The organism is Thiorhodococcus drewsii AZ1, from assembly GCF_000224065.1.
Classification (GTDB): Bacteria; Pseudomonadota; Gammaproteobacteria; order Chromatiales; family Chromatiaceae; genus Imhoffiella; species Imhoffiella drewsii.
On record NZ_AFWT01000001.1, the window covers coordinates 1 to 57,130 of the forward strand.

Below are 57,130 nucleotides of genomic sequence, written 5' to 3' on the forward strand. Positions count from 1 at the left end.
CCTACATTCTGGCCAAGAAGCCCGTGCCCAAGCAGTCTCCGCGACTCAACGAGGTGTTGCGCTTGATCGCCCGCCAGGGCGGATTTCTCGGACGCAAGGGCGATGGCGAGCCTGGTGTGAAGAGCATTTGGCTCGGACTGCAGCGCATCAGAGACGTGGCAGCCGGGATCAAATACGCCAAAGAATCTCATGACTTATGAAGATGTGTGTAATGAGATGGGCTTACACCCATAGTCCCCAAGCTCTTTTTAAAATGCGCCTCAATAAGTGCCAATCTTGTTAAACAGTGAAGCGGAAATTCAACTATCTCGTAAGGGAACTCTTTACCCAAATATGTTGCCGCTCCAGATGAGGTAATCGCAAAAAGCACACCAAGCATTCTAAAATGCCCATAAGGGTGCATTAGCGCAAGATCTTCTTGTTTAGATTTGACGGCTTTCAATATTGCATCTTCGCTAAATAATTTTTGCGGCTCTTTTTCAACAAAAAATAACCCAAAAATTTCTTTATTTAGCTTAAGCCATGTATCCAAATATAGTAACTGTATTAGTAAAGCCACGCCAAGAAGGAATGCCGCTATCATTCTTTTTGGATTGCAGTAATACTGGTTGCCCATAGTAAGAACATTACGGAATGCTTCATTTTGCAAATTAACCAAAATTTTAATTACACCATGCCAATCAGCGCTCAACTCTAAACACCAATTGAGTTCTCGCAATGCTTCTTCGGTTCCTACATTACTTTTTACATCTCCAATATACTGCCCACTTCGCTCAAACCCTATAATGCCTCCGTCTCCGCTAAGCGCATGATTTCGTTCATGATCTAGAACAAAATATGTCAATACGCTGCATAAATAATGGTATTCATCTGCACTGCTTGAGTTAAATTCATATTCAAAATCAGAATCTTCCCATGGTCTCCGAATTAGATCATAGCCGGCAAAATCTTTAGATTTCTGTACCCCATAATCACGATTCAATACTCTTTCTATTAATAGCCGTATATCATTATCCGCAATTTCCGCTTCCTTTCCTGTTGTCATCAATAATGTCGAAAGATGAGCTGTTCGATTTATTAAAAGACGCATTCCATGAGACATACCGATACATTCACTGCTTTCTAGTGGAGCGTAAACTGCAAATGGATCGTAACTATTGACTTCTATAAATGTCTGCTTAAACCCTCCCTTTGATGATGACTTCCACTTCGAATAGGTGTCCCTTTCAATTAGAAACTGGATAAGACCCGGGTGAGTCACGTCTTCGAAAATAGCTAGCTCTATTGACGTGTTATGGCCGCCTAAAAGATCCGCGAAAGATTTTTCGTCTCCCTTAGGACGAGGAAGCCAGTGCTTGGTTTCATTCGGTGTCATCGGCATCTCTATTTCCTACTATTCTTTGTTTCTCCAATTTTTCTATAATCTCTATAATCTCGTCTTTTGAAAATCCTTCCATAAATGTGCTGCCATTATTTTTAACTTCAATTTTCTTAACGTTATTTCTTTTGGCTAGGGCCTCTATACTTTTGATCAGTTGAACAAGCACTGGACTTGCAGCCAAGGCGGTGACAATTACCTCGAGTGGCAGACCTAAATTGCTAGCTCCAAGAGCTTGTCTGCGAATATTTACATTCTTCATTGGGATTTCGCGCAATAAACTTCTAGATGATTCCTCAGATACTTGAACCAAAAAACATAGCTCGTCTGTCTCTTCTACATTTATCATTTGCTTTTCCCAGACTACTTCATATTAGTTGTTTAGCAGTTACGATATGTGTGTATGGATACTTAGAGTCTAACGTAAGCCTCAAGCCGACCGCCCAAAGCGGCGCGAGCGAAGCGAGCGGCGCTTTGGGCGGTCGGCTTGAGGCTTTTGTTAGAATTTCATTTGCTGACAGCTTCATTTGTAGTCCTAGCGATTTTAAAAAACAATTCTTCTTGCTCCGCTTCGGTCATATTAATGACTGGTTTAGATGGAGGATTTGCTGACTGAAATACTCCCAACTCGGATTCGGCGAATGAACATGGCTTCAATATAACAGGAACTATAGTCGTTCCATGTCGTTTAGCAGAAGCCAACAATGGCGGAAGTTCATTATCTACGATAAAATCAGAAGCTAAAAAATCAGCGCTAACCAATAATATAGCAATCTTAGATGCATTTAGTGCTTGTATAATTTGCTCTTTCCATTTCATCCCCGGTTTAATTTTCGTATCATCCCACGGCGATATCATTCCCTTACGCTCAAATGGTTTTAAATGAATTTGCAACCTCTTTAACCATTCTGTATCAGCATGACTATAGCTGATAAAGACGGGTGTTGACTTATCAAGAGACATAGATGCTTTTCCTCTATTTTCTTTATTAATCTCATGTATTGAACATCCCGTTCTTGCGATATTTGCAAGCTTGATTAGCATACTTTGGATGTATTGAATCTGTTCAAACTCAAGATATTTGTTAATGGTCTTTAAGCTATCCAAAGATATATAACCCGACTCAATGGTTTCAACAATATCAGATTTGATTACTTTTCTGTGAAACAAACAGCCTCGCTCACCATCATGAATCATTCCCTTTCCAACAATAAATCTAATTGAAAAACTCAGCAATTCAAAGCAATAATAAACATGAAGTGGTACTGGGGCAATTAATCTCTCTACTCCGTGGATGGATGTTATGACCTTCCCCGTTAGTCTTCCGTTTTCATTTGTCTGCATTGAACCAAAGAGGTTCCCCCATTTCTCTCCATCTAAACGTTTATCAACAACACCAATTGTCAGGTTATGAAATCCTTTCAAGTCTTTGAATACGCAATCAATTAGTCTGTAAATTTCTTTTGTATTATAAAAAACGGTATTTTCCGGTTGATAATCTATAAACCTTGCATCGGTTAGCATGGAAAATGAAAAGTAATTCTGGTTTTCATTGGTAAATGATATTGCCTCCAATAAGGCATCAGGATCGTGAAATCCAATTTCAACCAGTTCTATTGGAAATCTATTCATGCCGCCCCTGAAATTCTAACAGTTGATTAGACAGAATCAGTAATTATTGCGCTAGACGGATTCTCTAATTTCTGTACTAGACAGATTCTGTCTAGTATGACTATGATTCACGCACACAATACGACCACCTCACATCCCCTGCAACACCCTGCCCCGTCTAACCACGCGTACACAAGCCGAGATTAGGCCATGGATAAAAACCCGTCAACCTATAAGGATAAGGTGCGGTCGTTTTAGCACCGGTACGTGGAAAAAGTCCATAAATCAGGGATTAAGCCGCCGTTCGACCGCTGGATGGTGCGACGTGCGGAGCAGTACATCGCAGCCTTTCCTGATAGGAAGCTGGTGGAGCAGACGCCCGCCGATGTAGAGCAATATCTTGCGAATCTGGGAAAGAAGACCGAGCTGAAGGATTGGCAGTTTCGCCAAGCGGTCGATGCTATACGGATTCTCTTCGAGCTCGCGGGGGTCGAATGGCTTGGACAGGTCGACTGGGAACAGTGGCGGGCATCGGCTCGGCTGCTGGAGCAGAACCATCCGACGCTGGCCCGAGATTATGAGGTGGTCTCAGTGACGTCGAACTCGGATGCCGATGACACAACCTACTCCCTCGCTGAGATCCGCAAAGCGCATTCGGCCCTGCTGGACCGAGTCGTCAAGGCGATTCGAGTCCGTGGGATGGCGATCCGCACCGAACAAACCTATGTCCATTGGATGCTGCGCTATATCGCCTTCAGCGGGAATCGGGACCCGTCCGAATTGGGCGCCAATCAAATCGCCCGTTTCCTGGAGCATCTGGCGGTCGATCGGCGTGTGGCCGCGAGTACCCAGAATCTGGCGCTCAATGCCCTGGTTTTTCTCTATCGCAACGTCCTCGGGCGCGAAGATCTCGCACTGGAAGAGTTTGTACGCGCCAAGCGCCCTCGGCGTTTACCGACGGTGCTGACCCATGCCGAAGTCACGACGCTTCTGAGCCAACTCGACGGTGTTCATCGACTGATGGGCTCGCTGCTCTATGGCACCGGAATGCGGCTGATGGAATGCGTCCGGTTGCGTGTGCAGGACATCGATTTCGGATACGGCCAGATCCTGGTCCGCAACGCCAAAGGAAACAAGGATCGCGTGGTTCCTTTGCCAGAACGCACACAGGATGCTCTGAGGGACCATCTGGTGCGCGTGAAGGTGCTGCATGAAGCCGACCTGGCGGAGGAATTCGGCGAGGTGTACCTACCGGATGCGCTGGAGCGGAAATACCCGAACGCGGCCCGAGATTGGCGTTGGCAGTATGTCTTTCCGAGCGGACGTCTCTCCACCGATCCACGTAGCGGCGTTACGCGGCGCCATCACCTGCACGAATCGGCACTGCAGAAGGCCGTCAATCGGGCAGCCCAGGCGGCCGGGATCACGAAGCGGGTCGGGCCCCATACACTGCGCCACAGCTTCGCGACCCATGTGCTTCAGGCGGGATATGACATCCGCACGGTGCAGGAATTGCTCGGGCACGCGGATGTATCGACCACCATGATCTATACGCATGTGCTGAATCGCGGCGGCAAGGGGGTGCAGAGTCCGCTGGATGCGTTGGTTTGAAAGAACGGTCGAGACAAAGGGAGGCGGTTCTTGGGTGCGGTATGTGATGGCAAGGCTTGGTCGGCATGGGTGCTGACTTCCATTCGGCGGAATACGCTGCGCTATTCCGCCCTACCGGGGTGTTCGCGGGGTGTTGGTGGAGGCTGGAAATCAGGGCATGGGTGTCCAGCGACCGCGATGTCGGCGCGAGGGGCGTAAGACCAGACCTTCGATGCGCTCGCGGATGTCGCGCATGCTGAGGCTTCGGGCGGGCTGGCGGCTGGCGAAGCGGGCGGCTTCGGCGGCGTCCAGACGTTCCTTGACGACCTCGGCTAGACGCTCGGAAAGTTCGGGCCGTTCGGAGAGCAGGCCGCGAACGCATTCGAGATCGATGCGAATCAGGTTTACGTCGCTCTTGGCCGTGTATTCCAGGAAGGAGGGATCCGTCGTGAGCATCGAGGTGATGCCGAAGTATTTTCCCGGCCCCAGGGTTTCGGTGACCTTGCGGGTGCGATCGAAGAGCGTGACCGCCGCCTCGATCAGCCCGGCTGTGACCACGTAGAAGGCCTCGCTCTGCACGCCCTCCGCCAGGATGACGCGACCGCTGTCGAACTGACAGAATGCGGCGCGCGAAGCCAACCGCTCCAGCTCCTCTGCGGTCAGGAAACCCGAGAGATCGAGACTCTGAAGCGCCAGCAGCAGGCTCGGCGGCTCAGCCTGAGTGACCTGGGCGCGACGGGTGCGGATCTCGTGCACCTCCGGAGCGGCCTCAATGCCCGCCGCCTGCAGCCCGCGATGGATCTCGCGAAAAAGCTCCTCGCGGGCACGGAACATCGTCGGATAGTTCTTCAGATGCACCCAGACCATGTAGGAATAGGGAACGGTCGTGGCGTCGGCGAGACGCACCACCGGGTAAGGAAACTTGAGCACGTTCTCACAGCGCAGGGCCGCCTCCAACATGAGCGCAGTGGCGAAGCGCGGATCCACCTCGGGGGGGAGCTTAATGAAGTACCAAGGTGCATAGAGATGCTGCACGTCGTGCAGATTCTTGATCATCTGCCCCGCCATCTGTGAGTTGGGGATGATGTGGGTCGAGTTGTCCCAGCCCCGCAGCCAGGTCGCACGCCAGTTCATGTCGACCACCTGCCCGATGGTCCCGTTGGTCAACTCCACCCAGTCGCCGAGCCGAAACGGTCGCTCGATTCCCAGGGCCACGCCGGAGAAAAGGTCGCCCAGCGTCTTCTGCAACGCCAAACCAAGAACCGCCGCCGCAACGCCGGTCGAGACCCAGATACCGGTGAAGGAGTAGCCGCGTTGCCATAGATAGATCGCGCCTCCAAGCACCATCATGGCGACGTAGATGAGACCGGTCACGAGCTTGGGAATCCGCTCGGATAGTTCCTCGTCGGCACGATCGAGCCACACGACCTCGATGAGGCGCGCCAGCGCCCATCCAGCGGATAGATAGGCCAGCAGCAGGGTCAGCGAACGGATGGAATCGTCCACCCCAGAGATGTCGAGCAGATGCGCGGCCAGTCGGACCAGCGCCCCACCGACGAGGAACGCGTACGGCAGCAGGACCAGATCGATCAGGGCAACGATACGCGGAAAGCGCGGACTCCCGGACTTACCGCCGAGCATCCAGGCAACGAGCCGTCCAAAGAGCACGACCAGCAATGCTCCCAGCAAGAGGTCCCAATTGTCGTATGCCAGGATGTCGAAAAGCTTGTTCATCAGCCAACCGCGTTGAGCGCAAATCGGTCAGTGAGCCGGTGTCACTGACTAGAGTGAAACGTCAGGGTATCAGGTCTCGCGATCGCGCAGATCATATGCGCGAAGCATCCAGGAATGCCGGTGGAAAATCGCTGGAAACGGGCGACGGAATAGGGTCTCGAAGGGCGACCGCTTGACCGCACACCCTCGACGAGGCCCCAATGACGGCAGGAGACACACCTGCACGCAGGTCCGCCCGTCACCTCATCGCGAGCGACCCGCTGGCAGCAGCATCAGCCGGTCAAGGCTGCAAACACCGCCGGCAAGCGCTCCGGTAGCCGCTCCACCCGATCGACGACCGAGTAACCGTTCTCTCCGAAGATGCGGGCGACATAGCGGTCGGCCTCGGGGTCGAGCGTCAGACAGTAGGTGTGGATGCCCTTCATGCGCAGATCCTCGACGGCCTTCTTGGCGTCGTGGCGGAGATATTGCGGGTCGCGCTCGTCGATGTCGGCGGGTTCGCCGTCCGTGATGAGCAGCACCAGGCGCTTCTGGGCCGGCTGCTGGTCCAGGTGCCAGCCGGCGTGGCGGAGCGCAGCGCCCATGCGGGTGGAGAGCCCGCCCTTCATGCCGGCCATGCGCGACTTGGCGTCGTCGTCATAGGGCTGGTTGAAGTCCTTGAAACGGTAATACTGGACGTCGTGCCGACCGTCGGAGGCAAAGCCGTGGACGGCGAAGTTGTCGCCGATGGAATCGATGGCCCAGGCCAGCAGGCCGGTGGACTCGCGGGTGAGATCGAGGATGCTCGGTGCCTCGGCGTAGCCGGGCTCGCCCTCCTTGACGCCGACCTTGTCGTTGGTGGACTGCGACAGATCCATCAGCACAACGATCGAGAGATCGCGCACATGCCGGGTGATGCGGATATTGATGCGCGGATCGGGCATGACACCGCGCCGGATGTCGATCATGGCGCGCACGGCGGCGTTGAGATCCAGCTCCTCGCCCTCCTCGTAGCCGCGCCGGCGGACGATGCCCTGGGGTTGGAGCGCATCGATCAGATGGCGGATGCGGCTCGCGACCGGTTTGTGCTTGGTGAGGATCTCGTCCATCGTCTCCGGGTCGCCCCGCCCCTGACGCCGCTCGACGATGGTCGCCCAGTCCGGGCGGTGGAGCTGTACCTGGTAGTCCCATTCCTGATAGTGGAAGGGATCGGAGATCGGCTCCTTGCCCTCCAGCTCGTTGATGGTGCAGCCCTCCTGGTCGAGCCAGAAGGGGGTGGAGAGCGTCCAGATCTCCTGGGCATCGTCGCCGGCCAGCTCGCAGTCGAGTTCGTTGACCATCTCCATGACATTGACCTTGCGCCGCACCTGCTGCTGGCTGGCCGGCAGATAGTCCACCCCATGCGAAAGGAAGCGGTTCCCGTCGAAATCCCAGACATAATCGTTGTCGTCGCGGTAGGGGATCGGCCAATCCTCCAAAATGCGCAGACTGGGAACGGCCACGTCCTGGATCGCACGGTTGTAGAAGTCGACGCCCGCCAGCCAGCTGATGCGGTTGTCCTCGGCACGCTCGGCCAGGGCGGCGCGAAAGGCGACTGCGGATTCCTCGATCAGGGGCTCTGGGTCGCGGTAGTCCGCGTCCAATAGGGCGCGGGCGAGACGCACCATGAGATCGAGCATGGGATGCAGCTCGACGCTTTCGCCCTGTTCCGGGGACGCGGTGAAGAATTGGAGCCAGAGCTTCTTGATGCCCGGAAAGTCGCGGATCGCCAGCGCCTCGACACGGGCGTCCTCGAACAGCTCGATGAAAATCCGCTGAACGGGGTTCAACTGCTCGGCGCTCATGGGCTGGGTGGTATAGACCATGTGCGCGGCGCAGTGCGCGGCGGCGGCGCGGTAAAGCTCGACGCCCGAGATGCCGCGCCAGGCGTCGAAGGCATCCGGCAGATGGATCTGAAAGTCCTCAATGAAGGGCTTGAGCCCGGTGCGCGACTCGTAGTCGCCCGAGGTCGGACGCATGAAGAAGGCCCGCGCCCAGAGCGCACGCAGATAGAAGTTGAGCTTGCGCTGGTTGTCGACGAAGAGGGTGCCGCGCCGCTCCTTCTGCAGCACCGAGCGCGAGGACTCGGTCTTGAGCCCGAAATAGGCGAGCTGACCGTCCAGGTCGCGGGCATGGGCCTGGGCGCCCCACAGCGCCCAGCGGCGCAGACCGCCCAGGGTCAGCTTGGAGAGCAGCTCGTCCATGTTCTCCATCATCGGCCGCAGACCGCGCGGCGCCTTGCCGGCGAGCTGATGCAGCAGATTCAGATAACCGCGCATCACCTCGACGTCGCCGAGCCGGCTCGCCGCGAGCGGCATGTTGGCCATCATGAGGATGAGCACGGTCCCCGAGGTGTGCGAGGACAGCTTCATGAGCGAGCTGACGATGTCGGGGATGATGTCCTCGCCGATCTCCTTGACCACGCCCGGCATCTCCTGAACGTAGGTCATCACCAGCTCGCTGCCCTTGTTCAGTCCGCACATGGCGCGGATACCGGTCAGATAGTGATCCAACCCGCGCGGAGACATCACCCGCGCCGCCTCCTGATAGCTCGACTCCAGCGCCTGAGCGTGCTCGTGCTCCGGATCGGCTTTGAGGCAGGTGAGGTATTCGCTGAAGTCGATGGTCATTGTGAAGGCCTCCAGCTTCCAGCGTCCAGCTTCCAGCCAGAGAAAGCGAGCGGCCGCGAACGACGCCTCATGCCGATTGACAGAGCTTGGAGAGCAGTCCAGACAACATTCTGCGCACCTCCGAGCAGCGCGCCATTAGCGCATCGGCTTGATCCTCTGAGAGATAGCTGAGGTCTCTGGATAGCAAACATTGGTATTCGAGCTCGTTGGCGGAACCCGCAGCGATTCTGACGAAGCGGGCAAAATCCGCGTCGGTTCCCCTTCCGCAGCCTTCGGCGATGTTCGAGGGCACGGAAACGGCGCAGCGCCGCATCTGAGCCAACAGCCCAAATCGCTCGGCGTCCGGAAACCCTCCCGTCGCCTTGTAAATATCCAGCGCCAGCACATGCGACTTTTCCCAAACACCCAGCTTTCGATAATCCCTCATCGCGTTCCGTTTCCCTCCGCTGGAAGCTGATCGCTGGCGGCTGACAGCTAAAAATAGGTATTCACCGCTGCATCCAGGGTATCGCGCATATCCGGGTCGTCCGTTAGGGGACCGACCAGGGCCATCTGGGCGGCGGACTGGGGGTCGATGCCCTTGCCGATGAGTTGCGCGGCGTAGACCAGCAGTCGGGTCGACATGCCCTCGTCGAGTCCGTGGCCCTTGAGGTTGCGGCTGCGGTGGGCGATCTGGACCAGCTTCTCGGCGGTCGCCTTGTCCACACCGCCCTCGTGAGTGACGATCTCGGTCTCGATCGCGGCAGTCGGGTAGTCGAAGTCGAGCGCGCCGAAGCGCTGCTTGGTGGACTGTTTCAGGTCCTTCATCAGGCTCTGATAGCCGGGGTTGTAGGAGATGACGATCTGGAAGTCCGGGTGGGCCTCCACGATCTCGCCCTTCTTCTCCAGCGGCAGGTTACGACGATGGTCGGTCAGGGGATGGATGACGACCGTGGTGTCCTGGCGCGCCTCGACCACCTCGTCGAGATAGCAGATGGCGCCGATGCGTGCGGCGACGGTCAGGGGACCGTCCTGCCATTTGGTGCCGTTGATGTCGAGCAGGAAGCGTCCGACCAGGTCGGAGGCGGTCATGTCCTCGTTGCAGGCCACGGTGATAAGCGGCTTGCCAAGCGTCCAGGCCATGTATTCGACGAAGCGGGTCTTGCCGCAGCCGGTCGGTCCCTTGAGCATGACCGGCATGCGCGCCTCGTAGGCGGCGCGGTAGAGATCCACCTCCTGGTGGACCGGATGGTAGTAGGGTTCGCTCTTAACCAGATACTGGTCGCGGTCGATGTCTTGCATGCTCTTGATCCTTGTCTGTTCAGTGATGCTCCAGGCTGGCGGCGACACCAACCAAGAGCCCCGTCGGCGGGAGAAGATGGCGAGATCCTCCCAACCCGACAGGGCTCATCGGGCTCAAGTGCGGATGCGGATGCCGCGGATCAGACCGGCTTGCCGCGATAGACCACCATCTCGGCGCCCTTGGACTGGGCGTAGTTGTCGTAGCCGATCAGACGCACGTGATTCTCGGGATGCGCCTTGTGGCAGGCCTCGGCCTCGGCCAGGATGGTCTCGACGTCGGTCTCGCCGAACAGCGGCAGCTTCCACATGTACCAGAAGTGGTCGAAGGCATTCTCCGGCTCGGTGTGCTCGATGGCCGGATTCCAGCCCTTGCCGACGATGTACTCGACCTGCTTGCGGATGCGCTCGGCATCCATGGCCGGTAGATAGGAGAAGGTCTCGAACTTACGGCTGTTCACGTCTTCGAGACTGGAACTGTAATCCTGCATTTCGCTCATGGTGTCCTCTCTCAATTTTGAACCGCAAAGACGCAAAGGTCGCAAAGGGTTTGAAGCGATCTATCTATCGTGTCTACGCGGCTGAAACTAGTTCTATGGAGATATAGCGCTGGTCGATCGCTGGGCGCATAGGACACTCGATAAGACATCTTCGCGTCCTTTGCGCCTTTGCGGTTCGACTCTTACTTATGAGCCACGTCGAGCTTGTCGACGGTGTCGAACTCGAACTTGATCTCCTTCCAGGTCTCCATCGCGATCTTGAGTTCCGGGCTGGAGGCGGCGGCCTTGAGTAGCACCTCTTTGCCTTCCTTTTCGATGGCGACGCCTTGGTTGCGGGCCTCGACGCAAGCCTCCAGCGCGACACGGTTGGCTGCGGCGCCGGCCGCGTTGCCCCAGGGGTGGCCCAGGGTGCCGCCGCCGAACTGCAGCACGGCATCGTCACCGAAGATGGTCACCAGTGCCGGCATGTGCCAGACGTGGATGCCGCCGGAGGCCACCGCGAAAGCGCCGGGCATAGCGCCCCAGTCCTGATCGAAGAAGATGCCGCGCTTGCGGTCCTCCTTGATGTACTGCTCGCGCAGCAGATCGATCCAGCCCAGGGTCGATTCGCGGTCGCCCTCCAGCTTGCCGACCACGGTTCCGGTGTGCAGATGGTCGCCGCCCGACAGACGCAGGATCTTGGTCAGCACCCGGAAGTGGATGCCGTGGTTCGGATTGCGATCGAGCACGGCGTGCATGGCGCGGTGGATGTGCAACAGCAGACCGTTGTCGCGGCACCACTGGGCCAAACCCGTGTTGGCGCAGAAGCCGCCGGTGATGTAGTCGTGCATAATGATGGGTGCGCCGATCTCCTTGGCGTACTCGGCACGCTTGTACATCTCCTCCGGGGTCGGCGCGGTCACGTTCAGATAGTGACCCTTGCGCTCGCCGGTCTCGCGCTCGGCCTTGTCGATAGCCTCCATGACGAAATCGAAGCGTTGACGCCAGCGCATGAAGGGCTGCGAATTGACGTTCTCGTCGTCCTTGGTGAAATCGAGACCGCCGCGCAGACACTCGTAGACCGCGCGCCCGTAGTTCTTCGCAGAAAGGCCCAGCTTGGGCTTGATGGTGCAGCCGAGCAGCGGACGGCCGTACTTGTTCATGATGTCGCGCTCGACCTGGATGCCGTGCGGCGGGCCGTTGCAGGTCATGACGTAGGCGATCGGGAAGCGCACGTCCTCGAGACGCAGTGCGCGCACCGCCTTGAAGCCGAACACGTTACCGACCAGCGAGGTGAAGACGTTGACCACCGATCCTTCCTCGAAGAGATCGATCGGGTAGGCGATGAAGGCGTAGAAGGCCTCGTCGTTGCCAGGCACGTCCTCGATGGCATAGGCGCGGCCTTTGTAATAGTCGAGGTCGGTGAGCAGATCGGTCCAAACCGTCGTCCAGGTGCCGGTCGAGGACTCGGCGGCGACAGCGGCGGCCGCTTCCTCGCGCGGCACACCCGTCTGCGGAGTGATCTTGAAACAGGCGAGGATGTCGGTGTCCTTGGGCGTGTAATCGGGCATCCAATAGGTTTCGCGATAATCCTTCACGCCAGCGTTGTATGTCTTGGCCATTCTCTTATTGTCCTCCGCAAGTGTGTCTATTTTGCTTGGCCTAGCCAAGCTGGACTATGCATGGAGCCAATCAGCTCATGTTCAAACCTGGGACGGCATTATTTGTTCGCTGGCACTATAATTGAAAGTCAGCGTTTCTTATAAATACATCAGAAAAAGTTTATGCAGCGACCAGCAAGATGGTCTCAACTTCCGTCCACTACGACCACCTCTGAAGACTGACAGCGGCGTCCCCATGCACCTCTCACTCCGACAACTCCGCGTCTTCGAGGCGGTCGCCCGCCACCTGAGCTACACCCGCGCAGCCGAGGAGCTGCATCTCAGCCAACCGGCCGTGTCCATGCAGGTACGCCAGTTGGAGGATGCGATCGGACTGCCGCTGTTCGAGCGACTGGGAAAGCGCATCCTCCTGACCCAGGCCGGCGAGGAGGTGCACCACTACGGCCAGACTATCGACCGCTCGCTGTGCGAGATGGAAGAGGTGATGGAATCGCTCAAGGGCGTCAACAGCGGGCGGCTGCAGGTTGCCGTCGCCAGTACGGTCAACTATTTCGCACCGCGCTTGCTGGCGGTCTTTCAACGACGCTATCCGGGAATCACGCTCAAGCTGGTCGTCACCAACCGCGAGGAACTGGTCCATCTGCTCGACGGCAACGCAGTGGATCTGGTGTTGATGGGGCTCCCGCCCAAGACGGTCGAGGTGGAATCCGAGGTCTTCATGGACAACCCGCTGGTCGTGGTCGCGCCGCCCGATCACCCCCTGGCTGAAGCACGGAGAATCCCCATGTCACGCCTCGCCGAAGAGGTCTTCGTGATGCGCGAGGAAGGCTCGGGCACCCGCCAGGCGATGGAACGCTTCTTTGCCGAGCGCGACCTGAGCATCCGCCACGGCATGCAGATGACCCGCAACGAGGCCGTCAAGCAGGCGGTCCGCTCCGGACTCGGGCTGAGCGTGGTGTCGCTACATACGATCGAACTCGAACTGGAAACACAACGTCTCGTCATCCTCGATGTGGACGGATTTCCCGATCGGCGCCACTGGTATCTGGTCTATCGTCGCGGCAAGCGTCTGTCTCCCGCCGCCAAGGCATTCCGCGAATTCGTGATCGCCGAGGCCGCGCGCATCGCTACGCCGACGCTGTTCGCAACGCAATCGGAACCGAGCGCCTGAACGACTGTTAAATCCGGCCGGACGGAAAGGCATCCTCGGGAAACGCTGATTTACCGCGTTTCTCGTCCGGGCCAAGGGTGGCCCGACATGTTCACGCACCTAAGCGCTTGAATATGGAGCAAATCGGAAACCGCGTTTTCGATTCGCGAGCTGATTGAATGCCAGGAGGGCATTGAATCAGCGTCTCCCTAATTCGCCGTCGGGATCTCGAACCGGAAGGTCATGCCGCCCTTGGGATTGAGTCGGGCCGAGATGCGTCCAGCATGTGCCTCGACGATGCGCTTGCTGATGGTCAGACCGAGTCCGCTGCCGCCGGTCTGGCGGGAGCGGCAGCGATGACTGCGAAAGAATGGATCGAACAGCTGTTCCAGATCCTCGGGCGGCACGCCCTCCCCCGCATCCTCGATCTCGAACCAGAAACGCCCCGTATCGCTCCCGGCCGTCAGACGGAGGGGTGTCGCGTTCCGGTTGTACTTGACCGCGTTCTCCAACAGGTTGTCGAAGACCCGGCAGATCTGGCCGGGGTCGACCCAGGCCACCGGCAGCGCGTCCGCAATCTCGGCGTCGAGACGCTGCTCGGGATGGTAGCGCGCGAAGCGCTCCAGCACCCCGGTCACGACCTCATTCAGATCGATCGGTCGGCGCTGCAGAAAATGCTGGTCTGGGACTCGGCCGATCAGATCGAGACGCGAATTGATCAGTACATTATCGACCAGCCGTTCGAGCTCGGTCAGGTCGGCCCCGACCCCCTGCAGCCGGTCGAGGGTCTCCTCGAAATCGCCGGGGACGTCCTCCAGGAGTTCCAGAGCCACCCGCAAACGGGCCAATGGGGTTCGGATCTCGTGCGAGAGATTGGCGAAGAGTTCCTTCTCCGCCCGGATGCGGTGCTCCAGCCGCGATGCCATCTCGTCCAGCGACCGCGACAGGTCGCCCAACTCGTCACCCCGGACCAGGCCGCTGCGGGCCGACAGCTCGCCAGCAGCAAGCCGGTGCGCAGTGGCCGTGAGACGTTCCAGTGGTCTGGCGAAGGCTCTCGCCAATGGCCAGGAGGCCAAGGCGACGACCAGCAGCACCGCAGCGAGCGCGATCAGGAGTCCGGCAAATCCGGCCTCGGCGCCCTGCACCAGCAGATAGGCACCATCGGGTCCGCCGAGCGCAACGGCGTGCACCCATCCGTCACTTTGGCGATGCAACGGATGCCAACCGCCGACCTTGGCGAGTTCCTCGGCAGTGAGCGGTACCGGCGGCGCCCCGCCCGTGCGGGCAAGCGGGGTTCCATCCCGGTCATAGATGGCGGCGCTGCGCTCCAATGCCCCCGCAAGCCGACGCAAACCGGCTTCGAGCGCCTCCGGCCGACCGAGCAGGGGCTCGAGCTCGGCCGCAAGCACCTGGTGCAAGCGCTCCGGGCGGCCGTGGTAACGGGATTCGGGCTGGACCAGGATGGTGGTCGCGACGACCGCCAGGGTAGCCAGACAGACCAGGAACAGGCCGAAGAGATAGATGCGCCAGAAAAGACGCCGACGTGGATATCTCACCCGGCATACGACGCGAGGTACTGATAGCCGGCGCCGCGCACCGTGCGGATACGCTGCGGATTGCGCGGGCTGTCGCCCAGCTTCTGGCGCAGCCGGGAGATGTGCACGTCGATCGAGCGGTCGAAGGCCTCCTCCGCGCTGCCGCGTGCCAGTTCCATCAGACGCTCGCGCGAGATGACCTGACCGGCCCGCTCGGCCAGCGCCCGCAGCAGCGCGAACTCGTAGCTGGTCAGGGGGAGCGGCTGTCCGTCCAGCGTTGCGATCAGGGTGCCGGGATCGAGCGCCAGATCACCGACGCGAACCAGGTGCGTGCGCGGTCCGGCCCGACCGCGCGAGCGACGCACCGCCGCTCGGATGCGGGCCAGGAGTTCACGCGGCGAGAAGGGTTTGGGCAGATAGTCGTCGGCGCCGATCTCCAGCCCCAGGATGCGATCAGCCTCCTCGCCGCGCGCCGTAACCATGAGGATGGGCACGTCCGAGTGCTCGCGCAGCCGCTGACAGATGGAGATACCGTCGCGTCCAGGCAGCATGAGATCCAGCAGAATCGCGTCGAAGCGGTGCCTAAGCGCTTGCTGCAACCCGCGCTCGCCGTCCGATTCCAGGGTGACCAGCACCTCGTAGCGCTGCAGATAGTCGCTGGTGAGTTTGGCGAGCCGCATGTCGTCCTCGATGACGAGCAGATCGATCAAGGGTTCGCCGTTCATATCCGCCGCCCGCTCAGATGATGCAGGCCGAGCAGTTCGCGTCGACCTTGGGGCGCTCGCCGGGAAAGAAACGGTCGGCGGCGTACTCCGTGAGGTCGATCGCGAAGTGGACGTAGAACTCGGGATAGCCTTCGAGCGGAATCCAATAGGAATCAATCACCCGTCCCACCTCCGGGACGAACTCCACCGAACGCTTGGAGGTTTGCTCGCGCAGCGCCTTGCTGGCCAGACAGCCACGATGCTGCTTCTTCTCGCCCATATCGATGCAGCGGGTGCCGGGCGTGCAGCCAATGGCCTCGGCCGCACGGTTGCGGTCGAGGATGGTGAAGCTCTTGTGGACCAGCATGACCGGAAAGATAAACTGGTCCCAGAAGAGATGGAAATGATGGCGCAGGTCGTCGGTCACTTCGATGTTCGTCATGATGCGGTCTCTTTGTGATTCAGGCGCCCGTTCCCTGGACGAGGTATGGGTTTGGAACGGCGGATCCCCTGATCCACCGCTCCTATGTCGCATCTTGATCCGATCCGATGTCGCGCGTTTTTCGGACATGTGGAGAAGTGTGAAGCGGACGCGGTTCGACTGTCTGAAATCCAGATTGAGCCAAGATTCAAACTCAAAAGATCGAGTATTACCCTGTATTTTATACGGCATTAGCTCGCAGGGAGGTTTCCGATTGGTCAGTCGCTCGACGATTCGACTAAACTATTTGGCTTGTCCAAAAATAGACTCTCAGATCATGCCACACCGCACCTTGAGCGATCCCGGTGTCGCTTCGCACCGACGTCCACTCCTTGATTCGATCGACTCGCCACTGGACCTGCGCGCCCTATCCGAGAGTCAACTGCCCGAGGTCGCGAGCGAGCTACGCAGCTTCCTCATCGAATGCGTCTCCCAGACCGGCGGACACCTGGCGGCCGGACTGGGCGTCGTCGAGCTGACACTCGGACTCCATTACGTCTTCGATACCCCGACCGACCGCATCGTCTGGGACGTGGGCCATCAGGCCTATCCGCACAAGATCCTCACCGGACGGCGCGACCGCATGTGCACGCTGCGCCAGAAGGACGGGGTCTCCGGCTTTCCCAAACGCTGCGAGAGCGAATACGACGCCTTCGGCGTCGGCCACTCCAGCACCTCCATCAGTGCCGCGCTCGGCATGGCGCTGGCCGCCAAGCAGAAGGGCGAGCGACGCACCGTCATCGCCGTCATCGGCGACGGCGCACTGAGCGCCGGCATGGCCTTCGAGGCGCTCAATCACGCCGGCTCCATGGACATCGATCTGGTCGTCATCCTCAACGACAACGAGATGTCGATCTCGCCGCCGGTCGGCGCCATCAGCAACCATCTGGCCCGCCTGCTCTCCGGCAAGCTCTACACCAGCGTGCGCGAGGGCAGCAAGACGGCCCTGGCCGGCATGCCTCAGCTGCGCCACCTGGTCGGCCGCTGGGAGGAGCACGTCAAGGGCATGCTGATGCCGAGCACCCTGTTCGAGGAGTTGGGCTTCAACTACATCGGCCCCATCGACGGACACGATCTCGGTTCGGTCACCCGCACACTGCGCAACATCAAGGGCATGCCCGGACAGCGTCTGCTGCACGTGGTCACCCAGAAGGGACGCGGCTACGAGCCGGCCGAGGGTCAGCCGACGACCTATCATGGCGTCACCCCTTTCGACCGGCGCACCGGCGAGCTACGCAAGGGCAAGAGCAACGGCCCGACCTATACCCAGATCTTCGGCGGCTGGCTGTGCGATGCGGCGGACGAGGATCCGCGACTGGTCGGCATCACCCCGGCCATGTGCGAGGGCTCCGGCCTCACCGCCTTCTCCAAACGCTTCCCCGACCGCTATTTTGACGTCGGCATCGCCGAGCAGCACGCCGTCACGCTCGCCGCCGGTATGGCCTGCGAGGGACTCAAGCCGGTCGTCGCCATCTATTCGAGCTTCCTACAGCGCGCCTACGACCAGCTCATCCATGACGTCGCCCTGCAGAACCTGGACGTCACCTTCGCCGTCGATCGCGGCGGTCTGGTCGGCGCCGACGGCGCGACACACGCCGGCAGCTTCGATCTGAGCTTCACCCGCCCGATCCCGAACATGGTGATCATGGCACCCTCGAACGAGAACGAGTGTCGTCAGATGCTCAAGACCGCCTTTGAATACGAGGGTCCGGCGATGGTGCGCTATCCGCGCGGCGGTGGCCCGGGTATCGCAATCGATCCCAAGGCGCCCGCCTTGCCGATCGGGCGTGGAGAGATCGTCCGCCAAGGCGCAGGAAGCGTGGCACTGCTCGCCTTCGGCAGCATGGTGACGCCCGCGCTCAAGGCCGCCGAGACACTTAATGCCACGGTCGCCAACATGCGTTTCGTCAAACCGCTGGACCTCGATCTCATCCAGAAGTTGGCCGACACCCACGAACTGCTGGTCACGGTCGAGGAAAACACCATCGCCGGCGGTGCCGGCAGCGCAGTGGCCGAGGCGCTCGCCGGCCTCGGTCTCACCCCACGCTGCATCCAACTCGGGCTGCCCGATAGCTACATCGATCACGCCCAGCACGGCGAACAGCTGGCGGCCTGCGGCCTCGATGCGGCCGGCATCCTCGCAAGTGTGCAAGCCCAACTGAACGGCGCCGACTGGAAACAGGAGGACGCCGACGCGCCGATGCGGCACCAGGGCCTGGGCTCCTGAGCACCAGCCGCGTCGCGGATCAGGATCACGCTGGTTTCGGGCCATCCGAAACCAGCCACGGAGGCCCGACATGCTTCAGGTTCGCCCAATCCCCGCCTTCTCGGACAATTACATCTGGCTCCTGACCGAGACCGACGACACTGCAGTCGTGGTCGATCCGGGAGATGCCGACCCGGTGCTGGAACTGCTGCAGCAGGAAGGCCGAACCCTAACCGGAGTGCTGGTGACCCACCATCACTACGACCACATCGGCGGCATCCCCGACCTTAAGGCCGCGTTCCCTGACCTCCAGATCTATGGTCCGGACGACGAGCGCCTGCGCTCACCAGCCCACGTCTGTCGTGAGGGTGATGAGATCCAACCTGCCGGACTCTCCACCCGCTTCCAGGTGCTGGAGATTCCGGGTCACACCGCCACCCACATCGCCTTTCTCGGCGACGGCAAGCTCTTCTGCGGCGACACCCTGTTCGCCGCCGGTTGCGGGCGCGTCTTCGACGGCACCTTCGAGCAGCTCGCCCACTCGCTGGAACGCATCGCCGCCCTCCCCTCCGACACACTCTGTTACTGCGCCCACGAATACACCCTGGCCAATCTCGGATTCGCCGAATGGGTCGAACCCGACAGCCCAGCGCTGGCCGAACGCATGACACACGAGATCGCCTGCCGCCAGCGCGGCGAGCCGACGGTTCCGATGCAGCTCGACCTGGAATTGGCCACCAATCCATTCCTACGCGTCCGAGAGCCGACGGTCATGGCTGCGGCCGTAGGTTTTGCAGGCCACCCGCTGAACACGGGGGCCGAGGTTTTCACCGCGCTACGGCGCTGGAAGGACGAACGCTATGACTGACTCCGCGACGCGACCGGCGATCCCAGGGATGCCACCGGTCCTCAGCGACCAAGAACTGCACCAACTCCTCAATGAAGACGTCCCCTTCGGCGATCTCACCACCGAATCGCTCGGCATCGCCGCCCTGCCCGGTCGCATCCGCTTCTTCGCCCGCGACCCCATGGTGGTCTGCGGCATCGAAGAGGCCGCGCGCATGTTCGAGCTGTGCGGCGCGCGCGCCGAGATTCACCTGCACTCCGGCAACGAGGCGCCGAACGAAACCCTGCTGCTCGAGGCATCCGGCAGCGCGGGCGCGCTGCATCGCGGCTGGAAGACCGCCCAGACGCTCGTCGAATGGTGCTCGGGCATCTCGACCCGGGCCGCCGCCATCGTCGCCGCCGCCCGACGCGGCAACCCCGACGTCATGGTGGCCGGAACCCGCAAGAACGTCCCGGGCAACCGCCGTCTCGCGGTCAAGTGCTTCAAGGCCGGCGGTGCCGTCATGCATCGCAACGGACTGTCCGAGACCCTGCTGGTGTTCGCCGAGCACCGCCAGTTCCTGCCCGGCACCTCGCCGGCCGAGATGATCGCGCGCCTGCACCGCCAGTGCCCCGAGAAACGGGTGGTGGTGGAGGTCGCGACGCCCGACGAGGCCCTCGAATGGGCCGAGGCCGACGTGCTCCAGCTCGAAAAGTTCACCCCCGAGGCCGTCGCCCAGGTCGCCCGAGCGCTCGCCGAGCGCGGCTCCGACACGGTCGTCGCCGTCGCCGGCGGCATCAACGCCGCCAACGCCGAGGAATACGCCAAGGCCGGCGCCCGCCTGCTGGTCACCACCGCGCCACATCTGGCACCGCCGCGGGACGTCCAGGTGCGCTTCCAAGCCTGACGAGCCACACGTAGCCTGGGTGAAGCGCAGCGACACCCAGGAAACCAACCAACCTCGGCGGCATTCCCGGATTCCGCTCGCGCTCCATCCGGGCTGCGGGCATCGAAATCATGGCATGTATTTCGCTTGCATAGTGAAAGGCGGCGATTCGCCTATCACACATAGCGAGGTTCCCCGATGTCCGGCCCACGCCTGATCATGTATCACAAGCAAGCCACCAGTGCCCGAACCCGGTTTCTGAAACTGCCCTATGGTGGCGTCTGTGGTTTCGAGGCGCTGCCCGAAGGCGCCTCCCTGGCATCGGGCGACGGCGAATCCGAGAACCTGGTCTCGCACCCGGCTCCGCTGCTGCGCGAGGCCGAATCCCAGCTCGGGCTGGCCACGGGCTCGCTTGAGGCCGAGAGCGGCTATCGCTGTAAGATCAACTGGGACGAGGGCTCGGCCGAGGTCTATCTGGCCCATTTCACCAGCATCGATCCGCCCTTCGATGAGGTCTCGGCACAGGGCGCCACCTTTATCGACCTGACCCAGGCACGCAATTTGCCTCAAGTCGAATTGGCGCTGCTGCGGCTCGCCTACGAGCACATCCTGGGCTGAGATTCCTGGATCCAGGATTGTTGGGTTTGCCCCCAGACCGCCTCGACTGTCGCCAATCCAACAGTGGCGAGCAACGAAGCCAAGGGCCACTTCATCCAACTTTCGTTCGATGCGCCTATCGTTATACCATGCTAAATACAACGCTGATTCCACCGACGCTCCACATCCAGCCCGCATGACTGAATCTATCGAACAAGACCTCGCGACGAGCGGCACGCTCCGGCTCGACATGAAGGACCATCGTTTCGTCGGACACGGACGCATCGACCTCCTGCGCCGCATCGGCGAAACGGGATCCATCTCGCAGGCGGCCCGTTCGATGGCCATGTCCTATAAGCAGGCCTGGGATTCGGTCGATGCCATGAACAACCTCTCCGCTCAGGCACTGGTGCGTCGGCGTACCGGCGGACGCCACGGCGGAGGCACAGAACTGACGGACGAGGGGCGACGTCTGATCGCCGTCTACGAGGCGGCTGAGCGCGAGCATCAGCGCTTTCTCGAACGCCTCAGTCACAGCATCCAGGACTTCGATCGGTTCGAGTCCTTATTGGGAGTCCTGAACATGAAGGTCAGCGCCAGAAACCACTTGCGCGGACTCGTCACCGAGATCAAGGCGGGCGCGGTCAACGCCGAGATCACGCTCGACATCAATGGCACCCCATTGGTCGCCATCATCACCAACGAGAGCGTCCAGTCGCTGGGCCTGGAACCGGGGGTCGAGACGTTCGCACTGATCAAATCCTCCTTCGTGATCCTGGCCACCGAGGACGGTGGACTGCGAACCTCAGCCCGCAACCGTCTGTGCGGCACCATCGAACGCATCATCAGCGGCTCGGTCAACACCGAGGTCGTTCTCGTGCTGGACGGAGGCGCGCGCCTGACCGCCATGGTCACCAATGAGAGCGCCCAGGATCTGGAACTCGTCGAGGGCGGACGCGCCTGCGCCCTGATCAAGGCCCCCCACATCATCCTGGCCGTCAGCGGTTAATCCGACGATCCGCCCCACGACCGATCCGTTCTTTTGCAGGCAAACCGTTATATCCAAATAGATATACCGATACCCCATCGTTTCAATCAACCTACGTTGGAGATCCACTATGAAAGTCATGCACAAAACGCTCGCCGTTCTCTTGCTGGCAAGCGCGACAACTCTCGCCCAGGCCGATGAGGTCAAGGTCGCGGTCGCGGCCAACTTCACCGCTGCCATGAAGGAAATCGCCACCGCGTTCGAGCAATCGACCGGTCACACAGCGCTGGTCAGCTTCGGCTCCACGGGCAAGCTCTACACCCAAATCGTCAACGGCGCCCCCTTCGAGGTCTTTCTCGCCGCCGACCAGGCCCGTCCCGAGAAGCTCGTCAAGGCGAACGAGGCAAGCGGCGAATTCACCTACGCGGTGGGTAAGCTGGTGCTCTGGAGTGCGGATCCAGCGCTCATCACGGACGGCGACACAGTGCTGAGGAGCGATCGGTTCAAGAAGCTGGCGATCGCCAACCCCAAGACGGCTCCCTATGGCGCCGCTGCGGTCGAGGTGCTCAAGGCACTCGGGCTGGAGGACGACATCAAGTCCAAACTGGTCCAGGGTGACAACATCGCCCAAACCTATCAGTTCGTCGCCACCAAGAACGCCGAACTCGGCTTCGTCGCCCTGGCACAGACCGTGAAAACGAAAGGCGGCTCCAGTTGGAGCATCCCAGAAGACCTCTACACACCCATCCGTCAGGACGCGGTATTGCTGAAGAAGGGCGATGACAATCCGGCCGCCAAGGTGCTGATCGATTACCTCAAGGGTCCCGAGGCACGCGCCGTGATCGAGAAATATGGTTACGGGGTAGAATAACTCCCGTATTGCCCGTGACCGCTTGATGTCGATGCGACTGTATTCGCACCGACGACAAGATTGCCGTCGACGTTCAGACCAAACGATGCCGAAAGGCATGAACGTCGACGGCGATCGCCAGATCCCAGGAATCCGCATACAGTGACGCTCAATCTCGAACCGCTGTGGCTGACGCTCAAGCTGGCCAGCCTCACCACGTTCGTGCTGCTCGTGATCGGAACCCCGATCGCCTGGTGGCTCTCTCAAACCCGCTCGCGGATGAAACAGGTCGTCGCAACGCTCGTCGCCCTACCGCTGGTGCTTCCACCCACCGTCCTTGGCTTCTATCTGCTGCTCCTGCTCGGGCCGGCGGGACCCATCGGCAAGCTCACCGAGGCGCTCGGCTTGGGCACCCTGCCCTTCACCTTCCCGGGCCTGGTCGTGGGATCCGTGATCTACTCGCTGCCCTTCCTGGTGCAACCGGCGCACAACGCCTTCGAGGCGATCGGCTCGCGCCCGCTGGAGGTGGCGGCCACGCTACGCGCCTCGCCGCTGGACCGATTCTTCAGCGTCGCGCTGCCACTGGCGCTGCCGGGTCTGCTCTCCGGGGGCATCCTAGCCTTCGCCCACACTGTGGGAGAGTTCGGCGTCATCCTCATGATTGGCGGCAATATCCCAGGCGAGACCAAGGTCCTGTCGATCGCTATCTACGATCATGTGGAATCGCTCGAATGGACCCAGGCACACTGGCTCGCCGGCGGCATGGTGCTCTTCGCCTTCCTGGTGGTACTGAGCATGAACCTTCTGGGTCAACGCATGCGCCAGATTGGACAAGACTGAAGTTGAACGGGATCGAATCTGGACATGATTGAACTCGACGTCGCCTTCCGACTCGATCGGGGCAATTTCACCCTGGACGTGGCCTTCACCGCGCCGGGCCTCGGCATCACCGGACTCTTCGGCCGCTCCGGATGCGGCAAGACCAGCATCCTGCGCTGCGTCGCTGGACTGGAACGCGCCGCCGGACACTGCCGGCTCGACGGCGAAACCTGGCAAGACGATGCCAAAGGGATCTTTCTCAAGACGCACCGCCGTCCCATCGGCTACGTCTTCCAGGAAGCCAGCCTCTTCGCCCACCTCTCGGTGCGCGACAACCTGAAATACGGCATGCGCCGCGTTCCCGCCTCCGAGCACCAGATCGCCTTCGACGAGGTAGTCGACCTGCTCGGCATCCGCCAACATCTCGAACGGGCTCCGAGCGGCCTATCTGGCGGCGAGCGCCAGCGCGTTTCGATCGCCCGGGCGCTCTTGACCAGTCCGCGACTGCTGCTGATGGACGAACCACTGTCCGCGCTCGACCACGCCAGCAAACAAGACATCCTGCCCTACCTGGAACGGCTGCACGACACGCTGCGCATCCCGGTACTCTATGTCAGTCACGCCCCGGACGAGGTCGCCCGGCTTGCCGACCGCATCGTCCTGATGCGCGACGGACAGGTGCAGGCGATTGGATCGGCCACCGAGATTCTGTCGCGACTCGACCTGCCGCTGGCCCAGGACACCGAGGCCAGCGCCCTCATCGAGGGCCGTGTGCAGAGCCATGACGACAACTACGACCTCACCCGGGTCGCGATCCCCGGCGGAACCTTGACCGTAGGGCGTCTCGACCAGGCGACCGAATCGCGGATCCGGCTGCGCATCCACGCCCGAGACGTCAGCATCGCCATCCGCAAACCCGAAACATCCAGCATCCTCAACGTGCTACCGGCCCGCATCGTCGAAATGCAGGAGATCGACCGCTCGCACCTCCTGGTGAAGCTCTGCACCGCAGGCGAACCTCACCCGCCCCTGCTCGCGCGTATCACCCGCTACTCGCGCGACCGACTCAAGCTGGAGCCGGGACAGGAGGTCTTCGCCCAGGTCAAGGCCGTGGCACTGATGGATTGAGGACAGGAAAGGGCTGGATTCAAGGATTTCCGACTGCGGAACAGCGCGACGCATTGTCGGCGCGCGCCGCCGTGCCTGGATCCTGGATCAGGCTCAGACGCCCGACCCTTCAGTTGAAGAGGCGTTGGAGATCCAACACCGGAAGTGGGCGTTCGTCGCGCTCGAAGCAGGCACAGCTGATCCGCCGCCACGACTGGAGTGCAGACGGCAGCTCGCAGGCCCAGGCATCGTCCACGTCGATGCGCTGCGGCGCCGAGGCCAGCAGCAATCCGCCGAACTCGTGCGACGATGCGCCATCAGCCGACTGAAAACCGACAACGGCGACGATGGGATCGGCAATGCCCTGAGCGCTCGGGTCGGCCCAGACGCCCACATCGAATACCGGCAGCACACCCTGCTCCCAGAGCAGGACCCGCCGACAATAGGGTGGCGCGCAGGGAACCTGGTGCGTCTCGGACCGATGCACCAGGTGCAGCAGTTCGCGCTGACCGATCACCGCCTGCGCATCGCCCGCGAACGTGAGTAGCCATCCGCTGCATCGACTCATGTCTCGGCGACCTCATGCCCGATCCGACGATCGAGACCGATAGCAGTCCCAATGCAACGCGCAAGACTTGCCGCGTCCGTTCCGCACACGAGCTTTCCCTGGTCAGAGGACAACCCGAGAATGGGCGAGCCAGCACCCAGCATGGCCCGAGGCGGAGAGCGAAAAGCCAGAGGCTCTCCGCGAGCGACCAGCACATCGTCACAGAGCAGGCCGAAGAGATTCCCGCCATCCCCGAGGACGGCACAGACCGGTCGCGCGGCGGCGACCTCGTCGACCAGCGGCGTCAAATCGAACGACAGCGCATAGACAGGCCGCCACTGATCGGAAACGGCGATCCAGCCGACACCCTGGCTCGGCGGATCGGTTCGCACTAGATCGCTAGCGGACTCGATCATGCGCAAATCGCCGGCATTCAGGAGGATGCGCACACCCGCGAAGGACAAGAGACCGCGCGCACTCAGCACGGCCTCGATGGTTGTGATATCACTCATGGCCGCGTACTCATCGCCCGACCAGAGCACCGATCTGGCGCATCAGGTCGTCCGAATTGAAGGGCTTCGTCAGATAGATATCGACACCCTTAACCTGCGCTTGGTGGCGGTGCTTCTCGGTCGAGCGCGAGGTAATCATAACGATGGGCACCTCCTTGGTCTCCGATCTGGCGCGGATATGGGATGTCAGTTCGAGTCCGTTCATGCGCGGCATCTCCATGTCAGTCATGATGATATCGGGGACCAAACGGTCGAGGGCCGCGACCGCGTCGAGTCCGTCGATGGCCGTGCGCACCTCGAAACCCGCATCCCTGAACAGCTGCGCGGTGGTGCGGCGGGCTGAAATCGAGTCGTCCACCACCAGAGCGGTACGGACGCCCGGCACATCGGTCTTCCTGTCCTCAAGCTCGACGCCAAGACGCGAATCGCGCGGATCGCCGGAGATCTCAACTCGCTGACCGACGCGCAGCAGATCCGGGAGGTCGACGACAGGTGCAACGCTGCCGTCACCCAGAATGGTCGCACCGATCACACCGCCGATATGGGCGACGTAAGGCCCGAGCTTCTTGACGACCAGACTGCGGCTCTCGGCGATCTCCTCGACGAGCACCGCCTTGGATACGCCCGAAGTCATGCGAACCAAGAGCAAAGCCTGCTCCGGCTTGGACGACGTATCGCCATTGCCGACATTGAGCAGATCGGCCAGCCTCAACGCGTCGTAGAGCTGATCGCCGTGACGGTACGCCAGCTGAGATCCAACACGCTGGAGCTGATCCTGGGTCAAAAAATGGATCTCCTCGATGCCGCGCGTGGTCACCGCAAGCGTGGTCCCGTGCAGACGGATCAAGAGCGCCTGAGCGGAGAGCAGCGTGGTCGGCAAGCGGATCTCGACAGTGAGCCCGCGACCGGGCTCGGAGCGCAGAGCGATAGAGCCCTTGAGGTCCTCTACCATGGCATGCACGGCATCGAGTCCGATCCCTCGACCCGAGACCTGCGTAGCCTCGTCGCGGGTGGAGAATCCCCCCGCGAGAATCAAGCGCGCGACCTGATCGTCCGTGAGCATGTCGTTGGCGCCGATCAGATTGCGGCGCAGGGCAACGCGGCGGATCGTGTCGATATCGAGCCCCTGACCGTCGTCTCGGCAGCTGACGATGATGAGATCGCCCTCGCGCTTGAACGACATCTCGATATGGCCGATCGGATCCTTGCCGGCCGCCTGGCGCTCCTGGGGCATCTCGATCCCGTGATCCACGGCATTGCGCAACACGTGCATCAGCGCATCCACGAGATCGTTCAGCACGTTCCCGTCGACCAGCGTCTCGGCGCCCTTGATGACCAGATCCACCTCCTTGTCGAGAAGACGCCCGGCCTGACGCACGGCACGCTGCAGACGCGAAACGACTGAGGAGACCGCGACCATTCGTGCCCGCAGCACCGCGTCCTGGCTCGCCAAATGGAGACGTGACTGCAATCCGACCAGCTCGTTGAGCTGGCTCAAGTGATCCTGCGCGCCGTGCGTCATCTCGCTGGCGTCGGTCGTCACCTCGACCAGGCGGCGCGTGACCGTGTGGAGTTCACCGTATTGATCGAGTTCGAGCAGGTCGAATCCCGTGTCCTCGACGACCGGCTGCGGCATCGCGAGTCCGCGCAGATCGACCAAGTCCTCGAGTTCGTTCACCAACTGGCGCAGCAGTTCATTCTGCTCGTTCACCGAACGCAACTGCTGCATCGCGGATTCGAGCCGGTTCTGGATCTGCGCGGTCGAGGTCATGGACTCACCGACCAGACGCAACTGCTCGTCCACGAGGTTGGACGGAACACGCAGCACGGGAGCCACGGCCTGATCGTGCCTGGCATGCGGTGCATCGGTGTCGGCGTCGTGGCCAGAGTCGACGTCGGCCGCGCTCGGGTGCTCGGCGGCCGCGATCTCGATGCCCTGGTCGTCGATCCGATTCGCCCAGTTCAGCACATCCTGCAGGACGTTGACGGCATCTTCCGGGGCATCGCCAGTGCCGACCAAGGCCTCGCTCATGACCTCCAGACAGTCGGCAGCATAGGCCAGCGTCTGCGACAACCCCAGATTGGGAAACGCAGAGTGGTCCGCCAAGGCGATCAGGATATCCTCGAGATAATGGGTCAGATTGGCGATACCCTTGATGCCGACCGTATTGGCGGCGCCCTTGAGTGTATGGGCGGCGCGCTTGGCATTGTCGATGTCGGAAATCCGGCCATGCCCAGAGGCGATCCGCTGGACCGCCTCGGTAAAGGCGCCGGTCTGAATCGGCAGCTCGGTCAGCAAGCCTTCGAGCAATTCCTGATTGATGTCGTCCGGAGGGGTTAGAGAGACGTCCTCGGCTGTAGCCAGGACGACACGCTCCTCGGCCTCGACCGCCTCCGGCTCACAGAATTCGAGATGCATCAGGGCGCCCGTGAGGGCCGACCAATCCAGCTCCAGCTGAGAATCCACATCGAGATCGCGCAGGAAACCAACCAGCGATTCGGCTTGCGGCGCGCGCGTCGGCGCGCAGAGGTAGCCGCGTAAGACATCCGGCAGGGTCGCCAACGCGACCGCCATGGCGGTCGCGGCCTCATCCGACCGCTCCTGCCAAGTGCCGACCAGCGCATGGGCGCCGAGGAGCAGATTTCCGAGCACGGTCAAACCGACCGCCTCGGCACCGCCGGCCATCCGGTCCAGCTCCTCGCTCAGTTGCTCCCAACCCAACCGACGCTGCTCGGGATTCGGATCCGCCGTCAGCGCCAGGGCCTCGCCGAGGCCTGCGAAATTCTGCTCCAGCGCATCGACGGCAAGCGCGAGCATGTCCGTGCTCACCCCTTGGGGGGTGTCGGCATCGAAGACGACATCGATCGACGCGGCGCTCGCAGCCGGAGCATCGGCCTGGTCGATCTGTTCCGGCGCGATATCGGGCACCGGTATCGAAGGGGTCTGATCGACCTCTCGGAGTCCGGGGTCAACGTCGGCAGAATCCATCTCGGATCCGGGAGCATCGGCCACAGACTGCACCAGATCCGATTGCAACGCCGGCTCGACCGCCTCGGCATCCGCTGAAATCTCGGGCTCATCTGCGAAATCTAGTGGAGGCAAGAGCAGCATCCGCAGCATCTCGACCTCCTCGTCAGCCATGGCTGTCTGCCACTCGTCGGCCTGGAGAAAGGCGATCAGCGCCTCTGTGGCGGAAGCGTCGGTCGGCGTCGCAACATAGTCCATGAGCAGCAGCGGAAACTGCGCGAGCAAATCGCACGTCCGCTCCTGACGTGCCTCGTCCTCCGCTGCTGCGCTGAGACGATCGACCAAGACCGCACTCAGGTCGATCAGGCCCGGAAGGGCATTGGCATCGGCGGCCTCTGCGAGGATTCCGAGCGTCTCCGCGAAGCGCTGGAGTCGCGTGGAGACGCAATCCTCCTCGGCCTCATCAGGAACGAGCGCAAAGGTCAAGGCGTCGATACAGTCGAACAACTGGGCGTTCGTGTCGCTCGACATGAGGAAACTGTCAGTATTCAAGGGCGTTCCCATAGCGATTCCCGCCGCGATGATGGAAGACGATTGACACATCAACCCTGGCGAGCACGACAGGGTTGATGCCGGGAACTCACGCTGGGAGCTTGAACACACGCACGGCCGACAGCAGGTTACGCGCGTATTCCACCAGGTTGCTGGTGTATTCGCCCTGCTCCGCCAGCCGCTGACTGGTCTGCTCACTACTCTTGCGAATCTGGGTCGCGTGGTCGAGCAGATCGTTACTCGCCTTGGCCTGCCCCTGCGAGGACATCGCGATCTTCTGTACCAGTTCCACCAACCCGGAGGTCGTCGCCTGTGTCGTCTGCATCTGCTCGCCTGCTTGTTCGGCGAGCTTGCTGCCCTCGACAACCTGTGCGATCGCGCTGTTCATGGTGTTGACGGTGTCCGCCGTCTCGACCTGGATGCTGTTGACCAGCGTTGCGATCTGCGCCGTTGCCTGACGCGAGCTTTCGGCCAGACGCTGCACCTCGTCCGCAACGACCGCGAAGCCGCGTCCCGCCTCACCGGCCGATGCCGCGTGCATGGAAGCATTGAGCGCCAGGATGTGGGTACGCTCGGCGATGGTATTGATGATGTTGACCACACCGCTGATCTCTTGCGAACGCTCACCAAGACGCTTGATACGTTTTTCCGTCTCGCGGATCACGTCTCGCGTGCTGTTGATGCCGCCAACGGTGCTGGTTACCGTCTCCAGCGCGCGCTGGGTGGTCTGGATGGCATCGTCCGCCGCCTCGTTACACACCCGTGCGAGCTCGGCGATCTCGTTCATGGATGCGGAGGCATCGGCCAGCGCCGTCGCCGTATGCTCGACCTCGGCGCGATCGACCTCGGCGGCCGCGATGACGCTATCGGACTGCTCCTTCACCTTGAGCGAGGCAGAGGTCACGTCCGCCGAGATATCCGACACCTCAAGCAACACCTTGCCGGTTTCACTCGTCAGCAGGTTCAAGGCGTCCGCGACCGCGCCCGTGACGTCCTCGGTCACCGGCACCTTGACCGTGAGGTCCTTGCGAGAGAGCTGCGCCACCGCCTGGAGCAGTCCCAGCACCGATTCGTTCAGCTGTTCGTTCTCGCGCTGGATGGCGTTCTGGATCGCGACGCGTTCGTCCATCATGCGGTCGAATGCGGTTCCGAGCTCACCCACTTCGTCGAACGTATCCAGATTGGCGCGCGCCTCGTCATCACCCGTAGCGAGCTTTTGCACGACGCCGCGCAGATGACCGAGCGGCTTCATTCTGCTGGAAATCGCAAGCCACAACAGACCCGACAAGAGGACGGCGCCGATCAGACCGAACACGGCGAGCATCTCTGCCATGATTGTGCCGTTCTTGGTGATCTCGGAATACTCGGTACCACCGGCAATGACCCAACCCCAAAGCTCAGAGCGATCATAGGCGACGAATTTCTCCTCGGGGTTGTTCTCCTCGTCGTACCAGAGGTAGCTGAAGAACCCAGATTTCTGCTCCAGCAGCGCAGCCAGAGTACCAGCCTGACCACTACCATCCTTGATCTCTTGGACGCTTTGCCCTTGCAGATAGGGGTGGACCACCATCAGACCAGTCGTCGCATCGACCAGGTAGGCATAACCCTGGTCACCGAAACGGGTCTCCTTGATCGTCTCGAACAGCTGCGCCAGGGTATCGCTTAAATCCATGCCCACAAACAGCACGGCGGCAACGCGGCCATCCGCCCCCTGAACTGGGGTGTATTGGGTCATATAGTCTTTGCCGAACAATTCAGCCTGACCGCTAAAGACACTGCCGCCGATCAGCGTGCGATAGGCGGGGTGGTCCTGACCCAGGACCGTGCCCAACTCCCGCTCGCCCTGCTGATCACGCAGGGTCGTGGCAATGCGAACGAATTCATCGCCATTGCGGACGAAGACCGTCGCGGCCGCCTCGGTCCTCTCGGCAAAGGCGTCGAGCAAGGCCTCGTCATCAACCAGGCTCCGATTCCCCAGCATGACTTGGGGAACCTCCGTGCCTCCGACGGAGACCATCTGGTTCCGATCCACGGTCAGCCCGGCCTTGAACTCATCATCGAATTGATGCGCAAGCTCGGCAACCTGACGTTGCGTGATCTCGTAAACCAGGTCAGCGGTACGCCGCAACCCATCGACCTGAGATTTGAAGTCTGTCTGAGCCGCACTGGTCGACGTTTGGTCGATGAAACGACCAGAGAAGAAGATCAGGGTGGTCAGGATCAAGACAACCAAGAGTCCCGCGATCAAACTGATCTGATTCGCGAGCTTGAGATTGGAGAACCGAAAACCGGAGGACGGAGGTCTGGAACGGGGCATGCGTTGCTCCTTGTATTCGATTCGCCTTCAGGCGAATCGACCCGTGTGGCTGTCGAGTCCGTTTAGCAGTCCGGACCCAGTGTGGAAACTTCGAGTCGTTGTCGTGACGTATCAGCGTGCGGCGTTCGCCATCGAATCCTTGAGAGAGAGAAAAAATGCCTGGTGATCAAACTCGAACCAGACGTCCTGCTCGACCTGAAAGCCTCCCGCAACGGCGCTCCGAAGAGCGGTCGGCATGCTCGGCAGATGCGCAAGAGGGGTCAAACGGGAGAGTGCGACCGGTTGGGCGTCGATGAGGACGGCGACCGCAGATTCGCCCTTGTCCAAAACGAGAATCCATTGACCGCGACCAGCGTGCCGACGCTCCAATGCACAGATCATCGCCAGGTCGAATACGGGGACCAAATTGCTGCGAAGATTGATCATCCCCAACAGCCAGGGCGCGCTATTGGGTATTGCGGCCACAGGGACCATGGCGATGACCTCGCTCGCCGCACGAGGTTTGATCAAAAGGTTCAGAGAACCGACCTGAAAACCGTAGCGAACCTGCCGCTGCGGCTGCCGGGTCTGATCGAACGAGGTTCCGTCGGGAAGTCGGAAGCGACTGAGCGCCTCCGTTGGCAACAGCCACTCCGTTTCAGGATGCCCCTGGAGCCCGAGCGCCGACTCCTCGCGTCTTCCCGACATCACCATTGTGCGGCCTCCTTACCGGCTAATTTCAGGTGTGAGCCTTGAGCTGGTCGATGACTTGCTCAGAGCTGACCGGCTTGACGACATGCCCCTTCGCACCCTGCATCTGCCCCCAGACCTTATCCGCCTTCTGTCCCTTGCTGGTGACGAAGACAACGGGGATGCCCTTGGTCGCCGGATCCTCGGACAGAAGTCGGCAGGCCTCGTAACCATCCATGCCCGGCATGATGACATCGAGAAAGATGATCGAGGGCTTCTCCGCCTTGGCCTTGGCAACCGCCTCCGCACCGTCCAACGCGGTGACGACGATGCAGCCCGCGTCGGTCAGAATATTCTTGATATTGAGGAGATCCGTCGCCGAATCGTCGACAACGAGCGCCTTGGTAGCCATATGTAAAACCTCATGAATCACTGGAATTTGCAACCGCAGCATCGAAAACATGCAAACGGTGGCATCGAAATCGCACCCTGGACACGCACTACCGTACTTAGCCGGCGATGGCGACCTCAGGCGCTTTCAGATACTTCTTCAGAACCGCCGTAAAGGTTTTGCTCTCTACGGGTTTCACCAAATAGGTGTCGCAACCGGCCAGCGAGCCGCGAACACGATCGAAGGGTGAGGATTTGCCCGTCAGCATGATGACCGGCGTCCTCTTGTGGACACCGCTCTTTTTAATGGAACGGCAGATCTGATAGCCATCCATTCCGCCGGGCAGGACGACGTCCAGAAAGATGACGTCGAAATACCGAGTCGCGAGCAACGCCATCGCCGCTTCGGCCGTATCGGCGCAGGTGGCCTCCACCGCATGCTCGCGCAACGCCAACTCCACCTGCGTGCGAATGGTCAAACTGTCATCGACAACAAGCGCGGTATGGCGCCTGCCCTGATCCGCCAACGGGACATCCTGGACGCTGCTGGAAGCAGGCGCGGGAACAGGCGGCGTTAGCGAAGCGGCCTCGCCACCCGGAGGCTGCGGATTCTCGCCGAGCGTCTTGCCAACCAGAAGGTCGAAGGCACTCAGGAGACGGGACGCCACGATCGGTCGTCCGATGCTCGCGTCGTATTCGTCGGGAAAGTCGGAAGGATCGACGACCATCACTGGAATCTGTCGCGTCATGCGTGCACTGCGCAAAGACGCCAAGGCGGTGGCATCCCGACCGTCAACGACCCAGAAATCGGCATGGTCCGCATCCATCGCGGAAACGATCTTATAGGACCGAGGACGGTTCCCGGACAACATACAGAGACTCTTCAGGACCCGGCGCTCTGACTCCTTCAGCCCCAGCAGCATGATCGTGAACGTCGATTTCTTTGGCATCATGCGCATCGTGCCTTTCGCTCTCCTAAGCCCCTTTCGATGACGCGGCAAGATACGCCAGAATGCCGTTGGTAACCGTAACCGGCGTCACAAAATGATCAGCCCGCCCCGATGAACAGGCGGCGCGGCCGACGGTTCTCGCTCACCGACTGCTTCGACCGCTTCGGCCGCCCTGATGCGCCCTAAAGTGAATGCAGCACTCAAGCCCCATGGACCTCGGCACGGATCGCGCCCAGCTCCTCGCTGGACAACTCTTCCTCCCAACAACCGGTCGGTGGCCCGAGCACCAGGTCCTCGCCTTCAAACCGCACCAGATACAGCTCCCGACCAGGAGTCTCCTCCAGGTGCCCGACATTGACGATGACGCCACGCGTGCCCGCTTTGGCGATAAGCGCATCCTCGGGAAGATCGGGAATCCCGCCATCGTTGAAGATGTCGGTCGCGGCGAACACCATGTCGCCGGGGTTGAGCTGAGTCACATTCATGGCGGAGTTCCTTTGTAGGTTTTATCACTAAGGCGACGCATCTCGACTGTTCTAGAGATGACAAAACCATCGCCGCCCGATTAAAAACAACCAATAAAATCAAAAGATTCAGCATGCCAAGCAATATGGCATAAGCCTTGCTGAATCTCAGCATCAGCATTTTGCAAGACTCAAGCCATGCGCCGCAGGCGCCAGCCAACGAAGCAGGAGACAAGCCATGTGGGAGTATTCTGAGAAGGTCCAGGAACATTTCTTTAGCCCCCGCAACGCAGGGGCGGTCGAAGACGCCAATGCGACCGGTGATGTCGGCTCGCTGGCCTGTGGCGACGCGCTGCGTCTGACCCTTAAGGTCAACCCCGAGACGGACGTCATTCTCGACGCGGGCTTTCAGACCTTCGGCTGCGGTTCCGCCATCGCATCCAGTTCCGCCCTGACCGAGATCATCAAGGGCAAGACCCTGGACGAGGCGCTCAAGGTCACCAACCAGGAAATCGCCGACTATCTCGACGGACTGCCTCCGGAAAAGATGCACTGCTCCGTCATGGGTCGCGAGGCGCTGCAAGCGGCCATCGCCAACTATCGCGGCGAAGAATGGAAAGACGACCACGAAGAAGGCGCGCTGGTGTGCAAATGCTTCGCTGTCGACTCCACGCTGATCGAAAATACCATCCGCGACAACGGGCTGACCACGGTCGAGGACGTCGTCAACTTCACCAAGGCCGGTGGCGGCTGCTCGGCCTGCCACGAGGGCATCGAAGAGGTACTGACCAAGGTCCTCGCGGAAGAAGGCAAATCCTTCAACCCCGCCGCGCGCTCGGTTGCCGTCGCCATGCCGGCGGCCCCAGCCGCCCCGGCCAAGATGACCAACATCCAGCGCATTCGTCGCATCGAGACCGTTCTCGAATCCATCCGCCCCACGCTGCAACGCGACCATGGCGACGTGGAACTGGTCGACATCGACGGAAAAAATGTCTATGTCAACATGAAGGGCGCCTGCTCCGGTTGCCAGATGGCCGCCGTGACCCTGGAAGGCATCCAGGAGCGCATCATCGACGAACTCGGCGAATTCGTGCGCGTCCTGCCGGCCCAGGCCATGCCCAAGGCCGAGCGTGCCTACGGCTGAGCTGTCGGCCTTCAGCGGACCGGCCTCCAGCGATAGGGGCACTTATCGTTGGTTGGCTAGGCGCTAACGAACGTCACTGACTCGATCGACGCGAAGCACCTTTAGACCATACACCAGCAGGGCCAGAATCATGACCACTGATACCGATATCCAAGGAATCTACTTCGACAACAACGCCACCACGATGGTAGACCCCGAAGTTGTCGAGGCCATGCTGCCCTTCTTCACCGAGCAGTTCGGCAACCCCTCCTCCATGCATCTGTTCGGCAACAAGGTCGGATTCGCGATCAAAAAGGCGCGAGGGCAGATTCAGGAACTCCTTGGCGCTGAACTCGACTCCGAGATCGTCTTCACCTCCTGCGGAACGGAGTCTGACTCCACGGCGATCCTCTCCGCGCTCAAGGCGCAGCCCGATCGCAAGGAGATCATCACCACGGTCGTCGAACATCCGGCCGTGCTCGCGCTCTGCGAGCATCTGGAGAAGGATGGTTACAAGGTTCATTATCTGAAGGTCGACGGCAAGGGTCGACTCGACCTAGACGCCTACCGCGAGGCGCTGTCGGATCAGGTCGCCATCGTTTCCGTGATGTGGGCCAACAACGAAACCGGCACCCTCTTCCCGGTACTGGAGATGGCCGAAATGGCCAAAGCCGCCGGCGTCCTCTTCCACACCGACGCCGTGCAGGCGGTCGGCAAGGTCCCGATCGATCTCAAGAATTCGGCCATCGACATGCTCTCGCTCTCGGGCCACAAGCTGCACGCACCCAAGGGTATCGGCGTGCTCTACGTGCGCCGCAACACGCGTTTCCGCCCGCTGCTACGCGGCGGCCACCAGGAGCGCGGCCGGCGCGCCGGTACCGAGAACACCGCCTCCATCGTCGCACTCGGCAAGGCCTGCGAGATGGCGCTGGAACACATGAGCCAAGAACAGACCACCGTCCGCGCGCTGCGCGACCGGCTCGAACAGGGCATCTTGGAAGCCGTGCCCTATTCGTTCGTGACCGGGGATCCCGACAACCGGCTGCCCAACACCGCCAACATCGCCTTCGAGTACATCGAGGGCGAGGCCATCCTGCTGCTGCTCAACAAGCTCGGCATCGCCGCCTCCAGCGGTTCGGCCTGCACCTCCGGCTCGCTCGAACCCTCGCACGTCATGCGCGCCATGGGCATTCCCTACACTGCCGCTCACGGAACCACCCGCTTCTCACTCTCGCGCTACAACACCATGGACGAGGTCGAGCGCGTCATCCAGGCCGTGCCCCCGATCGTCGCCCAGTTGCGCAAACTCTCGCCCTATTGGGGTGCAAACGGCCCGGTCGAAGAACCGGGAAAGGCCTTCGCACCAGCCTACGCGTAACAGGGAACGTCTGCACTCCGAGCAGACGCCAAGCGCTTGTCAGCCAAACAGAGGGGCGCCTGCCCCTCGGGGCGTTCAAACGCTCTCGATCAAACCGAACGCCCCTACTCGGCCACAAGATCCTCTCTGGTCAGCGCAAGAAAGGCCTGCCATACCGCGTTGGGTTCCCAGGTCGGCAGCATCACGCTAAGCGCGTCTTCATGCGTCCGTCCCTCGACGAGCCTGGCGTATTGATAGAGAAACGCGGAGGCGCGGTAATTGACGACACAGTGGACCCAGACCTTCTGGTCCGCGAAGGTGTCCATGAGGCCGAGAAAGGAGCGGAGATGGCTTGCCGTCGGCGCCTCGAATGGTACCGGGATGTGCACATACAGCATCCGGCGGGCGGTGACAATGTACCCTTCTTCGGGGATCGCGTTCTCGGAGTTTGGCATCGCCAGGTTGACGACGACCTCGAATCCCGCCTCGGCGATGGCCCTGAATTCGAGTTCCTCGGGTTGGCCCGATGTGGCGATCCGGTCCGAGGGACGCCTGTAGTTCTTGATGGTTTCGATGTGCATACCGTTCACTCCATAGTGTCTGATAGCCGCAGCCGACCGAGCATAACAGGCAGCGTTCCGGACCGAGCGTCGGACTAAAACGAAAGGGCCAGTCCGACTGCAGCGCCTCAGTAAAGGTACCGCTCGGCCGCGCTGATCAAATCCTCTCTGGGCGGCAGATCCCTCGGACGTAGCGAGACGAGTAGGATGATGGCCTTGCGTCCGCGCTCGTTCTGGATCTCTTGAAGCTGGATATGTCGCGCGCTGGGGTCCTGGGGATGACGCAGCAGGTTCATGGCGTCCAGATAGAGTTCGACCCCATCGGTCCAAAGGTGTTTCTGCGGATTATCGAGCACCTCCGTCACCAGATCCAGATGGGTCGCCAGGAGCCCGGTGTCGGGGCCGAGCGCATCCAATTGCTGGGTAATCCCGTCGAGTTCGACCTGAAGTGCGCTCGGATCCAGCGCGTGATCGCCGACCGGCTCGAAACTCCAGCCGCCCTCCTCCAGCGCGGAAAGCTTGCGGTACAGCAGGTCGCGCTGACGGACCAGATCGGCACGCTCGACTTGGGACTCCGAGATATGCCGAAGCGCCAAGGACAGAAGATGGTCGAAGGCGCGACGCTTCAGGTGACGGCGCGTCTCCTGCTCGCTATCGGTCGGATCCAGCAGGCGATGCGCCGAGAAGCTGACCCGGATCTGAGCGACCTCGCGCTGCAACCTGTCATCCACCAACTCCGATCCCAGCCCACGGCGATCGACCCGATCGACCATGATGAGCGTGGTGACGCAAGGACTACCGACTCCCGGTCCACCGAGATAGTCGCGCAGCGCCTTGTCACGCCCCAGGGTGTCGAGCATGGAATCTGCCGAGGCGAACAGTGCACCGAGCCGAGGATCCTCGGAATACTCGGCGCGCCCGATCGGCACTGCCTCGGGAAAGGCGTCCACCAGCGCGACCACATGGTCCATGGATCGAATCACCGCTGGACGCAACCGTTTGCGGTAACCGGACACGAATTTGATCCTGGGATCGGTGCCCTCGACCGCACGGTCGATGGCCGACTCAATGAGCCATTCGGGATATCGACCCCGCGTCTCATCGGCATGGCCGAATATCGAATTAAAAAGCTTCATCGCGAATCCTCACGTATTCAATAACCCAGAAGCCTAGTCGCAGCACCGCCGGGTCGTTTTGTCGCGATTCGCGACACCAATGGACTCCACCTGCACTCCACCGCCGAGCGGATGGAGCCGACACTGTTCTCGTTCCCGATCGGTCCCGAGCCGCATGGCCGGACCCATCCGAGACATGAAAAGCTTAGAACGGGCCGCCCAAGAAAAAAGGCGCCCCAAGGGGCGCCTTGCCAGCGCTTTCGCGCGACCGATCAGCTCTCGGCGGAAGCGGACGTCGCGCGCACGGCTGGTCCACCGTGGAACCACTCACGCAACCGCTGGAACACCACATAGAGCATGGGGATCAGGAAGATGCCGATCAGCGAGGCCCCAAGCATACCGCCGAAGACGGCAGTGCCCACACCGCGCTGACTGGCCTCTCCCGCTCCGCTGGCGATGACGAGCGGGACCAGGCCCAGGATGAAGGCGAAGCTGGTCATGAGCACCGCCCGAATCCGCAGCCGTGCCGCCGTGGCCGCCGCCTCCATGATCGGCTTGCCGGATGCGCGTTCCTCCATGGCGAACTCGACGATGAGGATGGCGTTCTTGCTGGCCAGACCGATGAGCACCACGATACCGACTTGGGCATAGAGGTCGTTCGGCAGGTTCGCGATCAGAAGCGCCGTCATGGCACCGAGCACGCCGACGGTGACCGACAGCAGCACCGCCACTGGCATCGACCAACTCTCATAGAGCCCGACCAGGAACAGATAGGCGAACAGCACGGCCAGACCCAGCACGATGGGCGTCTTACCTCCGGCCTCCTTCTCCTGGAAGGCGGTACCTGTCCAGTCATACCCAAAGCCGTTCGGCAGCGTCTCGGCCGAGATACGTTCCATCGCCGCCAAGGCGTCACCCGAGCTCCTCCCCGGCGCCGGGCTGCCCTGGAGCGTGACGCTGCGGTAGTTGTTGTAGCGCTGCAGCAGTTGCGGGCCCATGATGAGTTCGGGCGACATGAGCGCGCGAATCGGCACCATGTCGCCCGAGGCATTGCGCACGTGGATACGATAGACGTCGCCGAACGCCTTGCGATCCTTCTCCTCGCCCTGAATCTTGACCTGCCACACACGCCCGAACTTGTTGAAGTCGTTGACGTAGTAGCCGCCTAGCGTGGACTGCAGGGCGGTAAAGATGTCGCTGACCTTAACGCCAAGCGTCTGCGCCTTATCGCGGTCGATGTCGAGATAGACCTGTGGATTGTCGGTCGCCCAGGTAGAGAAGACCCGCGCCAGTGCCGGATCCTGGTTGGCGGCCACGACCATGCCACGCATGGCTGCGGCCAAATCCTGCGGGGTCCGACCCTGAAGGTCTTCGAGCTGATACTCGAAACCGCCGCCAGTGCCCAAACCGATGATCGGCGGCAGGTTGAAGGGCATGATGCGCGCGCTCGGGATACCCGCCGTCTGCACGATGACGCGGCGGATGACCGCATCCACCTTCAGATCCGGTGTCGTGCGTTCCTCGAAGGGCTTGAGACGGCCGATCACGGTTGCTGAGTTGGACTGCACGCTGCCGTCGAGGATGCTGTATCCGGGCACCGTCAAAACGTGGGCGACGGCGGGATCGGCTCCGATCAGCTTTTCGAGCTGCTTCACCACCTCCAGCGTCCGGTTGACCGAGGCCCCCTCGGGAAGCTGGACTTGCGCCATGAAGGCACCCTGATCCTCCTCGGGCAGGAAGCCGGTCGGGACCGTCTTGAACAGCCAGCCGCTCGCCGCGCCCGCGCCCAACACCAGGAGCAGCACCAGCAGCGAAAAACGCACCAGCTTGCGAACCACGGCGGCATAGCCGTCGCGGACCCGGTCGATCCCGCCCATGACGTAGCCCATCACTCCCCGCTTGTGGCTGGGCTTGAGCAGAACAGCGCAGAGTGCCGGGGACAGCGTCAGGGCATTGATTGCCGAGATCAGCATCGAGAAGGCGACCACGGCCGCAAACTGCTGGAACAGCTGCCCAGAAATACCGGGGATGAAGGCGACCGGCAGGAACACAGACAGCAGCACCAGGGTGATGGCGAGAATGGGGCCGGTGATCTGGCCCATCGCCTTTTTGGCCGCCTCGCGCGGCGCCAGCCCCTCCTCCTCCATGATGCGCTCGACGTTCTCCACCACCACGATGGCGTCGTCGACCACGATACCGATCGCCAGCACCACGGCGAGCAACGAGATGGTATTGGCCGAAAAACCGATCATGAGCAGGAAGGCGAAGGTGCCGACCAGGGCCACCGGCACGGCGATCAATGGGATGAGCGTCGCCCGCCAACTGCCGAGGAAGAGGAAGACCACCAGGATGACCAGGACGAAGGCCTCGAACAGGGTATGGATGACCTTTTCCAGACTCGCCGTGACGAACTCGGTGGTGTCGTAGACGACGGCATAGTCCAGCCCGTCCGGGAAGCGTTCCGCAAGCTTATCCATGGCCGATTTGATGCCGTTGGCCACCGAAACCGCATTGGCGCCGGGTGCCAGATAGATGGCCATAGCTGCCGTTCCCTTGCCATCGAGACGACTGACGGAGTCGGACTGCTTGGAACCCAGTTCGACCCGGCCGACATCCTTGACCAGCACGGTCGAACCGTCCGGGTTGGCCCGAATCACGATGTTCTCGAACTGATCGACGTCGGTCAGACGCCCCTGGGTCTGAAGCGTGATCTGGAACTGCTGATCCGGCGTCATCGGCTGAGCGCCGATCCGTCCGACTGCAGCCTGGACGTTCTGGCTCTGAATGGCCGAAATCACGTCGGACGGGGTCAGACCGAGCGCGGTGAGACTGTCCGAATCGAGCCAGATTCGCATGCTGTAATCGAGCGGGCCGAACTGGAAGACATCGCCCACGCCCGAAACGCGCGAGAGGGTATCGATGACGTTGATGGTGGCGTAATTGCTCAGAAAGAGTTCGTCGTAGTCCCCCTTGGGTGCATAGAGGGCCACCACCTGGAGCATGGCCGTGGACTTCTTCTTGACCGTCAATCCCTGGCGCGTGACCTCCTCCGGAAGCTGGGACAGCGCCAGATTGGCGCGATTCTGAACATTGACGGTATTGATGTCCGGATCCGTGCCCAGAGCGAAGGTGACGTTCAGCGAATAACTGCCATCGTTGCCGCTGGACGACTTCATGTAGAGCATCTTGTCGACGCCGTTGACCTGAGACTCGATCGGCTGGGCGACGGTCGACTCGACCACGGACGCGCTCGCGCCCGGGTAGACGGCACTGACCGAAACCTGGGGCGGCACGATATCGGGAAACTGCGCGACAGGAATCTGGGTGATGGCGATCAGACCAGCCAGGGTCAGGACGATCGAGATGACGATCGAGAGTCGGGGACGATCGATGAAGATATCGGAGATCATGATGCCGTACCCTCGCCCGCCGTTTGTGCGGGCGCCACCTTGACCTCCTGCCCCGGCCGTACCTTCTGCACGCCTTGGGTAATCACCAGATCACCCTCGCTCAACCCCTTGGTCACGGCGACATTGGCGCCCTTGGTCGGCCCGGTCTCGATGCGGCGCATCTGGGCCTTGCTGTCAGCATCGACGATGAGGACATAGATCCCCTGTTGATCGAGCTGCAACGCCGACTGCGGAATCATGATCGCCGACTCGGGCGCACCACGCTGCGCCACGACGCCGACATACTGGCCATCGACCAGGATGCCGTCGGGATTGGGCAGCTCGGCGCGGATGGTCACCGAATCGGTACCCTGATTGGTGGTCACATCGATGAAGTTCAGATAGCCCGAATGGGCGTAGAGGCTGTTGTCGGGAAGCCGGACCTTGATCTCGATCTTGCTCGGATCGCCGCCCTTTTCTTGAATGTCGCGCTTCGCATCCAGCAGTTCGCGCTGGGTGACCGGGAACTGGACGTAAATGGGATCGCGACTCACGATGGTCGCCAGCGGACCGGAGGATGGGCTGACCAGATTCCCCACCGTGAGGCTCGCCAGACCGATGCGTCCAGCCACCGGAGAAAGGATATTGGTATAGCTCAGATCGAGCTTGGCCGCCGTCAGCGCCGCCTCGGCCTGGGCGATGCTGGCCTTGGCCACGGAGGCGGCGGCCTGGAGTTCGTCTACCTTGGCCTTGGCGATGTTCTTCTGGGCCAGGAGCTCCATGCCACGTTTGAGCTGAGCATCGGCGTTCTGCGAATCGGCCTTGGCCTTCTCGACATCGGCCTCGCGCTGCTCCACGACCGCCTGATACTGATCTGGCTCGATCACGAAGAGCAGATCGCCCTCGGCGACCATCTGGCCCTCATCGAAACGGCGCTCCTTGAGGAAGCCCTCGACCCGTGCACGCAGATCGACCCGGTCGATGGCCACCACACGCCCGACGAACTGCGACTCATTGGCGACCTGCTGGGTCTTGGCCGGAACCGCGATCACCGCCGGAGGCGGAGTCGAAGCGGCCGACTGCGGGGCTTGCGGCTGACAGGCGGAGAGCCCACAGAGCATGCCAGCAATCAAGGCATACCCAATCAAGGTATGACGGCCGTGAACCGCCGTACCATGAGATGGCACACTCGCGGCGCATGGGTTCGCCGGAATGACCTCGGCTGATTGGTATCGCATCGGAACACCTCTTCGTGGATGGATTCGGGCCAGCTTCGACCAATGGGATCAGCAATCAATTAGGACGGGCATGATCTTAACCCGACAGGCCGCGCGCCGCTTAGATTCCAAGGCGCGGAGCGAAACCTTCCCCCAACGATTCCAGGGTCCGCAGCCTCAGACGCTCGACCTCTGACGCCGCGTAATCGCGCCGCTGCGGAACGCCCCAAACCGGAGCCGGCCAGCAATGATCGGTGCGATAACGGGCGATGACATGGATGTGCAATTGCTCGACCAGATTGCCAATGGTCGCGATATTCAGCTTGTCCGGCTGGAACTCGCGCTCGACGAAGGCCGCGAGCCGATCGGTCTCGTCGCGCACCCGGCGGCGCAGATCCTGATCCAATCGATGCAACTCGCACTGATCGGTCTTGGGAACCAGGATAAACCAGGGCAGCAGGGCGTTGTTCATCAACAGCAAAACGCTCGTCCCAGACTCGGCCAGACGGAAGGTGTCCGCGCTCAATCTGGGATGCAACTCGAACGGATTCATGAAGAGCACTCGCTAATCGAGCCAGATCGGAACGATCTCGCTCAGGTCGAAAGAATCGCGCGAGCAGCCAGCCTCGCGCCTATCCGAGAGGATTCACGGGATCCTGGTCTTGGTATCGCATCGACTCCCGATCAAGCTCCCGACGCAGGGCCGACATGGCCTGATCCAAGTCGCCATGACCGCGAAACCCGAGCAGGATATGGGGATCCTCGTCCATGTGCGGCAGGCTGAAGAGCTTGAGCGACGGGAATGACTCCCCAAGCCGACGCATCAACGGAATCAGACGGCTTTCGGGAACGTCCCGCACCACCACAGCGGCCTCGCACAGCCGCTCGCCCCGACCGAAGACCCCGTCCAGCACCCACTCGGCCATCGGCCAGGCCATCTTGGGGAAGCCAGGAAAGAACCAATGGTGATGGAGCGAGAAGCCAGGGATCTGGTTAATCGGGTTGGGGACAAGGTCGCACCCATCGGGCAGGTCCGCCATGAGGATGCGGTTCGGATAGACCTCCGCGCCGAATTTCTCCTCGAGCAGCCGAGCGGCCTCGGGATGCCGGCTCAAGGCGACACCGGCCGCCTGAGCCGCGCAGTCGCGGGTGTGGTCGTCCGGCGTCGCGCCGATCCCACCACAGACGAAAACCGGATCCGGGCGCGCCATCGAGAAGCGCAGATGCGCGACCAGCACCTCAGGATCATCCGGCAGCAGCCAATTCCAGGCCAGTTCATGACCGCGCGACTGGATGCGCGACTTGAAGGCGGCCAGGTGGGCGTCGGTCCGTGCCCCATTGAGCACCTCATCGCCGATCACGATGAGACCGAAGCGAATTTGGTTCGTCTCTTGGGGTGCGTTCATCCTCAGCCCTCGGACGGCATGTGATCCATGAGCGCCTCGCGCTTGCGGTAGACGGTCCCCTGGAAGAGCGCGATCAGATTCGCGTCCTCATCGGTGATGCGGATCAGATAGGTGGCGAGTTTGGGATTGATCGAGACCTCCTCGGCCTCGGCGGTCAGGATGCCCTTGCGCGCGGACTTCATGAAGGAGACGGAGACGTTGACGCCGAGCGCGACCGTTCCGTGCGAATTGGAAGCCACGGCGAAGACCAGATCGGCAAGGCTGAAGATGGCAGCGCCATGCGCCACGCCCACGGCATTCAGATGCCGTTCTTCGATCTCCAGCCGGGCGCGCGCGCGGCCAGGCGCCGCCTCCAGCAATTCGACCCCAACGAAGGCGGCGAAACGGTCGTTGCTAAAGAAGTCTTGGAGGAGCTTCTGATCCATTGGAGGAGTTGATGCATTCATAGGTTGGGTCGTCGCAAAGCTATCAGCCACCAGCCTCCTGCGGCCAGCTGCTGTTTGGAACATGAAGAAAAAGGGGTCTCGCAACCGCACCGCTGACGACCAAAGGCTGGAAGCTGGAAGCTGGAAGCTGGAAGCTGGAAACTGGAGGCTGGAGGCTGGAGGCTGGCAGCTATTCATCCAATAGTTCGCGCCAGGCCGGGTGGGCAGCGATCAGCCCGAGCGCCTCGGCGAGCAGTGTTCGGCCAGGCTCCATCTTGAACCAAGTGGAGGCCCCGGATGAATGTGGCAGCGGGATGATGTCGGCCTCCCAGCCTGCCTCCGAACGATAGGGCCATTGACGCCCCACCACATCGTTGAGCCGATCGCAGTCCATGAGTTGGGAGATAGCGAGCTTGCCGATCGGCACGATCAGGCGAGGCCGCAGCAGTTGCATCTCGCCGGTCCACCAGCCGCGACAGCGCGCGATCTCGTCGCGGTCCGGAACCCGGTCGCCGCCCTTGGGGTTCTTGCCCGGAAAGCAGCGACAGACGGCACTGATCAGGGTGCGCTCGCGCATCGCCTTCTCATCCAAGCCGATTTTGGCAAACCAGCCGAACAGGGTCTTGCCGGCAGTCCAGCAAAAGGGCCGGAGCTGCTCGATCTCGCGCGTGCCCGGAGCCTGGCCGATCAGCATCACCGGTGACAGCAGCGTGCGGCTATGGACCGGCGGACCGAACATGCCGGAGCAACGTTGGCACTGTTCGAGTTCAGCGTGCAGGCGCTCCAGGGACTCTTGCCGCGCTTCGGGGCCGAGGTTCGAGGGATCGGAAAGGGGCATCGATTCAACCTGAGGTGACGTCAGTCCAGGCGGCGCAGGATCTTCTCGATCTGGACCCGGTGCATGCGGTTGTGAAGGGTGGCCAGGGCATGCCACTGGCGTGCGGTCAGCGAGCCGAACCAGGGATGCGCATAGTGCCCGCGCGAGGTCAGCGGACCGAAGCGTTCGATCTGATGCGCGTAACGCTCGACCAGGACCGCCAGGGCCTCGATGCGGTCTGGGCCGGCATCCGGGTGCGGCCTGACGTCCTCCAGCCGGATCTCGATCCCATGGTGCCGATCGGAGCAGATGGCATGGATCAATGCGGTGATGGCGGTATTGACCATCACCAGATGATCGAGCGTCATGTACACCGACCAGTGGCGACTGTCGCTTTCGATTCCGGGAAAACGGCGGATACGTACTGGACGGGCGCCCTGTTCCGGGGTCAGCCGCTCACTGAGCGCGATGGCGCGCTCGGCCTCGGTGCGAAAACGCCGCAGGATGGTCTTTGGAGAGACGAACGAGGCGTAGACTCGGACGCCCAGATCCGCCACCAGACGCTCATGCACTGGTATCCGGGTCTCGGGCGGATCCGATCCGTCTCGCGCGCGACGGATCATGAGCGACCCTTGCCCCAGGTATCGCGCAATCCGACCGTCAGATTGAACACCGGATGCTCGGACGTCGAGTCAGGGTCCACGACGAAATAGCCCTCGCGCTCGAACTGGAAGCGCTCCCCGGTCTCGGCACCGCGCAAGGCGGGCTCCAGCATGCATCCGGTGAGGACGCGCAGCGCGTCGGGATTGATCGCCTCGCGATAGTCGGCCCCGCCGGCACCCGGCGTGGCGACGCCGAACAGCCGATCATAGAGACGGACCTCGGCGCTCACCGCATGCTCTGCGGACACCCAGTGGATGACGCCCTTGACCTTGCGGCCCTCGGGGTTCTTGCCGAGCGTGTCCAGATCGACGCTCGCGCGCAGTTCGAGGATCTCGCCCGCCTCGTTCTTAACCACCTCCTCGCAGCGGATAACATAGGCGTTGCGCAGACGCACCTCGCCACCGGGAATGAGGCGCTTGAAACCCTTGGGCGGCTGCTCCTCGAAATCGGTGCGATCGATATAGATCTCGCGACCGAAGGGGATGGAGCGCGTCCCCATGGCGGCGTCCTTGGGGTGGTTGCTGGCCTCCATCTGCTGGTTCTCGGAAACGTTGGTCAGCACCACCTTGAGCGGACGCAGAACCGCCATGCGACGCGGCGCCTTGGCATCGAGATCTTCGCGGATCGCGCTCTCCAACAGCGCCATCTCGACCAGGTTGTCCGACTTGGTGACACCGATGCGCTCGCAGAACTCGCGAATCGAGGCCGGGGTATAACCGCGACGGCGCAGACCGGCGAGGGTCGGCATGCGCGGGTCGTCCCAGCCCTGGACGTGCCCCTCGCCGACCAGATCGGTCAGGCGACGCTTGCTCATGACCGTGTATTCGAGGTTGAGCCGGCTGAACTCGATCTGGCGCGGCTTGCTCGGCACCGAGACGTTCGCGACGCACCAGTCGTAGAGCGGACGGTGATCCTCGAACTCCAGGGTGCAGAGCGAATGGGTGATGCCTTCGAGCGCATCCGAGATGGGATGCGTGTAGTCGTAGGTCGGATAGAGACACCAGGCGCTACCGGTCTGGTGATGCACCACGCCATGCTTGATGCGATAAAGCACCGGGTCGCGCAAGTTGATGTTGGGCGAAGCCATGTCAATGCGCGCGCGCAAGGTGCGCGAACCGTCCGGGAACTCGCCCGCGCGCATGCGCTTGAACAGATCGAGGTTCTCCTCGACCGAACGATCGCGGTACGGACTGTCCTTGCCGGGCTCGGTCAGGGTGCCGCGATAGGCGCGCATCTCCTCGGCGTTCAGCTCGCAGACATAGGCCAGTCCCTTCTCGATCAACTCGACAGCGAAACCATAGAGCTGTTCGAAATAATCCGAAGCGAAATAGAGCCGATCCTCCCAATCGAAGCCCAACCAGCGCACGTCCTCCTTGATGGACTCGACGAACTCCATGTTCTCCTTGATCGGATTGGTGTCATCGAAGCGCAGATTGCAGATCCCTCCGAAAGACTGGGCCAGTCCGAAGTTGAGCACGATGGACTTGGCGTGTCCGATGTGCAGATAGCCGTTCGGCTCGGGAGGAAAGCGCGTGGCGATCCGGTCGTGCTTGCCGGATGCCAGATCCGCTTCGATGATCTGGCGGATGAAATTGGTGCGTGGCGACTCGGCGGCGTCGGTCATGGTCTCTCGGGCGTCTCGGGCGGATGGTGAATCGATGAACATCGCATTCTAGCGTTTACCACGACGATTGAAAGAACCCGCCGGACGTGCGCGACGATTTCATCCACGAGATATGGGGGTCGTGGGCAACCGCGACTCATGTAACCGCCCTTACCGAAAGGACGATCACCCGATGGTGAGTGCGCTATCCTGCCCACACACCTTCACCACCGAAGAGAAACGAGAACACAGATGCTGGTTAAATTCGAAACCAAGGCCTATGCCACCATCACCATGTTCGGCGACGTTGCCGTCGCCCTCATCAAACTCATGGGACACAGCGGCGCCGTGCCAGGCGCGCTGCTCGCCGAAGACGTCCCGGCCGCACTCGAACACCTCAAAACCGCCGTCGCCGAGCATCCCGAGGCAGCCCTGGATCCAGCCGAACCGACCCCGAGCAAAAACGAAGAGACGCAGCACGTCAGCCTCGCACACCGCGCGCTTCCACTGATCGAGCTACTCACCGCCGCAGCGGCCCAGGGTGAGAACGTTATGTGGGATCACTGACCCCGATCGCGTCTCGATCCGCATCCCGCCCACCATGAGGAGGACGGAATGCGTTCACAGACGACAGTATCAAGACGCCGCTGCGCGCGCGTCGATATAGGCCAGCGCCTTGTCGATACGGCGCAACGTGGCCTCCTTACCGACCAGCATCAGGGTCTCCTCGATACCGGGCGAGGCGGCGCGGCCGACGATGGCGACGCGCAGCGGTTGGGCGACCTTGCCCAGGTTGAGTTCCAGTTCCTCGCCGACCCGTTCGACGACATGCTTGAGCCCTTCGGGCGTCCAGTCCTCGTGCGCCATCATCTCGAAGCTGGCGCGAAGACGCGTCAGCGGCTCGCGGGCGACCAGGCGCAGATGCTTCTTGGCCGAGTTCTCGTCGAAGGAATCGAAGTCCTGGTAACAGAAGGCGCTGATCTCGGCCAGCTCGACCAAGGTCTTGGCGCGGGCGGCCTGAGCCGTGACCACATCGGCCAGTTCCGGCCCCTCGGAGGGATCGATGTTCAGCTTGCCCATGTGCGGGCTCAAAAGCCGGGCGATGCGCGACGGTTCCGCGTGCTGCAGATATTGCTGATTGAGCCAATCGAGCTTGGCCGTGTTGAAGCTGGAGGCAGCCTTGTTGACATCGGCGATGTCGAACAACTCGATCATCTGCTCGATCGAGAAAAGCTCCTGATCGCCGTGCGACCAGCCCAAGCGAATCAGATAGTTGAGCAATGCCTCGGGGAGATAGCCCATGTCACGGTAGGCCATGACGCCCACAGCGCCATGGCGCTTTGACAGACGCGCACCGTCGTCGCCGAGGATCATGGGGACATGGGCATAGCGCGGCGGTTCGAAACCGAGCGCATGCAAAATGTTGATTTGGCGCGGGGTATTGGTCAGATGATCGTCGCCACGGATCACGTGGGTGATCTGCATGTCGGCGTCGTCCACGACCACGCTCAGGTTGTAGGTCGGCGCGCCGTCGCTGCGGCGGATGATGAGGTCGTCGAGTTCGTCGTTGCTGAAAGGCACCCGACCGCGAATGAGGTCGTCCACGACCACCACGCCATCGGCGGGGTTCTTGAAGCGGATGACGTGCGGCTGATTGGGGTCGACCTGACGATGGCGACAGCAGCCGTCGTAGCGGGGCTTGACCTTGCGCGCCATCTGATCGACGCGTAGCTTCTCCAGACGTTCCTTGGGGCAGTCGCAGCGGTAGGCGAGGCCCTTATCGAGCAGTTCCTCGATGACGGCATTGTAGCGGTCGAAACGCTGGGTCTGATAGAAGGGTCCCTCGTCGTAGTCCAACCCGAGCCAGGTCATGCCTTCCAGGATCGCGTTGACCGATTCCGCCGTGGAACGCTCCAGGTCCGTGTCCTCGATCCTCAGCACGAACTGCCCGCCATGCTTACGGGCATAGAGATAGGAGAAGAGCGCGGTGCGGGCACCGCCCACATGCAGATAACCGGTTGGAGACGGGGCGAAACGAGTGCGAACGGTCATGGGCTTCCGAAATCGGTAGTAACGAGAAAGACTGAGATTTTACACACAGCCTCCCTTCCCTGCCCGCTTGTTCGCTCCCGGGGGCATGGGGTATGTTGCCGACATGAGATTCGCCGAGGCAGATAAAAACAGCGGTTACCTGATCGAGGCCTATGGCCGCGAGGGTATCCAAATCGACGGCCGGCGCTATGGCCAGGGCCTCGCCTTGAGCCCACAGCGCATCATCGCCCCCTGGGGGCCGCCCTCGCCCGCCGAGTTCGCGACCGAGCATCTGGAGACGCTGCTGACGCTCGCCCCCCAGGTGATGGTGCTGGGAACGGGAACGCATCAGGTCTTTCCCGATCCGGCCGTCTACTGCGACGTCCTGTCGCGCGGCATCGGGGTCGAGATCATGGATACAGGCGCGGCCTGCCGCACCTACAACATCCTGGTCTCGGAGGGACGCCGGGTCGTCGCCGGCCTCCTTCCCTGCTGACCAGCCCGCCTCTCGGGAACCCTCAGACCATGGATCGCACCATCGTCCTCTCCATCCTCGCCGCCGCCGCGCTCGGGTTCGTGGGCATGCTCCTGATCATGCCCGATCCGGTCGAGGACGGCATCGCGCGTCTCCCCTGGCAGGTTCAGCAGACGGCAGACGGACACACGCAGGTCTTCGGCTTCACTTTGGGCGAGACGACTCTTGCGGAGGTCAGACAAACCTTCGGCGAGGACGGCGAGATGAGCCTCTTCCGCACCCTGGGGAATCCGCCGAACGACAGCGTCGAGGCCTATTTCGAGCAGGTCTATCTCCGGCGACTGAGGGCGAATTTCGTCGTGACCCTGGACGTGGACGCAGCAACGCTGAACGCGGCCTTCGATCGAGGTCTGCGCATCAGCCAGCTCGGCAGCGGAGGCAAGAAGATCAAATTGGACCCGGTCGATGCCGAGCGCATGGCCGAGCGCCCGATCCGCAGCATCAGCTATCTGCCCAAGGCAAGACTGGACGAAGCCCTGTTGGAGCAACGCTTCGGCACGCCCGACGAACGCCGGGTGGAACCGGAGACCGGAATCGTCCATTGGCTTTATCCCGCACGCGGGGTCGACCTCGCCCGCGATCCCGAGGGACATGTCGTCATCCAGTACGTAAATCCGGCCGACTTCGACAGGGTTGCGGCACCCTTGCGAACGCTACCGTTACCGTAACGTCCTGCACCGCGTTTCGGAGTCAGCGCGTGCTGTCGACATAGCGGTCGCGCGCCGATTTGGCACGCTCGAAGATCTCCAGCAGATGATCGCCATCGGCGCGGCGGATGCTCTCGGCCAGGTCCGTCATCTCGATACCGAAGCGGGCAAGCATGGCACTCAAGGCCTCGCGATTGGCGAGACAGATGTCGCGCCACATCACCGGATTGCTTGACGCGATACGGGTGAAGTCGCGGAAACCGCCGGCGGCATAACGGAAGATCTCATCGTTCTCGTGCATGCGCGCCAGGGAATCGACCAGCCCGAAGGCGAGCATGTGCGGTAGATGGCTGGTCGCGGCAAGCACCTCGTCATGGTGCGCGACCGACATGCAGGTCACCTCGGCCCCGCAGATCTCCCACATGGCCGTCACCCGAGCCAGCGCATCCGGGTCCGTCTCGGGCAACGGGGTTAGGATCACCCGGCGGTTTTCGTAGAGTTCCGCAAAGGACGCCTCGACACCACTGCACTCGGTCCCGGCGATCGGATGCCCGGGGACCAACGACGGAGGAATCCCCTTGAAGGCCGCCATGGCGTCGGCCACCACGCTCCCCTTCACGCTGCCCCCATCGGTCACCACGGCCCCAGGGTCGAGACGATCGCTGATCGCCGAGAAGACGCCGCGCATCGCACCCAGCGGAACCGCCACGAAGACCATGTCGGCACCGGCAACGGCCTCCTCGGGACGCTGGGTGAAACGGTCGATCACGCCCAGCTCGACGGCCTGTTCAAGGTTGGCCAGCGCGCGGCCGCAACCCACCACCTCACCGACCGCGCCCTCCCGGCGCAGGGCACGCGCCAACGAGCCCCCAATCAGTCCGACCCCGATGACGGCAAGGCGCTCGATCATGCGGCGAGCACGTCCTTGAGCGCCGCGATGAAGCGCGCGTTCTCCTGCTCCAGACCGATGCTGATGCGCAGATGGTTGGGCATGCCGTAATTTCCGACCGGTCGCACGATCACGCCGAGCCGCAACAGGGCATCATTGATGGGGGCTGCCGGACGTCCCAGATCGAGCGTGACGAAATTGCCGACCGAGGGGATATAGCCGAGCCCCATCTCCTCGAAGGCCTGCGTCAATTGCTGCATTCCGGCACGGTTGAGTTCGACCGATGCACGGACGTGGTCACGATCGGCGATCGCCGCCGCAGCCGCCGCCTGGGCCAGAGCATTGACGTTAAATGGCTGACGGACTCGATTGAGCAGGTCGGCGATGCGCGGATCGCTGATGCCGTAGCCGACTCGGAGCGCGGCCAGCCCGTGAGCCTTGGAGAAGGTGCGAAGCACGATCAGGTTGGAGAAGGTCTCGACCCAGTGCGTGGCGTCCGGGAAATCCGGCTCCGAGACGTAGTCGGTGTAGGCCTCGTCAACGACAACGACGCAGGTCTTGGGCAGGGAACCGATGAAGGAGCGCAGCTCATCGGCGGCGAGCCAGGTCCCGGTCGGGTTATTCGGATTGGCGATCCAGACCACCCGAGTGCGTTCGTTGACCAGATTCGACATGGCATCGAGATCGTGGCCGAAGTCGCGCGCCTTGGCCACACGCGCCGTCGCCCCGACCGACTGGGTCGCGATCGGGTAGACCGCAAAGGAGTATTCGGAGAAGACGGACTCCACACCGGGCTGCAGAAAGGCACGGGCGATGATGTCCAAAACGTCGTTCGAGCCATTGCCGATGGTGATGGCGGCCGGCGATATCTGATGATGATCGGCCAAGGCACGGCGCAGATCGAAACCGCCGCCATCCGGATAGCGTCCCAGTTCGGCCAGACAGGCGGCGATCGCCTCGCGCGCCTTGGTGCCGGGGCCGAGCGGATTTTCGTTCGACGCCAGTTTCACCGAGTTGCTGATGCCGAGCTCGCGCTCCAGCTCGGAGACCGGTTTGCCCGGCACATAGGGCGTCAGTCCGGCGATCCAGGGCGCGGCGATATCGAGGAAAGGATTTTCAGCTTGGGTCATTGAAGGTCACGAATTCGTTGAGCCTAAATCCGGCAGCACAGCCCGAGAAACAGATTCACATCCTTTGCGTCTGTTGTGTTCCTTGCGGTTCAACTGCTCGATTAGGTTGGATGGTTACAACACGGCCACCGGATAGGAACCCAGCACCTTGAACAGCAGCGCGTCCTTTTCGAGGTGTTCCAGGGCTGCCGCGAGCGGCAAATCCTGACGGTGGCCCATGATGTCGATGAAGAAGACATAGTCCCAGATGCCACGTCGCGAGGGACGCGACTCGATGCGCGTCATGCTGATCCCATGCGCCGCGAGCGGCAGCAGCAGGGCATGCAATCCGCCCGATTTATTGCGGCAGGAGAGCAGCAAACTGGTCTTGTCCTGTCCGCTCGGCGGCGAGTCCTGCTTGCCGATCACCAGGAAGCGGGTGGTATTGCCCGGCTCGTCCTCGATGCGCTCGGCCAGCACCTCAAGTCCGTAGATCTCGGACGCCTGAAACCCGGCAACCGCCGCAGCACCCGGCTCGCCCGCGACGATGCGCGCCGCGTCGGCGTTGCTGCCGACCGGGATGCGCTCGGCATGCGGAAGATAGCGATCCAGCCAACCACGACACTGAGCGAGCGACTGCTGATGCGAATAGATGGTGCGGATCGCGCCCAGCTCGGTCTCCTTGCTCATCAGATGGTGATGGATGCGCAGCGAGACCTCGCCGGTGATACGCAGCGGCGAGCTCATGAACAGATCCAGGGTGTGGCTGACCACGCCCTCGGTCGAGTTTTCGACCGGTACCACGCCGAAATCGCAGGCGCCGGCCTCGACCTCGCGGAAGATCTCATCAATGGTCGCCATCGCCTTGGTGACGACCGAGTGTCCGAAATGCTTGATGGCGGCGGCTTGGGTGAAGGTCCCCTCAGGCCCGAGGAAGGCGGCATTGAGCGGACGTTCCAGGGCCAGACAGGCGGACATGATCTCGCGAAAGAGCCGCGCGACCTCCTCGCCTTCGAGCGGCCCCGGATTGGCGTCCTTGATGCGTCGCAGGACCGAAACCTCGCGCTCCGGACGATAGAACTGCACCGCCCGCCCGTCGGATTCCGTCTTGATGTGCGCGACCGTCTGGGCGCAGCGCGCGCGCTCGCTGATGAGCGCTAGGATCTCCTGATCGATGGCGTCGATCCGGCTACGAACCGCGTCGAGCTCATCACCCCTGGTATCTGTGGTCATAGTTCGATGAACCCGTTCAGCCGTCGAGGCAGCGCACCGAGAGCACACCTTCGATGCCTCGAAGCTGCGCCAGGGTCTCGTCCGAGCAGCGTTGATCGAGGTCGATGAGGGTCACGGCAATGTCTCCGCGCGAGCGGTTAAGCATGTCGATGATGTTGAGTCCGGCATTGGCCAGGTCGGTCGAAATCTGGCCGACCATGTTGGGCACATTGCTGTTGACGACGGCGAGGCGTACGCCACCGTTGCGCGGCAGACTGATTGCAGGGAAGTTGACCGCATTGGTCACATTGCCGTTCTCCAGATAGTCGCGAATCTGATCGGCGACCATGATGGCGCAGTTATCCTCCGCCTCCTTGGTGGAGGCGCCCAGGTGCGGCAGGGTGATGACGCGCGGATGGTCCTTCAGCAGATTGCTCGGGAAGTCGCAGCAATAGGCGTAGAGATGCCCCTGATCCAGCGCGGTCACTACGGCATCGTCGTCGATGATGCCGGAGCGTGAGAAATTCAACAGCACGGCGCCCTTGGGCAGGATGCGGATACGGTCGGCGTTGATCATGTGCCGAGTCTGGTCGGTGAGCGGCACGTGGAAAGTGACGAAATCGGAGCGCGACAACAGATCGTCGATACTGAGCGTGGCCTGAACGTCCCGCTCCAGCTGCCAGGCGTGGTTCACGGTGATGCTCGGGTCGTAGCCGACGACATGCATTCCCAGGGCGCGCGCCGCATTGGCGACCTTGACACCGATGGCGCCCAGCCCGACCACACCGAGGGTGCGACCGGGCAGCTCGAATCCGCCGAACTGCTTCTTGCCGGATTCGACCGCCTCGTTGATCGCCGCATCCTCGCCCGACAGTCCACGGGCGAAGTGCCAGGCCTGGGGGATGTTGCGGGCGCTCATCAGCATGCCCGCGATCACCAGTTCCTTGACTGCGTTGGCATTGGCCCCGGGGGCATTGAACACAGCCACGCCCCGCGCGGTCATGGCCGCGACCGGGACGTTGTTGGTTCCCGCGCCGGCACGGCCGATGGCCTGGACGGTCTCGGGGATCTCCATGTCGTGCATCTTGGCCGAGCGGACCAGGATGGCATCAGGATGACTGATCTCGGATGCCACCTCGTAAGATGCGCGCGGAAGCCGCTCCAGCCCGGCCACGGAGATGTTATTCAACGTCTGGATCTTGAACATGACTCGTCAATCCTAACCAGTGATGGGAACCGTCGGTCGCATGGATTCAGGCCCCCGGCGACCGAGGACGACTGTGCACCAAGACCATTGGCTCGGCGATAGCAGCCGCGATAGGCGGCGGCCCGAGCCCACGCGCCCCCTTACTCGCGAGGACACGCGGATATCGACACGGGAAGCGGTCAGCCCTGACTGCGCTCGAACTCTTGCATGAAAACGGCCAGCGCCTCAACCCCTGCCTCTGGCATGGCGTTGTAGATGCTCGCGCGCATGCCACCGACCGACCGGTGCCCCTTGAGGGTGGTGAGACCGGCGGCCTTGGCCTCCTTGAGGAAGCGTTCGTCCAGCTCCGGATTGTCCAGCGTGAAGGGGACATTCATCCAGGAACGCGCCTGGGGATCGACGGGATTGCTGTAGAAAGCGGAGCCGTCGATCAGATCGTAGAGACGCTTCGCCTTGCGCGCATTGACGGCGGCCATCGCCTCCAGACCGCCCATGTCCTTGAGCCATTTGAACACCAGACCGGCCAGATACCAGGCATAGGTCGGGGGCGTGTTGTACATGGAATCCGCGTCGGCCTGGACCTTGTAGTCGAACATGGTCGGAATGCCCGTGATGGGCTGGCCGATGAGATCCTCACGCACGATGACAATGGTCAGACCGGCGGGACCGATGTTCTTCTGGGCACCGGCGTAGATGAGCCCGAACTTGGAGACGTCGATCGGACGCGACAGCAGGGTCGAGGACATGTCGGCAACCAGCGGCTTGCCGTTGGTCTCCGGCACATAGGGAAACTCCACGCCCTCGATGGTCTCGTTCGGCGTGTAATGGACGTAGGACGCCTCCTCGGTGAGATTCAGCTCATCCTGTGCCGGGGCGCGCGTGAACTTGCAGTCATCGGTGGCGGCGGCAACGTGGACCTCGCAGAAACGGCGCGCCTCGGCGATCGCCTTCTTCGACCAGGAGCCGGTATTGATGTAGTCGGCACGACCGCCGCCGTGCAGCAGATTCATGGGCACGGCGGTGAACTGACTCGATGCCCCGCCCTGCAAAAAGAGCACCTTGTAGTTGTCGGGAACCTTCAGCAGCTCACGCAGATCGGCCTCTGCCTGAGTGGCAATGGACATGAACTCCTTGCCACGATGGCTCATCTCGGCCACGCACATGCCGCTTCCCTGCCAATCGAGCATCTCATCCCGTGCTTGACACAGGACCGGTTCAGGCAGCATCGCCGGACCGGCGCTGAAGTTATAGACGCGACCCATTCTGACATTCCCCATTGAGGTTGCAGTTAATCGTCGGTGTCCGAATCGACACCCTCTTGCGGACCCGTTCGATCGCCTGGATCCGGTTGACCTTGCGGATCCGTGTCGACAGCGTCGTCGGATTCGCCCTCTTCCTTGTCGCCATCCAGGGCGACGATACGCTCGACGTAGACCAATCGCTCGCCCTCGGCGAGATTGATGAGCTTGACGCCCTGCGCGTTGCGCCCGACCGTCGGGATTTCGTCCACCGTGGTGCGGATCAGGGTCCCGCCTTCGGTGATCAGCATGATCTCATCTCCAGGCCGAACCAGCACGGCCCCGACCTGGGCACCGTTACGCTCGGAGGTGCTGATGCCGATCACGCCCTGGGTACCGCGCCCCTTGGTCGGGAACTCCTCGATCCGGGTGCGCTTGCCGTAGCCGTGCTCGGTCACGCTAAGCACGGTGCCCGGCTCTGGCACGACCAGCGAGATGACCTCCTGGCCCTCTTTCAGCGTAACGCCACGCACGCCATGCGCGGTGCGACCCATGGCGCGGACCTGATCCTCCGAGAAACGCACCGCCTTGCCGGCCGAGGTGAAGAGCATCAGATCCTGGTTGCCGTCGGTGATGGCGACCCCGATCAGATATTCGTCGTCGCGCAGATCGATGGCGATGATGCCGCGCGAGAGCGGACGCGAGAACACCTGAAGCGGGGTTTTCTTG

The 57,130-nt window shown here is 61.6% G+C and carries 53 protein-coding genes (1 of these 53 cut by a window edge); 16 read left to right on the plus strand and 37 right to left on the minus strand.

Translation table 11 applies throughout. The features are described 5' to 3' along the window. A partial coding sequence (locus tag THIDRDRAFT_RS00005; RefSeq protein WP_007038717.1) for an IS4 family transposase occupies positions 1–200 on the plus strand: 200 nt, incomplete at its 5' end. Here the strand turns inward: THIDRDRAFT_RS00005 and THIDRDRAFT_RS25400 are convergent. From THIDRDRAFT_RS25400 to THIDRDRAFT_RS24310, 3 genes are all read right to left on the minus strand, one after another. Beyond that, positions 188–1,381, minus strand: a complete 1,194-nt coding sequence (locus tag THIDRDRAFT_RS25400) for a hypothetical protein (protein ID WP_007038718.1) — start codon at positions 1,379–1,381, stop codon at positions 188–190. The two genes, THIDRDRAFT_RS00005 and THIDRDRAFT_RS25400, sit on opposite strands and share 13 nt — an antisense overlap. After that, a complete protein-coding gene (locus THIDRDRAFT_RS25405; protein WP_139058570.1) occupies positions 1,362–1,727 on the minus strand; it encodes a hypothetical protein in 366 nt (121 codons plus the stop codon). The genes THIDRDRAFT_RS25400 and THIDRDRAFT_RS25405 overlap by 20 nt, the downstream gene beginning before the upstream one ends. A 158-nt stretch (positions 1,728–1,885) precedes the next feature. Then, complete coding sequence (locus tag THIDRDRAFT_RS24310; protein WP_007038719.1) at positions 1,886–3,010, minus strand: toll/interleukin-1 receptor domain-containing protein; 1,125 nt, start codon at positions 3,008–3,010, stop codon at positions 1,886–1,888. 294 nt (positions 3,011–3,304) lie between these two features. Between THIDRDRAFT_RS24310 and THIDRDRAFT_RS00010 the strand changes: the two genes are divergently transcribed. Further along, complete coding sequence (locus THIDRDRAFT_RS00010; protein WP_007038720.1) at positions 3,305–4,600, plus strand: integron integrase; 1,296 nt, start codon at positions 3,305–3,307, stop codon at positions 4,598–4,600. A gap of 150 nt (positions 4,601–4,750) precedes the next feature. On the opposite strand, the gene THIDRDRAFT_RS00015 is transcribed toward THIDRDRAFT_RS00010, so the two are convergent. The 6 genes from THIDRDRAFT_RS00015 to THIDRDRAFT_RS00040 form a co-directional block, all read right to left on the minus strand. Next, complete coding sequence (locus THIDRDRAFT_RS00015; RefSeq protein WP_007038721.1) at positions 4,751–6,313, minus strand: mechanosensitive ion channel domain-containing protein; 1,563 nt, start codon at positions 6,311–6,313, stop codon at positions 4,751–4,753. A 272-nt stretch (positions 6,314–6,585) separates the two neighbouring features. Next, a complete protein-coding gene (locus THIDRDRAFT_RS00020) occupies positions 6,586–8,961 on the minus strand; it encodes a nitric oxide reductase activation protein NorD (RefSeq protein ID WP_007038722.1) in 2,376 nt (791 codons plus the stop codon). Positions 8,962–9,028: 67 nt separating this feature from the next. Next, a complete protein-coding gene (locus tag THIDRDRAFT_RS00025; RefSeq protein ID WP_007038723.1) occupies positions 9,029–9,388 on the minus strand; it encodes a four helix bundle protein in 360 nt (119 codons plus the stop codon). Positions 9,389–9,435: 47 nt separating this feature from the next. After that, on the minus strand, positions 9,436–10,242 hold the full coding sequence (locus THIDRDRAFT_RS00030) for a CbbQ/NirQ/NorQ/GpvN family protein (RefSeq protein ID WP_007038724.1): 807 nt from the start codon (positions 10,240–10,242) through the stop codon (positions 9,436–9,438). 140 nt (positions 10,243–10,382) lie between these two features. After that, entirely contained in the window at positions 10,383–10,739 is a 357-nt protein-coding gene (locus THIDRDRAFT_RS00035; protein ID WP_007038725.1) for a ribulose bisphosphate carboxylase small subunit, read from the minus strand. A 182-nt stretch (positions 10,740–10,921) separates the two neighbouring features. Further along, on the minus strand, positions 10,922–12,340 hold the full coding sequence (locus tag THIDRDRAFT_RS00040) for a form I ribulose bisphosphate carboxylase large subunit (protein ID WP_007038726.1): 1,419 nt from the start codon (positions 12,338–12,340) through the stop codon (positions 10,922–10,924). Positions 12,341–12,575: 235 nt separating this feature from the next. Between THIDRDRAFT_RS00040 and THIDRDRAFT_RS00045 the strand changes: the two genes are divergently transcribed. Then, positions 12,576–13,511, plus strand: a complete 936-nt coding sequence (locus THIDRDRAFT_RS00045) for a LysR family transcriptional regulator (protein WP_007038727.1) — start codon at positions 12,576–12,578, stop codon at positions 13,509–13,511. Positions 13,512–13,699: 188 nt separating this feature from the next. Here the strand turns inward: THIDRDRAFT_RS00045 and THIDRDRAFT_RS00050 are convergent, their stop codons facing one another. The 3 genes from THIDRDRAFT_RS00050 to THIDRDRAFT_RS00060 are packed head-to-tail and all read right to left on the minus strand — an operon-like array spanning position 13,700 to position 16,171. Next, positions 13,700–15,046, minus strand: a complete 1,347-nt coding sequence (locus THIDRDRAFT_RS00050) for a HAMP domain-containing sensor histidine kinase (RefSeq protein WP_007038728.1) — start codon at positions 15,044–15,046, stop codon at positions 13,700–13,702. Then, positions 15,043–15,750 (minus strand): response regulator, encoded by a 708-nt coding sequence (locus tag THIDRDRAFT_RS00055; protein ID WP_007038729.1) that lies wholly within the window; start codon positions 15,748–15,750, stop codon positions 15,043–15,045. Before THIDRDRAFT_RS00055 ends, THIDRDRAFT_RS00050 begins: the two co-directional genes overlap by 4 nt. 13 nt (positions 15,751–15,763) lie before the next feature. Beyond that, positions 15,764–16,171, minus strand: coding sequence for a hypothetical protein (locus tag THIDRDRAFT_RS00060; RefSeq protein ID WP_007038730.1), 408 nt, complete (start codon positions 16,169–16,171; stop codon positions 15,764–15,766). 316 nt (positions 16,172–16,487) lie between these two features. On the opposite strand from THIDRDRAFT_RS00060, the gene dxs reads away from it, so the two are divergent. The 8 genes from dxs (at position 16,488) to modC (ending at position 24,510) form a co-directional block, all read left to right on the plus strand. Continuing rightward, on the plus strand, positions 16,488–18,437 hold the full coding sequence (gene dxs, locus THIDRDRAFT_RS00065; RefSeq protein ID WP_007038731.1) for a 1-deoxy-D-xylulose-5-phosphate synthase: 1,950 nt from the start codon (positions 16,488–16,490) through the stop codon (positions 18,435–18,437). Between the two features lie 70 nt (positions 18,438–18,507). Further along, positions 18,508–19,284 carry a hydroxyacylglutathione hydrolase gene (gloB, locus tag THIDRDRAFT_RS00070; protein ID WP_007038732.1) on the plus strand — a complete coding sequence of 259 codons (777 nt, stop codon included), beginning with the start codon at positions 18,508–18,510 and terminating at the stop codon, positions 19,282–19,284. Continuing rightward, complete coding sequence (modD, locus tag THIDRDRAFT_RS00075) at positions 19,277–20,149, plus strand: ModD protein (RefSeq protein WP_007038733.1); 873 nt, start codon at positions 19,277–19,279, stop codon at positions 20,147–20,149. Before gloB ends, modD begins: the two co-directional genes overlap by 8 nt. Before the next feature lie 177 nt (positions 20,150–20,326). Then, entirely contained in the window at positions 20,327–20,746 is a 420-nt protein-coding gene (locus THIDRDRAFT_RS00080; protein ID WP_007038734.1) for a hypothetical protein, read from the plus strand. Between the two features lie 175 nt (positions 20,747–20,921). Beyond that, a complete protein-coding gene (locus THIDRDRAFT_RS00085; RefSeq protein ID WP_007038735.1) occupies positions 20,922–21,734 on the plus strand; it encodes a TOBE domain-containing protein in 813 nt (270 codons plus the stop codon). A gap of 109 nt (positions 21,735–21,843) precedes the next feature. After that, complete coding sequence (modA, locus tag THIDRDRAFT_RS00090; protein WP_007038736.1) at positions 21,844–22,584, plus strand: molybdate ABC transporter substrate-binding protein; 741 nt, start codon at positions 21,844–21,846, stop codon at positions 22,582–22,584. Positions 22,585–22,725: 141 nt separating this feature from the next. After that, positions 22,726–23,403, plus strand: coding sequence for a molybdate ABC transporter permease subunit (gene modB / locus THIDRDRAFT_RS00095; protein WP_007038737.1), 678 nt, complete (start codon positions 22,726–22,728; stop codon positions 23,401–23,403). A gap of 24 nt (positions 23,404–23,427) precedes the next feature. Continuing rightward, positions 23,428–24,510 (plus strand): molybdenum ABC transporter ATP-binding protein, encoded by a 1,083-nt coding sequence (gene modC, locus THIDRDRAFT_RS00100; protein WP_007038738.1) that lies wholly within the window; start codon positions 23,428–23,430, stop codon positions 24,508–24,510. 109 nt (positions 24,511–24,619) lie between these two features. Here modC and THIDRDRAFT_RS00105 read toward each other — a convergent pair whose 3' ends face one another. The 8 genes from THIDRDRAFT_RS00105 to THIDRDRAFT_RS00140 all read right to left on the minus strand — a co-directional run bounded on the left by THIDRDRAFT_RS00105 (position 24,620) and on the right by THIDRDRAFT_RS00140 (position 33,879). Further along, positions 24,620–25,057 (minus strand): chemotaxis protein CheW, encoded by a 438-nt coding sequence (locus tag THIDRDRAFT_RS00105; protein WP_007038739.1) that lies wholly within the window; start codon positions 25,055–25,057, stop codon positions 24,620–24,622. Then, entirely contained in the window at positions 25,054–25,548 is a 495-nt protein-coding gene (locus THIDRDRAFT_RS00110; RefSeq protein WP_007038740.1) for a hypothetical protein, read from the minus strand. The genes THIDRDRAFT_RS00105 and THIDRDRAFT_RS00110 overlap by 4 nt, the downstream gene beginning before the upstream one ends. Before the next feature lie 10 nt (positions 25,549–25,558). Continuing rightward, positions 25,559–29,068, minus strand: a complete 3,510-nt coding sequence (locus THIDRDRAFT_RS00115) for a hybrid sensor histidine kinase/response regulator (RefSeq protein WP_159105388.1) — start codon at positions 29,066–29,068, stop codon at positions 25,559–25,561. A gap of 88 nt (positions 29,069–29,156) precedes the next feature. After that, on the minus strand, positions 29,157–31,385 hold the full coding sequence (locus tag THIDRDRAFT_RS23435; RefSeq protein WP_007038742.1) for a methyl-accepting chemotaxis protein: 2,229 nt from the start codon (positions 31,383–31,385) through the stop codon (positions 29,157–29,159). A 111-nt stretch (positions 31,386–31,496) separates the two neighbouring features. Then, complete coding sequence (locus tag THIDRDRAFT_RS23440) at positions 31,497–32,078, minus strand: chemotaxis protein CheW (protein WP_007038743.1); 582 nt, start codon at positions 32,076–32,078, stop codon at positions 31,497–31,499. Between the two features lie 25 nt (positions 32,079–32,103). Further along, entirely contained in the window at positions 32,104–32,466 is a 363-nt protein-coding gene (locus THIDRDRAFT_RS00130; protein WP_007038744.1) for a response regulator, read from the minus strand. Between the two features lie 97 nt (positions 32,467–32,563). Then, positions 32,564–33,394 carry a response regulator gene (locus THIDRDRAFT_RS23445; protein WP_159105389.1) on the minus strand — a complete coding sequence of 277 codons (831 nt, stop codon included), beginning with the start codon at positions 33,392–33,394 and terminating at the stop codon, positions 32,564–32,566. 200 nt (positions 33,395–33,594) lie between these two features. Further along, complete coding sequence (locus tag THIDRDRAFT_RS00140) at positions 33,595–33,879, minus strand: nitrogen fixation protein NifZ (RefSeq protein WP_007038746.1); 285 nt, start codon at positions 33,877–33,879, stop codon at positions 33,595–33,597. Positions 33,880–34,096: 217 nt separating this feature from the next. On the opposite strand from THIDRDRAFT_RS00140, the gene nifU reads away from it, so the two are divergent. Both nifU and nifS read left to right on the plus strand, forming a co-directional pair. After that, positions 34,097–35,002 (plus strand): Fe-S cluster assembly protein NifU, encoded by a 906-nt coding sequence (gene nifU, locus THIDRDRAFT_RS00145; RefSeq protein ID WP_007038747.1) that lies wholly within the window; start codon positions 34,097–34,099, stop codon positions 35,000–35,002. Between the two features lie 130 nt (positions 35,003–35,132). Beyond that, positions 35,133–36,359, plus strand: a complete 1,227-nt coding sequence (gene nifS, locus THIDRDRAFT_RS00150; RefSeq protein ID WP_007038748.1) for a cysteine desulfurase NifS — start codon at positions 35,133–35,135, stop codon at positions 36,357–36,359. A 104-nt stretch (positions 36,360–36,463) separates the two neighbouring features. Here nifS and THIDRDRAFT_RS00155 read toward each other — a convergent pair whose 3' ends face one another. From THIDRDRAFT_RS00155 to THIDRDRAFT_RS00200, 10 genes are all read right to left on the minus strand, one after another. Beyond that, positions 36,464–36,919 carry a protein tyrosine phosphatase family protein gene (locus THIDRDRAFT_RS00155; RefSeq protein WP_007038749.1) on the minus strand — a complete coding sequence of 152 codons (456 nt, stop codon included), beginning with the start codon at positions 36,917–36,919 and terminating at the stop codon, positions 36,464–36,466. Between the two features lie 107 nt (positions 36,920–37,026). Then, positions 37,027–38,034 carry a hypothetical protein gene (locus THIDRDRAFT_RS00160; protein WP_007038750.1) on the minus strand — a complete coding sequence of 336 codons (1,008 nt, stop codon included), beginning with the start codon at positions 38,032–38,034 and terminating at the stop codon, positions 37,027–37,029. Between the two features lie 251 nt (positions 38,035–38,285). Continuing rightward, positions 38,286–41,423 (minus strand): efflux RND transporter permease subunit, encoded by a 3,138-nt coding sequence (locus THIDRDRAFT_RS00165; RefSeq protein WP_007038751.1) that lies wholly within the window; start codon positions 41,421–41,423, stop codon positions 38,286–38,288. Beyond that, positions 41,420–42,640 (minus strand): efflux RND transporter periplasmic adaptor subunit, encoded by a 1,221-nt coding sequence (locus THIDRDRAFT_RS00170; protein ID WP_007038752.1) that lies wholly within the window; start codon positions 42,638–42,640, stop codon positions 41,420–41,422. The genes THIDRDRAFT_RS00165 and THIDRDRAFT_RS00170 overlap by 4 nt, the downstream gene beginning before the upstream one ends. A 100-nt stretch (positions 42,641–42,740) precedes the next feature. Continuing rightward, positions 42,741–43,172 (minus strand): HIT domain-containing protein, encoded by a 432-nt coding sequence (locus THIDRDRAFT_RS00175; protein ID WP_007038753.1) that lies wholly within the window; start codon positions 43,170–43,172, stop codon positions 42,741–42,743. A gap of 79 nt (positions 43,173–43,251) precedes the next feature. Next, positions 43,252–44,025, minus strand: coding sequence for a competence/damage-inducible protein A (locus THIDRDRAFT_RS00180; RefSeq protein ID WP_007038754.1), 774 nt, complete (start codon positions 44,023–44,025; stop codon positions 43,252–43,254). A gap of 2 nt (positions 44,026–44,027) precedes the next feature. Beyond that, on the minus strand, positions 44,028–44,450 hold the full coding sequence (locus THIDRDRAFT_RS00185) for a PaaI family thioesterase (RefSeq protein WP_007038755.1): 423 nt from the start codon (positions 44,448–44,450) through the stop codon (positions 44,028–44,030). 190 nt (positions 44,451–44,640) lie between these two features. After that, positions 44,641–45,288 carry a uracil-DNA glycosylase gene (locus THIDRDRAFT_RS00190; protein WP_007038756.1) on the minus strand — a complete coding sequence of 216 codons (648 nt, stop codon included), beginning with the start codon at positions 45,286–45,288 and terminating at the stop codon, positions 44,641–44,643. Between the two features lie 20 nt (positions 45,289–45,308). Then, a complete protein-coding gene (locus THIDRDRAFT_RS00195; protein ID WP_007038757.1) occupies positions 45,309–45,890 on the minus strand; it encodes a hypothetical protein in 582 nt (193 codons plus the stop codon). After that, positions 45,887–47,554 (minus strand): glutamine--tRNA ligase/YqeY domain fusion protein, encoded by a 1,668-nt coding sequence (locus tag THIDRDRAFT_RS00200; RefSeq protein ID WP_007038758.1) that lies wholly within the window; start codon positions 47,552–47,554, stop codon positions 45,887–45,889. The genes THIDRDRAFT_RS00195 and THIDRDRAFT_RS00200 overlap by 4 nt, the downstream gene beginning before the upstream one ends. 231 nt (positions 47,555–47,785) lie before the next feature. On the opposite strand from THIDRDRAFT_RS00200, the gene THIDRDRAFT_RS00205 reads away from it, so the two are divergent. After that, positions 47,786–48,100, plus strand: a complete 315-nt coding sequence (locus tag THIDRDRAFT_RS00205; RefSeq protein ID WP_007038759.1) for a DUF1840 domain-containing protein — start codon at positions 47,786–47,788, stop codon at positions 48,098–48,100. A 69-nt stretch (positions 48,101–48,169) separates the two neighbouring features. Here the strand turns inward: THIDRDRAFT_RS00205 and gltX are convergent, their stop codons facing one another. Next, on the minus strand, positions 48,170–49,585 hold the full coding sequence (gene gltX / locus THIDRDRAFT_RS00210; protein WP_007038760.1) for a glutamate--tRNA ligase: 1,416 nt from the start codon (positions 49,583–49,585) through the stop codon (positions 48,170–48,172). Between the two features lie 103 nt (positions 49,586–49,688). Between gltX and THIDRDRAFT_RS00215 the strand changes: the two genes are divergently transcribed. Beyond that, positions 49,689–50,060 (plus strand): Mth938-like domain-containing protein, encoded by a 372-nt coding sequence (locus THIDRDRAFT_RS00215; RefSeq protein ID WP_040843558.1) that lies wholly within the window; start codon positions 49,689–49,691, stop codon positions 50,058–50,060. 29 nt (positions 50,061–50,089) lie between these two features. Beyond that, positions 50,090–50,767 carry a hypothetical protein gene (locus tag THIDRDRAFT_RS00220; RefSeq protein ID WP_007038762.1) on the plus strand — a complete coding sequence of 226 codons (678 nt, stop codon included), beginning with the start codon at positions 50,090–50,092 and terminating at the stop codon, positions 50,765–50,767. A gap of 22 nt (positions 50,768–50,789) precedes the next feature. On the opposite strand, the gene THIDRDRAFT_RS00225 is transcribed toward THIDRDRAFT_RS00220, so the two are convergent. The 6 genes from THIDRDRAFT_RS00225 to gyrA all read right to left on the minus strand — a co-directional run. Further along, positions 50,790–51,656 carry a prephenate dehydrogenase gene (locus THIDRDRAFT_RS00225; RefSeq protein ID WP_007038763.1) on the minus strand — a complete coding sequence of 289 codons (867 nt, stop codon included), beginning with the start codon at positions 51,654–51,656 and terminating at the stop codon, positions 50,790–50,792. Next, positions 51,653–52,765: a histidinol-phosphate transaminase gene (hisC, locus tag THIDRDRAFT_RS00230; protein WP_007038764.1), complete on the minus strand. Its 1,113-nt coding sequence runs from the start codon at positions 52,763–52,765 to the stop codon at positions 51,653–51,655. The genes THIDRDRAFT_RS00225 and hisC overlap by 4 nt, the downstream gene beginning before the upstream one ends. A gap of 114 nt (positions 52,766–52,879) precedes the next feature. After that, the gene (gene pheA / locus THIDRDRAFT_RS00235) at positions 52,880–53,977 is read right to left on the minus strand and encodes a prephenate dehydratase (RefSeq protein ID WP_007038765.1); all 1,098 of its coding nucleotides are present in this window, start codon (positions 53,975–53,977) and stop codon (positions 52,880–52,882) included. A gap of 16 nt (positions 53,978–53,993) precedes the next feature. After that, entirely contained in the window at positions 53,994–55,163 is a 1,170-nt protein-coding gene (locus tag THIDRDRAFT_RS00240) for a phosphoglycerate dehydrogenase (protein ID WP_007038766.1), read from the minus strand. Between the two features lie 179 nt (positions 55,164–55,342). Next, positions 55,343–56,425: a 3-phosphoserine/phosphohydroxythreonine transaminase gene (serC, locus tag THIDRDRAFT_RS00245; protein ID WP_007038767.1), complete on the minus strand. Its 1,083-nt coding sequence runs from the start codon at positions 56,423–56,425 to the stop codon at positions 55,343–55,345. Positions 56,426–56,451: 26 nt separating this feature from the next. Then, positions 56,452–57,130, minus strand: the 3' end of a protein-coding gene (gene gyrA / locus THIDRDRAFT_RS00250; protein WP_007038768.1) for a DNA gyrase subunit A. 1,970 nt of this gene lie beyond the right edge of the window; the window shows 679 of its 2,649 coding nt (coding positions 1,971–2,649); its start codon lies beyond the right edge, outside the window — the gene reads right to left on this strand; the stop codon is at positions 56,452–56,454.

Bases quoted from the DNA above. Each gene is read 5' to 3' on its own strand.
- THIDRDRAFT_RS00195 (WP_007038757.1), bottom strand. From the start codon at position 45,890: ATGATCCGTCGCGCGCGAGACGGATCGGATCCGCCCGAGACCCGGATA.
- gloB (WP_007038732.1), top strand. From the start codon at position 18,508: ATGCTTCAGGTTCGCCCAATCCCCGCCTTCTCGGACAATTACATCTGG.
- THIDRDRAFT_RS00180 (WP_007038754.1), bottom strand. From the start codon at position 44,025: ATGAACGCACCCCAAGAGACGAACCAAATTCGCTTCGGTCTCATCGTG.
- THIDRDRAFT_RS25405 (WP_139058570.1), bottom strand. From the start codon at position 1,727: ATGATAAATGTAGAAGAGACAGACGAGCTATGTTTTTTGGTTCAAGTA.
- THIDRDRAFT_RS00175 (WP_007038753.1), bottom strand. From the start codon at position 43,172: ATGAATCCGTTCGAGTTGCATCCCAGATTGAGCGCGGACACCTTCCGT.
- THIDRDRAFT_RS00035 (WP_007038725.1), bottom strand. From the start codon at position 10,739: ATGAGCGAAATGCAGGATTACAGTTCCAGTCTCGAAGACGTGAACAGC.
- THIDRDRAFT_RS23440 (WP_007038743.1), bottom strand. From the start codon at position 32,078: ATGGTGATGTCGGGAAGACGCGAGGAGTCGGCGCTCGGGCTCCAGGGG.
- THIDRDRAFT_RS00045 (WP_007038727.1), top strand. From the start codon at position 12,576: ATGCACCTCTCACTCCGACAACTCCGCGTCTTCGAGGCGGTCGCCCGC.
- THIDRDRAFT_RS00215 (WP_040843558.1), top strand. From the start codon at position 49,689: ATGAGATTCGCCGAGGCAGATAAAAACAGCGGTTACCTGATCGAGGCC.
- THIDRDRAFT_RS00225 (WP_007038763.1), bottom strand. From the start codon at position 51,656: ATGATCGAGCGCCTTGCCGTCATCGGGGTCGGACTGATTGGGGGCTCG.
- THIDRDRAFT_RS24310 (WP_007038719.1), bottom strand. From the start codon at position 3,010: ATGAATAGATTTCCAATAGAACTGGTTGAAATTGGATTTCACGATCCT.
- THIDRDRAFT_RS00105 (WP_007038739.1), bottom strand. From the start codon at position 25,057: ATGAGTCGATGCAGCGGATGGCTACTCACGTTCGCGGGCGATGCGCAG.
- THIDRDRAFT_RS00030 (WP_007038724.1), bottom strand. From the start codon at position 10,242: ATGCAAGACATCGACCGCGACCAGTATCTGGTTAAGAGCGAACCCTAC.
- THIDRDRAFT_RS00170 (WP_007038752.1), bottom strand. From the start codon at position 42,640: ATGCGATACCAATCAGCCGAGGTCATTCCGGCGAACCCATGCGCCGCG.
- hisC (WP_007038764.1), bottom strand. From the start codon at position 52,765: ATGACCCAAGCTGAAAATCCTTTCCTCGATATCGCCGCGCCCTGGATC.
- THIDRDRAFT_RS25400 (WP_007038718.1), bottom strand. From the start codon at position 1,381: ATGCCGATGACACCGAATGAAACCAAGCACTGGCTTCCTCGTCCTAAG.
- THIDRDRAFT_RS00165 (WP_007038751.1), bottom strand. From the start codon at position 41,423: ATGATCTCCGATATCTTCATCGATCGTCCCCGACTCTCGATCGTCATC.
- THIDRDRAFT_RS00205 (WP_007038759.1), top strand. From the start codon at position 47,786: ATGCTGGTTAAATTCGAAACCAAGGCCTATGCCACCATCACCATGTTC.
- THIDRDRAFT_RS00080 (WP_007038734.1), top strand. From the start codon at position 20,327: ATGTCCGGCCCACGCCTGATCATGTATCACAAGCAAGCCACCAGTGCC.
- nifU (WP_007038747.1), top strand. From the start codon at position 34,097: ATGTGGGAGTATTCTGAGAAGGTCCAGGAACATTTCTTTAGCCCCCGC.
- THIDRDRAFT_RS00185 (WP_007038755.1), bottom strand. From the start codon at position 44,450: ATGGATCAGAAGCTCCTCCAAGACTTCTTTAGCAACGACCGTTTCGCC.
- THIDRDRAFT_RS00020 (WP_007038722.1), bottom strand. From the start codon at position 8,961: ATGACCATCGACTTCAGCGAATACCTCACCTGCCTCAAAGCCGATCCG.
- THIDRDRAFT_RS00130 (WP_007038744.1), bottom strand. From the start codon at position 32,466: ATGGCTACCAAGGCGCTCGTTGTCGACGATTCGGCGACGGATCTCCTC.
- dxs (WP_007038731.1), top strand. From the start codon at position 16,488: ATGCCACACCGCACCTTGAGCGATCCCGGTGTCGCTTCGCACCGACGT.
- THIDRDRAFT_RS00015 (WP_007038721.1), bottom strand. From the start codon at position 6,313: ATGAACAAGCTTTTCGACATCCTGGCATACGACAATTGGGACCTCTTG.
- modC (WP_007038738.1), top strand. From the start codon at position 23,428: ATGATTGAACTCGACGTCGCCTTCCGACTCGATCGGGGCAATTTCACC.
- THIDRDRAFT_RS00025 (WP_007038723.1), bottom strand. From the start codon at position 9,388: ATGAGGGATTATCGAAAGCTGGGTGTTTGGGAAAAGTCGCATGTGCTG.
- THIDRDRAFT_RS00010 (WP_007038720.1), top strand. From the start codon at position 3,305: ATGGTGCGACGTGCGGAGCAGTACATCGCAGCCTTTCCTGATAGGAAG.
- THIDRDRAFT_RS00200 (WP_007038758.1), bottom strand. From the start codon at position 47,554: ATGACCGACGCCGCCGAGTCGCCACGCACCAATTTCATCCGCCAGATC.
- gltX (WP_007038760.1), bottom strand. From the start codon at position 49,585: ATGACCGTTCGCACTCGTTTCGCCCCGTCTCCAACCGGTTATCTGCAT.
- THIDRDRAFT_RS00040 (WP_007038726.1), bottom strand. From the start codon at position 12,340: ATGGCCAAGACATACAACGCTGGCGTGAAGGATTATCGCGAAACCTAT.
- THIDRDRAFT_RS00085 (WP_007038735.1), top strand. From the start codon at position 20,922: ATGACTGAATCTATCGAACAAGACCTCGCGACGAGCGGCACGCTCCGG.
- THIDRDRAFT_RS00140 (WP_007038746.1), bottom strand. From the start codon at position 33,879: ATGAATGTGACTCAGCTCAACCCCGGCGACATGGTGTTCGCCGCGACC.
- THIDRDRAFT_RS23445 (WP_159105389.1), bottom strand. From the start codon at position 33,394: ATGCCAAAGAAATCGACGTTCACGATCATGCTGCTGGGGCTGAAGGAG.
- THIDRDRAFT_RS23435 (WP_007038742.1), bottom strand. From the start codon at position 31,385: ATGCCCCGTTCCAGACCTCCGTCCTCCGGTTTTCGGTTCTCCAATCTC.
- THIDRDRAFT_RS00110 (WP_007038740.1), bottom strand. From the start codon at position 25,548: ATGAGTGATATCACAACCATCGAGGCCGTGCTGAGTGCGCGCGGTCTC.
- THIDRDRAFT_RS00055 (WP_007038729.1), bottom strand. From the start codon at position 15,750: ATGAACGGCGAACCCTTGATCGATCTGCTCGTCATCGAGGACGACATG.
- modA (WP_007038736.1), top strand. From the start codon at position 21,844: ATGAAAGTCATGCACAAAACGCTCGCCGTTCTCTTGCTGGCAAGCGCG.
- THIDRDRAFT_RS00155 (WP_007038749.1), bottom strand. From the start codon at position 36,919: ATGCACATCGAAACCATCAAGAACTACAGGCGTCCCTCGGACCGGATC.
- modD (WP_007038733.1), top strand. From the start codon at position 19,277: ATGACTGACTCCGCGACGCGACCGGCGATCCCAGGGATGCCACCGGTC.
- serC (WP_007038767.1), bottom strand. From the start codon at position 56,425: ATGGGTCGCGTCTATAACTTCAGCGCCGGTCCGGCGATGCTGCCTGAA.
- pheA (WP_007038765.1), bottom strand. From the start codon at position 53,977: ATGACCACAGATACCAGGGGTGATGAGCTCGACGCGGTTCGTAGCCGG.
- THIDRDRAFT_RS00220 (WP_007038762.1), top strand. From the start codon at position 50,090: ATGGATCGCACCATCGTCCTCTCCATCCTCGCCGCCGCCGCGCTCGGG.
- THIDRDRAFT_RS00190 (WP_007038756.1), bottom strand. From the start codon at position 45,288: ATGCCCCTTTCCGATCCCTCGAACCTCGGCCCCGAAGCGCGGCAAGAG.
- nifS (WP_007038748.1), top strand. From the start codon at position 35,133: ATGACCACTGATACCGATATCCAAGGAATCTACTTCGACAACAACGCC.
- THIDRDRAFT_RS00060 (WP_007038730.1), bottom strand. From the start codon at position 16,171: ATGACGAACATCGAAGTGACCGACGACCTGCGCCATCATTTCCATCTC.
- THIDRDRAFT_RS00240 (WP_007038766.1), bottom strand. From the start codon at position 55,163: ATGTTCAAGATCCAGACGTTGAATAACATCTCCGTGGCCGGGCTGGAG.
- THIDRDRAFT_RS00160 (WP_007038750.1), bottom strand. From the start codon at position 38,034: ATGAAGCTTTTTAATTCGATATTCGGCCATGCCGATGAGACGCGGGGT.